The organism is Candidatus Binatia bacterium, from assembly GCA_036493895.1.
In the GTDB taxonomy this organism is placed as follows: Bacteria; Desulfobacterota; Binatia; order UBA1149; family CAITLU01; genus DATNBU01.
Window position 1 is genome coordinate 115,030 of the sequence record DASXOZ010000017.1, and the last position, 57,146, is coordinate 172,175.

At 66.1% G+C, this 57,146-nt stretch carries 52 protein-coding genes and 2 tRNA genes (2 of these 54 only partly in view); 32 read left to right on the forward strand and 22 right to left on the reverse strand.

The features are described 5' to 3' along the window. On the forward strand, positions 1-104 hold the end of the coding sequence (gene pepN, locus VGK20_04795; GenBank protein HEY2773354.1) for an aminopeptidase N. It extends 2,545 nt beyond the left edge of the window; only the last 104 of its 2,649 coding nucleotides appear in the window; the start codon falls outside the window, past its left edge; the stop codon is at positions 102-104. Beyond that, on the forward strand, positions 101-442 hold the full coding sequence (gene yhbY, locus VGK20_04800) for a ribosome assembly RNA-binding protein YhbY (GenBank protein HEY2773355.1): 342 nt from the start codon (positions 101-103) through the stop codon (positions 440-442). Before pepN ends, yhbY begins: the two co-directional genes overlap by 4 nt. 37 nt (positions 443-479) lie before the next feature. Here yhbY and VGK20_04805 read toward each other — a convergent pair whose 3' ends face one another. Further along, positions 480-1,697 (reverse strand): acyl-CoA dehydrogenase family protein, encoded by a 1,218-nt coding sequence (locus tag VGK20_04805; GenBank protein HEY2773356.1) that lies wholly within the window; start codon positions 1,695-1,697, stop codon positions 480-482. A gap of 188 nt (positions 1,698-1,885) precedes the next feature. Here VGK20_04805 and VGK20_04810 point away from each other — a divergent pair, with 188 nt between their 5' ends. Genes VGK20_04810 through VGK20_04825 form a run of 4 tightly spaced genes read left to right on the forward strand, consistent with a single transcriptional unit; the run spans position 1,886 to position 8,367 of the window. Beyond that, the gene (locus VGK20_04810) at positions 1,886-2,287 is read left to right on the forward strand and encodes a DoxX family protein (protein HEY2773357.1); all 402 of its coding nucleotides are present in this window, start codon (positions 1,886-1,888) and stop codon (positions 2,285-2,287) included. 42 nt (positions 2,288-2,329) lie between these two features. After that, a complete protein-coding gene (locus VGK20_04815; GenBank protein ID HEY2773358.1) occupies positions 2,330-2,851 on the forward strand; it encodes a DUF420 domain-containing protein in 522 nt (173 codons plus the stop codon). Between the two features lie 47 nt (positions 2,852-2,898). Beyond that, positions 2,899-7,683, forward strand: coding sequence for a DUF4215 domain-containing protein (locus VGK20_04820; protein HEY2773359.1), 4,785 nt, complete (start codon positions 2,899-2,901; stop codon positions 7,681-7,683). Between the two features lie 6 nt (positions 7,684-7,689). After that, complete coding sequence (locus tag VGK20_04825; protein ID HEY2773360.1) at positions 7,690-8,367, forward strand: HAD family hydrolase; 678 nt, start codon at positions 7,690-7,692, stop codon at positions 8,365-8,367. 31 nt (positions 8,368-8,398) lie between these two features. On the opposite strand, the gene VGK20_04830 is transcribed toward VGK20_04825, so the two are convergent. Together VGK20_04830 and VGK20_04835 are read right to left on the reverse strand one after the other, a co-directional pair. Beyond that, the gene (locus tag VGK20_04830; protein HEY2773361.1) at positions 8,399-9,526 is read right to left on the reverse strand and encodes a ferritin-like domain-containing protein; all 1,128 of its coding nucleotides are present in this window, start codon (positions 9,524-9,526) and stop codon (positions 8,399-8,401) included. After that, positions 9,523-10,137 (reverse strand): TetR/AcrR family transcriptional regulator, encoded by a 615-nt coding sequence (locus tag VGK20_04835; GenBank protein HEY2773362.1) that lies wholly within the window; start codon positions 10,135-10,137, stop codon positions 9,523-9,525. Before VGK20_04835 ends, VGK20_04830 begins: the two co-directional genes overlap by 4 nt. A gap of 198 nt (positions 10,138-10,335) precedes the next feature. On the opposite strand from VGK20_04835, the gene VGK20_04840 reads away from it, so the two are divergent. Continuing rightward, positions 10,336-10,920 (forward strand): TetR/AcrR family transcriptional regulator, encoded by a 585-nt coding sequence (locus tag VGK20_04840; GenBank protein ID HEY2773363.1) that lies wholly within the window; start codon positions 10,336-10,338, stop codon positions 10,918-10,920. 10 nt (positions 10,921-10,930) lie between these two features. Here the strand turns inward: VGK20_04840 and VGK20_04845 are convergent, their stop codons facing one another. The 5 genes from VGK20_04845 to VGK20_04865 all read right to left on the reverse strand — a co-directional run bounded on the left by VGK20_04845 (position 10,931) and on the right by VGK20_04865 (position 15,934). Next, on the reverse strand, positions 10,931-11,377 hold the full coding sequence (locus tag VGK20_04845; GenBank protein ID HEY2773364.1) for a response regulator: 447 nt from the start codon (positions 11,375-11,377) through the stop codon (positions 10,931-10,933). A gap of 27 nt (positions 11,378-11,404) precedes the next feature. Continuing rightward, complete coding sequence (locus tag VGK20_04850; GenBank protein ID HEY2773365.1) at positions 11,405-13,720, reverse strand: ATP-binding protein; 2,316 nt, start codon at positions 13,718-13,720, stop codon at positions 11,405-11,407. A 76-nt stretch (positions 13,721-13,796) separates the two neighbouring features. Next, positions 13,797-14,138 (reverse strand): DUF1289 domain-containing protein, encoded by a 342-nt coding sequence (locus tag VGK20_04855; protein ID HEY2773366.1) that lies wholly within the window; start codon positions 14,136-14,138, stop codon positions 13,797-13,799. Next, positions 14,024-15,355 (reverse strand): GH1 family beta-glucosidase, encoded by a 1,332-nt coding sequence (locus tag VGK20_04860; protein ID HEY2773367.1) that lies wholly within the window; start codon positions 15,353-15,355, stop codon positions 14,024-14,026. Before VGK20_04860 ends, VGK20_04855 begins: the two co-directional genes overlap by 115 nt. A 9-nt stretch (positions 15,356-15,364) precedes the next feature. Continuing rightward, positions 15,365-15,934, reverse strand: coding sequence for an SHOCT domain-containing protein (locus tag VGK20_04865; protein HEY2773368.1), 570 nt, complete (start codon positions 15,932-15,934; stop codon positions 15,365-15,367). A 202-nt stretch (positions 15,935-16,136) separates the two neighbouring features. Here VGK20_04865 and VGK20_04870 point away from each other — a divergent pair, with 202 nt between their 5' ends. Then, on the forward strand, positions 16,137-16,766 hold the full coding sequence (locus tag VGK20_04870; protein ID HEY2773369.1) for a hypothetical protein: 630 nt from the start codon (positions 16,137-16,139) through the stop codon (positions 16,764-16,766). Positions 16,767-16,856: 90 nt separating this feature from the next. Here VGK20_04870 and VGK20_04875 read toward each other — a convergent pair whose 3' ends face one another. Beyond that, positions 16,857-18,407: an acyl-CoA synthetase gene (locus VGK20_04875; protein HEY2773370.1), complete on the reverse strand. Its 1,551-nt coding sequence runs from the start codon at positions 18,405-18,407 to the stop codon at positions 16,857-16,859. A 376-nt stretch (positions 18,408-18,783) separates the two neighbouring features. Here VGK20_04875 and VGK20_04880 point away from each other — a divergent pair, with 376 nt between their 5' ends. After that, positions 18,784-19,683, forward strand: coding sequence for a fibronectin type III domain-containing protein (locus VGK20_04880; GenBank protein HEY2773371.1), 900 nt, complete (start codon positions 18,784-18,786; stop codon positions 19,681-19,683). A 104-nt stretch (positions 19,684-19,787) separates the two neighbouring features. Here VGK20_04880 and VGK20_04885 read toward each other — a convergent pair whose 3' ends face one another. From VGK20_04885 to VGK20_04895, 3 genes are all read right to left on the reverse strand, one after another. Continuing rightward, entirely contained in the window at positions 19,788-20,618 is an 831-nt protein-coding gene (locus tag VGK20_04885; protein HEY2773372.1) for an enoyl-CoA hydratase, read from the reverse strand. 113 nt (positions 20,619-20,731) lie between these two features. Then, the gene (locus VGK20_04890; protein HEY2773373.1) at positions 20,732-21,895 is read right to left on the reverse strand and encodes an L-dopachrome tautomerase-related protein; all 1,164 of its coding nucleotides are present in this window, start codon (positions 21,893-21,895) and stop codon (positions 20,732-20,734) included. After that, on the reverse strand, positions 21,892-22,884 hold the full coding sequence (locus VGK20_04895; GenBank protein ID HEY2773374.1) for an NADPH:quinone oxidoreductase family protein: 993 nt from the start codon (positions 22,882-22,884) through the stop codon (positions 21,892-21,894). The genes VGK20_04890 and VGK20_04895 overlap by 4 nt, the downstream gene beginning before the upstream one ends. 168 nt (positions 22,885-23,052) lie before the next feature. Between VGK20_04895 and VGK20_04900 the strand changes: the two genes are divergently transcribed. The 13 genes from VGK20_04900 to VGK20_04960 all read left to right on the forward strand — a co-directional run bounded on the left by VGK20_04900 (position 23,053) and on the right by VGK20_04960 (position 35,143). Further along, on the forward strand, positions 23,053-23,727 hold the full coding sequence (locus VGK20_04900) for an HAD family hydrolase (protein HEY2773375.1): 675 nt from the start codon (positions 23,053-23,055) through the stop codon (positions 23,725-23,727). Positions 23,728-23,943: 216 nt separating this feature from the next. Continuing rightward, positions 23,944-25,782: a carbamoyltransferase gene (locus VGK20_04905; GenBank protein ID HEY2773376.1), complete on the forward strand. Its 1,839-nt coding sequence runs from the start codon at positions 23,944-23,946 to the stop codon at positions 25,780-25,782. 23 nt (positions 25,783-25,805) lie between these two features. Continuing rightward, the gene (locus VGK20_04910) at positions 25,806-26,210 is read left to right on the forward strand and encodes an SxtJ family membrane protein (GenBank protein HEY2773377.1); all 405 of its coding nucleotides are present in this window, start codon (positions 25,806-25,808) and stop codon (positions 26,208-26,210) included. A 30-nt stretch (positions 26,211-26,240) separates the two neighbouring features. After that, positions 26,241-26,453 (forward strand): DUF5989 family protein, encoded by a 213-nt coding sequence (locus VGK20_04915; protein ID HEY2773378.1) that lies wholly within the window; start codon positions 26,241-26,243, stop codon positions 26,451-26,453. Positions 26,454-26,471: 18 nt separating this feature from the next. Further along, on the forward strand, positions 26,472-27,557 hold the full coding sequence (locus VGK20_04920) for an SGNH/GDSL hydrolase family protein (protein ID HEY2773379.1): 1,086 nt from the start codon (positions 26,472-26,474) through the stop codon (positions 27,555-27,557). A 179-nt stretch (positions 27,558-27,736) separates the two neighbouring features. Continuing rightward, positions 27,737-27,820, forward strand: a tRNA-Leu gene (locus tag VGK20_04925). Between the two features lie 79 nt (positions 27,821-27,899). After that, positions 27,900-29,213, forward strand: coding sequence for a trigger factor (gene tig, locus VGK20_04930; GenBank protein HEY2773380.1), 1,314 nt, complete (start codon positions 27,900-27,902; stop codon positions 29,211-29,213). A gap of 49 nt (positions 29,214-29,262) precedes the next feature. Further along, positions 29,263-29,856, forward strand: coding sequence for an ATP-dependent Clp endopeptidase proteolytic subunit ClpP (clpP, locus tag VGK20_04935; GenBank protein ID HEY2773381.1), 594 nt, complete (start codon positions 29,263-29,265; stop codon positions 29,854-29,856). A 26-nt stretch (positions 29,857-29,882) separates the two neighbouring features. Beyond that, complete coding sequence (gene clpX, locus VGK20_04940; GenBank protein ID HEY2773382.1) at positions 29,883-31,136, forward strand: ATP-dependent Clp protease ATP-binding subunit ClpX; 1,254 nt, start codon at positions 29,883-29,885, stop codon at positions 31,134-31,136. A 146-nt stretch (positions 31,137-31,282) separates the two neighbouring features. Continuing rightward, positions 31,283-33,775, forward strand: coding sequence for an endopeptidase La (gene lon, locus VGK20_04945; protein ID HEY2773383.1), 2,493 nt, complete (start codon positions 31,283-31,285; stop codon positions 33,773-33,775). 75 nt (positions 33,776-33,850) lie between these two features. Further along, positions 33,851-33,926, forward strand: a tRNA-Val gene (locus VGK20_04950). 233 nt (positions 33,927-34,159) lie between these two features. Next, on the forward strand, positions 34,160-34,555 hold the full coding sequence (locus VGK20_04955; protein ID HEY2773384.1) for a hypothetical protein: 396 nt from the start codon (positions 34,160-34,162) through the stop codon (positions 34,553-34,555). 159 nt (positions 34,556-34,714) lie between these two features. After that, entirely contained in the window at positions 34,715-35,143 is a 429-nt protein-coding gene (locus VGK20_04960; protein HEY2773385.1) for a hypothetical protein, read from the forward strand. Between the two features lie 37 nt (positions 35,144-35,180). On the opposite strand, the gene VGK20_04965 is transcribed toward VGK20_04960, so the two are convergent. Further along, complete coding sequence (locus VGK20_04965; protein HEY2773386.1) at positions 35,181-35,390, reverse strand: helix-turn-helix domain-containing protein; 210 nt, start codon at positions 35,388-35,390, stop codon at positions 35,181-35,183. A 463-nt stretch (positions 35,391-35,853) separates the two neighbouring features. Here VGK20_04965 and VGK20_04970 point away from each other — a divergent pair, with 463 nt between their 5' ends. After that, positions 35,854-36,243, forward strand: a complete 390-nt coding sequence (locus tag VGK20_04970; protein ID HEY2773387.1) for a diguanylate cyclase — start codon at positions 35,854-35,856, stop codon at positions 36,241-36,243. 449 nt (positions 36,244-36,692) lie between these two features. On the opposite strand, the gene VGK20_04975 is transcribed toward VGK20_04970, so the two are convergent. Together VGK20_04975 and VGK20_04980 are read right to left on the reverse strand one after the other, a co-directional pair. Then, on the reverse strand, positions 36,693-37,415 hold the full coding sequence (locus tag VGK20_04975; protein ID HEY2773388.1) for a DUF1566 domain-containing protein: 723 nt from the start codon (positions 37,413-37,415) through the stop codon (positions 36,693-36,695). A gap of 343 nt (positions 37,416-37,758) precedes the next feature. Next, the gene (locus VGK20_04980; GenBank protein HEY2773389.1) at positions 37,759-38,682 is read right to left on the reverse strand and encodes a DUF1566 domain-containing protein; all 924 of its coding nucleotides are present in this window, start codon (positions 38,680-38,682) and stop codon (positions 37,759-37,761) included. Between the two features lie 848 nt (positions 38,683-39,530). On the opposite strand from VGK20_04980, the gene VGK20_04985 reads away from it, so the two are divergent. Further along, a complete protein-coding gene (locus VGK20_04985; GenBank protein ID HEY2773390.1) occupies positions 39,531-39,974 on the forward strand; it encodes a hypothetical protein in 444 nt (147 codons plus the stop codon). Between the two features lie 68 nt (positions 39,975-40,042). On the opposite strand, the gene VGK20_04990 is transcribed toward VGK20_04985, so the two are convergent. Further along, the gene (locus VGK20_04990; protein ID HEY2773391.1) at positions 40,043-42,394 is read right to left on the reverse strand and encodes a hypothetical protein; all 2,352 of its coding nucleotides are present in this window, start codon (positions 42,392-42,394) and stop codon (positions 40,043-40,045) included. A gap of 401 nt (positions 42,395-42,795) precedes the next feature. Here VGK20_04990 and VGK20_04995 point away from each other — a divergent pair, with 401 nt between their 5' ends. Beyond that, complete coding sequence (locus VGK20_04995; GenBank protein HEY2773392.1) at positions 42,796-43,239, forward strand: hypothetical protein; 444 nt, start codon at positions 42,796-42,798, stop codon at positions 43,237-43,239. 44 nt (positions 43,240-43,283) lie between these two features. On the opposite strand, the gene VGK20_05000 is transcribed toward VGK20_04995, so the two are convergent. The 3 genes from VGK20_05000 to VGK20_05010 all read right to left on the reverse strand — a co-directional run bounded on the left by VGK20_05000 (position 43,284) and on the right by VGK20_05010 (position 45,647). Further along, complete coding sequence (locus VGK20_05000; protein ID HEY2773393.1) at positions 43,284-43,670, reverse strand: hypothetical protein; 387 nt, start codon at positions 43,668-43,670, stop codon at positions 43,284-43,286. Between the two features lie 25 nt (positions 43,671-43,695). Further along, entirely contained in the window at positions 43,696-45,090 is a 1,395-nt protein-coding gene (locus VGK20_05005) for a sialate O-acetylesterase (GenBank protein HEY2773394.1), read from the reverse strand. Between the two features lie 152 nt (positions 45,091-45,242). Beyond that, positions 45,243-45,647: a hypothetical protein gene (locus tag VGK20_05010; protein HEY2773395.1), complete on the reverse strand. Its 405-nt coding sequence runs from the start codon at positions 45,645-45,647 to the stop codon at positions 45,243-45,245. A gap of 262 nt (positions 45,648-45,909) precedes the next feature. Here VGK20_05010 and VGK20_05015 point away from each other — a divergent pair, with 262 nt between their 5' ends. Then, positions 45,910-46,368 (forward strand): hypothetical protein, encoded by a 459-nt coding sequence (locus VGK20_05015; protein ID HEY2773396.1) that lies wholly within the window; start codon positions 45,910-45,912, stop codon positions 46,366-46,368. 69 nt (positions 46,369-46,437) lie between these two features. On the opposite strand, the gene VGK20_05020 is transcribed toward VGK20_05015, so the two are convergent. Further along, positions 46,438-47,502, reverse strand: coding sequence for a LamG domain-containing protein (locus VGK20_05020; GenBank protein HEY2773397.1), 1,065 nt, complete (start codon positions 47,500-47,502; stop codon positions 46,438-46,440). Positions 47,503-47,704: 202 nt separating this feature from the next. On the opposite strand from VGK20_05020, the gene VGK20_05025 reads away from it, so the two are divergent. Continuing rightward, the gene (locus VGK20_05025; GenBank protein ID HEY2773398.1) at positions 47,705-48,697 is read left to right on the forward strand and encodes a DUF4118 domain-containing protein; all 993 of its coding nucleotides are present in this window, start codon (positions 47,705-47,707) and stop codon (positions 48,695-48,697) included. A gap of 60 nt (positions 48,698-48,757) precedes the next feature. On the opposite strand, the gene VGK20_05030 is transcribed toward VGK20_05025, so the two are convergent. Then, entirely contained in the window at positions 48,758-49,159 is a 402-nt protein-coding gene (locus tag VGK20_05030) for a hypothetical protein (GenBank protein ID HEY2773399.1), read from the reverse strand. Between the two features lie 71 nt (positions 49,160-49,230). Further along, positions 49,231-49,431 carry a potassium-transporting ATPase subunit C gene (locus VGK20_05035; protein ID HEY2773400.1) on the reverse strand — a complete coding sequence of 67 codons (201 nt, stop codon included), beginning with the start codon at positions 49,429-49,431 and terminating at the stop codon, positions 49,231-49,233. A gap of 1,063 nt (positions 49,432-50,494) precedes the next feature. On the opposite strand from VGK20_05035, the gene kdpA reads away from it, so the two are divergent. The 5 genes from kdpA to VGK20_05060 form a co-directional block, all read left to right on the forward strand. Next, positions 50,495-52,204 carry a potassium-transporting ATPase subunit KdpA gene (gene kdpA, locus VGK20_05040; GenBank protein HEY2773401.1) on the forward strand — a complete coding sequence of 570 codons (1,710 nt, stop codon included), beginning with the start codon at positions 50,495-50,497 and terminating at the stop codon, positions 52,202-52,204. Between the two features lie 8 nt (positions 52,205-52,212). After that, positions 52,213-52,794 carry a potassium-transporting ATPase subunit KdpC gene (kdpC, locus tag VGK20_05045; protein ID HEY2773402.1) on the forward strand — a complete coding sequence of 194 codons (582 nt, stop codon included), beginning with the start codon at positions 52,213-52,215 and terminating at the stop codon, positions 52,792-52,794. 18 nt (positions 52,795-52,812) lie between these two features. Then, the gene (gene kdpB / locus VGK20_05050; protein ID HEY2773403.1) at positions 52,813-54,861 is read left to right on the forward strand and encodes a potassium-transporting ATPase subunit KdpB; all 2,049 of its coding nucleotides are present in this window, start codon (positions 52,813-52,815) and stop codon (positions 54,859-54,861) included. Between the two features lie 154 nt (positions 54,862-55,015). After that, positions 55,016-55,627: a PTS sugar transporter subunit IIA gene (locus VGK20_05055; protein ID HEY2773404.1), complete on the forward strand. Its 612-nt coding sequence runs from the start codon at positions 55,016-55,018 to the stop codon at positions 55,625-55,627. A gap of 13 nt (positions 55,628-55,640) precedes the next feature. After that, positions 55,641-57,146 carry the 5' portion of a sensor histidine kinase KdpD gene (locus VGK20_05060; GenBank protein HEY2773405.1) on the forward strand. It continues 1,227 nt past the right edge of the window, so the window shows 1,506 of its 2,733 coding nt (coding positions 1-1,506); it begins with the start codon at positions 55,641-55,643; its stop codon lies off the right edge, out of view.

The window sequence follows — 57,146 nt, forward strand, 5'->3', positions numbered from 1 at the left end:
ACGAGGCGCGGCGCGAGCTGCAGCGCGCCGAGCTGTCGCGCATCGCCGCCGAGCCGACGCTGTCGCGCGACGTTTTCGAAGTCGTCACGAAGAGTCTTTCGTGAGTGCCGCCGGGATCGTTTCCGATCCTCGCACGGGTCTTGACGGCAGCGAGCGAAAGTACCTGCGCGGTCTTGCGCACTCGCTGAATCCGCTCGTCCACGTCGGCCGCTCGGGCCTGACCGACGCGGTGATCGAAGCAACCCGGCGCGCGCTCGACGAGCACGAGCTGATCAAGGTCAAGATCGCCGCCGACCGCGACGAGCGCGAGCGCATCGCCGAAGCGATCCGTACTCGCTGCGACGCCGAGCTGGCCGGAAGCGTCGGCACAATCGCGATCCTCTACCGCCAGCAGCCCGATCCCGAACGCCGCCGAATCGAGCTTCCGCCGCGGCGCCAGTAACGCAGCGCCTGCCGCCGCGGCCCAAGCAACGCAGCGTCTACTGCCTCGGCGGCAGGTGCTTGGCGAGCTCGAGGCGGCCGATCTGGTCGGTGTGCACCTCGTCGGGCCCGTCGGCAAAACGCAGCGTGCGCTGGCCTGCGTACGCGCGCGCCAGGAACGTGTCCTGGCAGACGCCCATTCCGCCGTGCACCTGCATCGCACGGTCGATCACGCGCAGCGCCATGTTCGGTGCGATCACCTTGATCTGCGCGATTTCCGAGCGCGCCGCCTTGTTGCCGACGGTGTCCATCATGTACGCGGCCTTCAGCGTCAGCAGGCGGGACTGCTCGATCTCCATGCGCGAGTTCGCGATGTGGTGGCGCGTCAGTCCCATCTCGGCCAGGCGCCGTCCGAACGCGGTGCGCGAGATCGCACGCTTGCACATCAGCGCGAGCGCACGCTCGGCCATGCCGATGCTGCGCATGCAGTGATGGATGCGGCCGGGTCCGAGGCGCCCCTGGGCGATCTCGAAGCCGCGCCCTTCGCCGAGCAGGAGACTGGAGACCGGCACGCGCACGTCCTTGAACTCGACCTCGGCATGGCCGTGCGGCGCGTCGTCGTAACCGAAGACCGTCAGCATGCGCTTGACATGGATGCCCGGCGTATCGAGCGGCACCAGGACCATCGACTGCTGCACGTACTTGTGCGCCGTCGGATCGGTCTTGCCCATGAAGATCGCGATCTTGCAGCGAGGATCGCCGGCGCCGGAGGTCCACCACTTGGTTCCGTTGATCACGTAGTCGTCGCCGTCGCGGCGGATGCTCGACTGGATGTTGGTCGCGTCGGAGGAGGCCACGGCCGGCTCCGTCATCGCGAACGCCGAGCGGATCTCGCCGGCCAGCAGCGGCTCGAGCCACTGCTTGCGCTGCTCCGGGCTTCCGTAGCGTACCAGCACTTCCATGTTGCCGGTGTCGGGCGCCGAGCAGTTGAAGACCTCGGACGCGAAGAACGAGGTGCCCATGATTTCGCACAGCGGTGCGTATTCGAGGTTGGTCAGGCCGGCGCCGTACTCGCTTTCGGGCAGGAAGAGGTTCCAAAGGCCGGCGGCGCGGGCCTTCGGCTTGAGCTCTTCGATCAGAGGAATCGGTTTCCACCGGGTCGGCCCCGCGTCGAGCTGCTCACCGACCGCCTCCTCGTTCGGGTAGACGTGCTCGTCCATGAAAGACTGGACCTTGGCCATCAGGTCCCTGGTCTTGGCCGAATACTCGAAGTGCATCCTCTGGTCTCCTTTTTCGTGCTGAGAGGCAGCCGCGAAGGTCGTTGCGCAGCGGGTTCGCGTCGGCGGATCGTCGAGCGAACACCGGGCCGGCGTTTCGCGATGCAATCTTGCAAGGCACCGCGCCCATCACAAACGCGCAACGCGGCTTCTAAACCGCTCCCGGCACGGCTATGCTCGGACGCGGCATGGACCGGCATTCGATTTCGCTCGGCCTCCTGTTTCTTAGGCTGATCGGCGGCGGACTCCTGATCGAAGGGCGCGCCGGCCTGTGGTCCTCGATGATTCTGAACAGCGGAGGCTTCGTCACCGATCCGTTCGGAGTCGGCGGCGAGGCGAGCTGGATCCTGACCCTTTTCTCCGAGCTGCTGTGCACGGTGCTGGTGATGCTCGGGATTTTCACGCGCTTCACCGCGGTTCCGCCGCTGGTGGTCATGCTGGTCATTGCGCTGGCGCTGCCCGCGGGCACGCCGTGGTCCGTGCGGGAGCTGTACCTCTTCTATGCACTGCCGTTTTTCGTGCTCACGTTTACCGGGCCGGGCGACTACTCCGTGGACGGTCGCGTCTCGACCTGGGCCAACCCTCGCTAACGGCTGCCGGTCTTCTTCGTTCGTGACGCGGGGCGACGGGGCGTGAACGACAGGTTTCTGCGCGCCGCGGTGGCGGTCGTCTCGGTAACGGTCCTCTCGTTCCTGGTGTGGCTGCTGTACGTGCATCCCGCCGCTTCGGACGGCGCCGGGGCGCGATCCCCGCTCCCGGTGCTCAACGCGACCTTCAATTTCCTGTGCGCGGCCTGCCTGGTCGCTGGCTACCGGGCGATCCGGGCCGGCAACCGGCGCCGTCATCTGGTCTTCATGCTGGCGGCCGTAACTTGCTCCGCCATGTTTCTGGTCGGATATATCGTCCATCATTACCGGGCGGGTGACACGCCCTTTCCGGGACAGGGACCCGTACGATCGCTCTACTTCACGATCCTCGCAACGCACGTGCTCGCGACGACCATCGCGTTGCCGATGATCCTGTTCACGCTCGCCCATGCGGCCGCCGGACGATTCGTGCAACACAAAAAGATCGCGCGCCGCACGCTGCCGCTATGGATGTACGTTTCGGTGACCGGCGTTCTGGTCTTCGCGTTTCTGCGATGGTGGTCCTGACGCGGGCATCGCAACGGTCGGCCGCGGCACGGTGGCCTCTGGTCGCGATGGGCCTGGTCTTGTGGGCCGGCATCGCGGCGGCTGCAGACGTGCACGTGACCGCGCTCGGCGATCGTGGCCCCGGCACCCTGCGCGAAGCGGTCGAGAAGGCCTCGCCCGGCGACACCGTGCACATCGACGTCCCGGGCGTGATCCGCCTGACGACCGGCGAAATCCAGATCTCGCGCCCGATGACGATCGAAGGGCCCGGGGCGGACAAAACCTCGGTGTCGGGAGACGACCAGTACCGCATCTTCAGCATCCCCGTGCGCGAGCCGACGCCGAAAGTGAAGATCAGCCGCCTCGCCGTGATCCGCGGGCGCAGCGACGAGCGCGGCGGAGCGATCGTCAACGCGGCCGACCTCGAGCTCGACGGCGTGCTCGTCGATTCCTGCCGCGGCGACCTGGCCGGCGGCATCTACAATACAGGCCAGCTTTCGATCACGAGCAGCACGATTTCCCACAATCGCGGCTCCCTGGCCGGCGGCATCTACAACACCGGCGACGCGACGCTCGTCAACGTGACCGTCAGCGGCAATTTCGGCGAGCTGAGCGGGGGCGGGATCTACAACGCGACCGACGCCAACGTCACGCCCAAGCGCGTCGCGCACATCGAGATTTCCAGCTGCACGATCACCGACAACCGGGTCGGCGCCGACGCGGCCGGAATCTTCAATCTCGGCGGCCAGGTGCATATCCGCAACTCGATCGTCGCCGACAACAAGAAAGGCGGCAACTGCATCGGCGCGCTGCTTTCGCTCGGGCACAACATCGACGACGACGGCTCGTGCCGTCTCGCGTCGCCGGGCGACATTCGCCCCGGCCGCGACGTCGGTCTTGCGCGTCTGGACATGAACGGCGGCGGCACGCCGACCCACGCGCTGATCGTCGGCAGCCCTGCCATCGATGCCGGCGACAACGCGTCGTGCCCGAAGGACGACCAGCGCGGCTTCACGCGCGACGTCAGCGGCGATGGAAAGGGCACCGGGCGCTGCGACATCGGCGCGTTCGAGGCGCTGCTGAGCTGGTGCGGCAACGGCGTCGTGCAGCCGGGCGAGGAGTGCGACGACGGAAACCTCGTCGACGGCGACGGCTGCGATCGAAGCTGTCGCAGGGAAGTCTGCGGCAACGGCATCGTGCAGAGCGGCGAGGAATGCGACGACGGCAACACGGTCTCCGGCGACGGCTGCGACAGCGTCTGCCTGCGCGAAATCTGCGGCAACGGCGTGCTCCAGGCCGGCGAGGAGTGCGACGACGGCAACGTCGAGAACGGCGACGGCTGCGACTCGCATTGCCGCCGCGAGCCTTGCGGCGACGGCATCGTCGGTGCCGGCGAGCAGTGCGACGACGGCAACCTCGTCGACGGTGACGGCTGCGACTCGACCTGCCACAAGGAGGAGTGCGGCAACGCGATCGTGCAGGCCAACGAAGAGTGCGACGACGGCAACCTGCGCAACGGTGACGGCTGCGATTCGCACTGCCGGCGCGAGACCTGCGGCAACGGCGTCGTCCAGGGCTCCGAGGAGTGCGACGACGGCAACACCGCTGCCAACGACGGCTGCGATCCCACCTGCCGCAAGGAACGGTGCGGCGACGGCAAGAAGCAGACGAAAGAAGAGTGCGACGACGGCAACACCGCGGGCGGCGACGGCTGCGATCCGACTTGTCATCGCGAGGTTTGCGGCAATGGGCTGCTGCAGGCGGGCGAGGAGTGCGACGACGGCAACGTGACGGCCGGCGACGGCTGCGATCCGCATTGTCGCAAGGAAGTCTGCGGCAACGGGCTGCTGCAGGCGGGCGAAGAGTGCGACGACGGCAACAGCACCGCCGGCGACGGCTGCGACCCGACCTGCCGCCGCGAGATCTGCGGCAACGGCCTCGTGCAGGCCGGCGAAGAATGCGACGACGGCAACCACATCGCCGGCGACGGCTGCGACCCTTCGTGCAAGAAGGAAGTCTGCGGCAACGGCATCGTGCAGAAGGGCGAGGAGTGCGACGACGGCAACAGCGTCGCCGGCGACGGTTGTGACCCGACCTGCCACAAGGAGGTCTGCGGCAACGGCATCCTCCAGGCCGGCGAAGGCTGCGACGACGGCAACCTCGTCGATCACGACGGCTGCGATTCGCGCTGCCGCGTCGAAGCGTGCGGCAACGGTCGCGTCGACAGCGGCGAAGAGTGCGACGACGGCAACCAGAAGAACGGCGACGGCTGCACCGCCGAATGCAAGCTCGAGCGCTGCGGCGACGGCGTCGTCAACGATGGCGGCAAGGAGCAGTGCGACGACGGCAACAACGCCGACGGCGACGGCTGCGACCACGACTGCAGGCGCGAATTCTGCGGCGACGGGGTCGTCAACGACGGAGGCAAGGAGCAGTGCGACGACGGCAACAGCGTCTCGGGCGACGGCTGCACGCCCGACTGCGTCAAGGAGCGCTGCGGCGACGGCATCGTCAATGACGGCGGCAAGGAGCAGTGCGACGACGGCAACGACGTTGCCGGCGACGGCTGTACTCCCGACTGCATCAAGGAGCGCTGCGGCGACGGCATCGTCAACAACAGCGGCACCGAGGAGTGCGACGACGGCAACACGTCACCGGGAGACGGCTGCACGCCGCTTTGCCGCAAGGAGTTCTGCGGCGACGGCATCATCAACAACAACGGTCGCGAGCAGTGCGACGACGGCAACAGCATTGCCGGTGACGGCTGCACACCAAAATGTGTACTCGAGCGCTGCGGCGACGGCATCGTCAACAACAACGGCATGGAGGAATGCGACGACGGCAACGCGGTCAACGGCGACGGCTGCGACGTGTTCTGCCACAAGGAGGCGCCTCCGCCTCCACCACCGCCGTCGACACCGCCGCCTGCTGCGCCCGTAGCGCAGGCCGAGCCGGCAGCGGCACCGGCCGCAGCGGCAACGGCACCGGCCGCGCCGCAAGCGCACAACAAACCAGCCGCACACGGTGACGATCCGCCGAACGCCGCGGCGAGCGATCCCGAGCCGGGGGCAGGAGGCGCCGCAGCCGCAGCCGCAGTCGCCGTCGCGACAGCGCCGCCTGTTGCCGAGCCGGCATCACCGACGCCTTCGCCATCGGCGTCCGCGCCGCCTGCGGCGAGCGAGCCTGAAGCTGTCGGTCCGACCGCCGCTGCACCGGCACCTGCGCCTGCTCCGACGCCCGTGCCGCCGTCGGGTCCTTCATCAATCGCTGCGCCCACGCCGCCAACCGTGCCCGCGCCGCCAAACGTTCCGGCAGCGCCTATCGCGCCTGCCTCACCGCCCGCCCCTGCGAAGCCGCGAGCTCAAGCTGCGACAGCGCCGTCCGCTCCCACGGAAGAATTCGGCCCGCCGGCGCCGCGGAAGATTGCGCCTGCGCCGACTGCTGCAGCGGCCGCGCCCGCTGCGGGCGCGGCGCCCGCGCCGGCAGCCGGCAACAGTCCGTTTGCGGCAGTGCCGGGTCCGCTTCCCGGCGACATCAAGGCTCCTGCGCCCGACAAGGAGCCTGCATCCGACGCCGCGTGGCCCCTGGCGTTCGAGAACAAGCCCGTCGAATTCGGCGAAACGAAGGAAGCCGCGCCCGCGCCGCCCGCAGTCCGCTGCGGCAACGGCCGCATCGACGGCAACGAGGAATGTGACGGCGGCGATTGCTGCTCGGCCACCTGCAAGCGCGTCGTCGCGGATCCGAAATGGCGCTGGGTCGCGTTCGGCACCGGCATCAGCGGAGACGAGATCGGTGGAAGCACGGCAGTGCACGCCGTCGCCGTCAATGCCGGTACGGTGATCGCCGGTGGAGAATTCACGAGCGCGGGAGGGACCGCGGCCGCCGACATCGCACGCTGGAACGGACAGTCGTGGTCGCCGATGGGCGACGGTTTCGACGGCCGCGTCCTGGCGGTTGCGATCGCGCCGGGAACCTCCGATGTCTACGCTGCCGGGGAGTTCACGCACAGCGGTCACACACCGCTTGCCCACGTTGCGAAATGGGATGGCAAGGCGTGGACCGATGTGGGCGGCGGCCTGTCCGGCGCTGCGCGCGCCCTCGTGTTCGTCGACAAGGTGCTCTACGCGGGCGGAGATTTCGCAGCGGCTGGAGGAATCGCCGCGCTTCACGTCGCGCGATGGACGGGCACCAGATGGGAGGCCGTCGGCACCGGTTTCGATGCCACGGTGCGCGCGCTTCTCTACGTCGAAGGACTGCTTTACGCCGGCGGCGATTTCCGTCGCGCCGGAGACGTTGCGTCGGCGGGCGTTGCACGCTGGGACGGACAGGCGTGGCAGAACGTCGGCGCCGGCATCAGCGGGCGAGTGCACGCGCTGGCGCTCCTCAGCGGTACGCTGGCAGCCGGCGGCGACTTCCTGACCTCCGGCGACGGAACCTTCCTCGGCAACATCGCGCGCTTCGACGGGGAATCGTGGGCGTCGATCGGAGAGGGCGGTGCATCGGCGCGTGTGACATCGCTGGTGGTGGACGGACAGGACCTCCTTGCGGCCGGGGATTTTTCGCTGATCACCGGAATTCCGTCGGGGTACGTCGCGCGCTGGCACGACGGCGAATGGTCCCAGGTCGGCGAAGGATTTCCCGAGCCCGTGTGGTCGCTCGCGCTGGCCGCAGGCGGTGAGCTCGTGGCCGGCGGGCGCTTCGTCCGCAGCGCCGGCAGGGACGCTTCGCGCGTCGCCGAGTGGCGCCTCGTCGATTGCCGCCCGGCGCCGCCGCCGGTCGCGGCGGCTCCTGTTCCCGCACCTGCCGCGGCGAAGACGCCGGCAAAACCCGCGAAATCCGCTGCGAAGCACTGAGACGGCATGAAACTGGCCGTTTTCGACATCGACGGGACGCTGACTCTCGGCGACGGACTGGGGACGCGCTGTTTCTTCGAGTGTTTCGACGCGGTGTTCGGCGCCGGTTTCGCCGACCGGCGCCTCGACAGCTACGTCGAGTCCACCGACTGTGGAATCGCGCGGGAGGCGGCGCGCCGTGCGCTCGGCCGTCATTGCAGCGACGCGGAATTCGTAACGTTCAAGGCGGCGTATCTCGAATCGCTGGAAGCCGAGATCGGATTTCGCGACCGGGCGTATCGGCCGATCGACGGCGCGGACGGCCTGATGCAGGCGCTCGCATCGGCGGGCGGCTGGACCGTCGCCATCGCGACCGGCAACTGGCGCCGCGCCGCGCATCTCAAACTCGCGTGCGCGCGCATCGAGGCGCCGGTGCTCGCTGCGTTCTCGGAGGACGGGACTACGCGCACCGAAGTGCTGGCCCGCGCCGTCGCGATCGCGACCCAGCGAAGCGGCGCCGCATTCGAGCGCATCGTCTATGTCGGCGACCAGCCGTGGGATCTCGGCGCGGCGCGCGACAACGGCGTCGCGTTCGTCGGCGTAGGCAGCGGAGAGCGCGCCGCGAGGCTTCAGGGCCACGGCGCGACGGTCATTGCAGGCTATCGCGACACGGCGCGGTTCCTTTCGATGCTCGAATCGGCCTGAAGCCCGTGGTGGCCCTGTCGGCCGCCCGCGGTCAGGCTGCCGGCGCGGCTTGCTTCAGCGCACGGCCGATCGGCTTGCGGCCGCGATTGATGTCGCGCAGGTAGGCGATGCCCTCGTCGGCGATCGAATCGCCGACCGTCACGTCGCCTTCGACCTTCAGCTCGTCCATGTCGACCCACATCGCGTAGACGCCACGGGTGCGGTCGGTGATGATGCCGGCATTGAGCAGGGTCTTGATCAGCACGCGGAAGATGTTCGTGTTCTCGCGCATCAGGCGGCGCCGGTCGTTGTCGGTGAACGCTTCCTGCACGGCGCTGCGCACCCACTGCCAGTCGAGCCCGAACTGTCCGTAGATGACCTGCTTCTGCTCGGCATTGACGAGGTTGAAGAAGATCTTCTGGAAGCAGTCGGCGGCCCACTGCTCGACGATCTCGTGCTGCTCCTCGGAAAGCTGCGGTACGGTGCGGTCCGCCCAGATCTTTCCGAAGCGATGGTGAAAGGCCTCGTCGGTCATCACGAGCTGCACCATGCGGCGCAGCAGCGGATCGCGGGTCTTGGTGTGCAGCGTCGCGAACGCGCCCATCGCGAGCCCTTCGATCAGCATCTGCATGCCGACGAGCTTCTTGTAGACCTCCGGCGCCAGTACCAGCTCGGACATCAGCTCGCCGAGAGTCTGGCCGCAGGGGTAGGGCGTACCGAACCGCTTGTGGATGTATTTGGTGAAGGCGGTGACGTGGCGGGCTTCCTCGCGCACCTGGTTGCTCGCGTATTCGAGCGCGCCGGGGTCGCGAAGGATGTGGCAGAGGCTCGCCGACAGCGACAGCGCGCCCTGCTCGCCGTGCAGCAGGCTGGAAAGGCTCCAGCGCGAGACTTCGTTGGCCAGGCGGATCTTCTGGCCTTCATCGAGCTTGTCGGCCACCGCGCTGTTGAGCTCCACCGAGAAGTCCATCGGCATGATGGTCTCCTGCGTGAGGTCGAAGCTCGTGCTCTCGTAATCGATGTAGGCGGGGTCGACGGGGTCCCAGAAGTGATCGTGTGTTGCCGAGATGATCGCGTCGAAGGCGCCGGTGCGCTCGCCGTAGCGATGGACGTCGAGCATCGCGCGAAAATCGTCGCGCCCGACCGTGTTGTAAATGGGATCGTGCGTGATGTCGCTCATGGCTGTCTCCGCTCCGGCCCGTCGGGCCACGAAAACTGAAGTCGGACGAGAGTCTCGATGACGTCTTCGCGCGAGGCGCGCGAAGGGTCCTGGGTCCACCAGTCGATCAAATGCGTAGTCATGCCGACGTGGGCGCGGGCGCAGACGGCCGGGTCGAGGTCGGCGGGGAACTTCCCTTCTTCGCGGTCGCGCCGCAGGCGTCCTTCGAGCCCTGCAGCCAGCCTCGTCATCGCGTCGGCCTCGATGGACGCCGCCTCGGCGTCGGTGCTGAACAGGATGCGGACGACGCTGCGGTTGCGCTCGGCGTAGCGAACGATCGTCTCGGCGCGGGCGCGCTGGGCGAGCACGGGAGCCGATGCCGCGACTGCCTGCTGCACGTCGTGCGCGAGCTCTTCGATCGCGTGAAAAACGATGTGGCGGTACACATCGGTCTTGTCGCGGAAGTGCAGGTAGAAGGTGCCGGAGGCGACGCCGGCCGCGCGCGCGATCTCGTGGCTGGTGACGCCGTGAAGACCGCGCTCGCCGAACAGCCGCGTCGCCGCGTCGATCAGCCTCTGACGGGTCTGGATACGGCTGCGCGCGGGCGCAGATGTGACAGGAATGACATCCACGTCAGTCGGTGACGGTATTGTCATGTCGGGCGCCAGTCAAGCGGAAAATTCGTTTAGGCCGCACAACATTCCGGAAAACCCTGTTCGTCAGCGGCGCCTAATGCGGGTAGGATCCACCGGGCGCGTCAGGGGAAAGGGACCGGGGGCGTCAGGGGAAAAGGACCGGGGGGCGTGACAAAGCCGGGGATCGGGACACCGTTGGCCAGCAAACACGAGCAGAACCGGGCGGAGAAGCGCGAGCGTCTCCTGAAGGCCGCGGTCGAGGCTTTCACCGAAGCCGGCTTCGACAACACCACTGTCAGTGACGTGGTTCATCGTGCCGGCATGACGCCGAGCACGTTCTACAACTACTATCGCGACAAGGACGCCCTGCGCGACGAGATGGTCGCCAACGCCGCAAGGCGCATGGTCGACGCCCTGGCCCAGATCCGTTCCGGCGGCGTCGGGGCCGAGGAATACTTCGGCATGGCGACGCGGCGCCTGCTCGAAGCCGTGGTCGCCGATCACACCACCGCGACTCTCCTTCGCCGCAACCTGTCGCTGCTTCGCACGCTGCTCGACGACAAGGCGCTGCGCCCCGTCTATGCGGCGCTGCGCAGCGACATCGACGCCGCGGCCACGCGCGGGCAGATGACGCCGATCGATGCCGACTATGCCGTCGCGGTCTTCCGCGCGGCGTCGCTGGAGCTGGCGGTGGTGCTGCTGTCGCGCTCGGCGCCCGACATCAACGGTGCCGTCGAGTTCCTTACGCGCGTGCTCGGCGCAGCCTTCCGCTTCCGCTGAGGGGGCAGGCTTACGCCGGATCGGACGGAGGCGGCTCGTTGAGCCTCAGCCAGTAATGGGCGAGGGCGCGGACGGTCTCGGTGAATTCGGCGAAATCGACGGGTTTGCGGATGTAGCTGTTGGCTCCGAGGCCGTAGCTCTCGATCACGTCGGCAGGCTCGTCTGACGAGGAAAGCACGATCACCGGGATCAGCTTGGTCAGCCGGTCGGCCCTCAGGCGGCGAAGCACCTCGAGGCCGTCCACCTTGGGCAACTTGAGATCGAGAAGGATCAGCGCGGGCATGTCGCTGGCCTTGCGATCGGCGTGGGTGCCGAGGGCGAAGAGATAGTCGAGGGCTTCCAGCCCGTCGCGCGCGACCTCGACGCGGTGGGATACGTCGCTCTTCTCGAGCGCCCGCCGCGTCAGGATGGCGTCATCCGGGTTGTCTTCGACCAGAAGAATGATGCGTTCGGCCATCGCTTGCTCTCCCTTCCCGACGCCCGCTCACGACCCGAGGGTGAAGTAGAACGTCGCTCCCTGATCCGGCACGCTTTCCGCCCAGACCTCCCCGGCGTGACGCCGGATGATCAGCTGGACGGTCGCCAGCCCGATACCCGATCCTTCGAACTCCCCGTGGCTGTGCAGGCGCTGGAACGCCCCGAACAGCTTGTCGGCGTAGACCATATCAAACCCGACGCCGTTATCGCGAACGTAGAAGGCGGTCCGGTCCCCGCTGACGGTTTTCGAGCCGAATTCGATACGCGGCTCGCGGCTGCGGGCGGTAAATTTCCAGGCGTTCGACAGCAGGTTCTCGACGACGTTGAGCAGCAGCACCGGGTCGCCGGACGCAAAGGGCGTGGCCTCGATGACGACGGCCACGTGGCGGTCGCGGCTGGTGCTCTTCAGGTCGTCGATCACCTGGCGGGCCATCGCGGAGAGGTCGACCTGCTCGCGGCGCAATTCGGCGCGGCTGACGCGCGTCAACTTGAGCAGGTCGTCGATCAGGTGCCCCATTCGCTGGGCCGCGTTGCGAAGGCGCGCCAGGTACTCGTGAGCCGGCTGTGAAAGCTCGTGGCCGTGCTCCTCGATGACGAGCTTGCTGAAGCCGTCGATGGTCCGCAGCGGCGTGCGAAGGTCGTGCGAGACCGAGTAGGCGAAGGACTCCAGCTCCTGGTTGGCCGCACGAAGCTCGGCGGTGCGCACGCCGACACGCTGCTCGAGCTCCTCGTTGAGACGGCGGATCTCCGCCTCGGCCTGGCGGTGCTCGGTGATGTCCTGCGAGAACACGAGGATGCCGACGACGCGGCCCATCGCATCGTACTCGGGAAGCTTGTCGGTGCGGGTCCAGATCGACTTGCCGCTCGGCAGCTCGGTTTCCTCGATGAGGCCGAGTTTTGGTTTTCCGCTCTGCACGATCTCGAGATCGTCGCGGTACAGCTCGTAGGCCCGCGCCGGAATGATCTCCGAGCAGGGCTTGCCCTCCATGTCGTCGACCGTGCGTCCCATCGAACTGGCGGCGGCCTCGTTGACGAGCAGGAACCGGTTCTTCGTGTCCTTGTAGCAGATCATCGCCGGCACGGAGTTGAACATCAGGCGGAACTGCTGCTTTTCGCGAAACAGGCTTTCCTCGGTGCGGCGCCGGTCGAGGCGCTCGCGCTCGAGCTCGTCGGTCAGCGAGCTGACCTTTTCCATGTAGTCGCGCCTTTCGGTGGAAAGGCGACGTCTCGCGCTGGCCAGTCCTTCGCCGCGATGCGCATAACCGCTCACGGTCGTGGCCATCGCGACGGAGACCATCAGCCCTGCCAATGCGGCAAACCACGGGATCCACGTCAGGTGCTCGGAGAGCAGGCGCGGGCCGGCAGTGACCACCATCGACCATTGGCGTCCGGCGACGTCGAAATCGGAGCTGCTGGCGGGCGGCGGCACGCCGAGAACTCTCCACAGCGTGACCAGCACCGTGTCGTCCTCGCCCTGCAGCGCCTTCTGCGAAAACACCGGTCCTCCGCCGGGCGCGCCGTCGCGAAGCTCGACGGAAACCGTCTCGCGGTCCGCCTGAGCGAACGCGAGACGAAGGATGTCCTCGAGGTCGAACAGCCCGAAGGCGTAACCGGCGAGCGTGCTGCCGCCGTCGCTGGCGACGAACACCGGCGAGACGATCGGCAGCGCCCGGTGAATGCCGTCCGCGCGGGTCACTGCCAGCGGTGCGGCAGCCGTCGCGCCGCGCCTGGTCCTTGCGGCTTCGAATGCGATGGAGAGCCCGGGAGTAGCCGAGAGGTCGGAGCCCGGCTTGAGATCGACGTCGTCGACTCGCAGGCCGGCGCCCACACCGTACTGAAGAGGCAGGTACTCGGGCGCTGCCGGCAAGGGATCCGCCGCGCGGTGCACGTGGAAATCGGGAACGCCGCCGACCCATTGCTTCTCTTCGTAAGCCTTGAGCGCTTCGACCGGCACGCGCGGAACCCAGTCCATCGCGATGAGCTGGCCGCGGTCGCGCACGAGCGAGGTGAGATAGAGACGCAGGTCGCCGCGATTGTCCGCGTGCGTGGTCTCGACGTAGGCGCCCAAGGCGTCGAGCAGCTCGATGCGTCGTCCCGTCTCGCGCTGGATCGCAGTGGCAAGCGATGCGCCGCGGTGCACGAGGTCGGCGCGCGTGCTCGCGGTTTCCTGCCCGACGCACCAGATGAATCCGGCAGCGGTCAGCACGAGGCCCGTGAAGAAGACGGCCGTGGCAAGGTGCCGCTGCACGCCGCCTTTGGGCCTTGCTGCCTCCTTCTTCGGCGCGGCGCGTGCGTCCGGGCTGGGCGCTGCTGGAGTCTGCAAAAAAGTCGACCTCACCCTTCGGACGTGCGCGAACGCCAGAGCTTAATGGGTTTCCCCACCTTGAAAAAGCCGGGGCTCACCGCTTCTGGCCGCTGGCCGCTGGCCGCACCGCGGCCGTTTCCGCCGTCGAGCCCTCGCGAGCCCGCCGTCGCGAGACCTCGGCCAGGATCTCGATGCGGCGCTTCTCGCCGGCGCCCGCCCATTCCGAGATCTCGGCGATCGTCCGCAGGCATCCTTCGCAGAGATCGCTGCCGGCACGAAGCGTGCAGATCCCGACACAAGGGCTGGCGGCCGGGTGCGGGCTCAGATCCCGTTCTCCCGGATGACGCTGCGATACCAGTGCGCGCTCAGCTTCGGCGTGCGCCGGAGGGTTTCGTAGTCGCAGCGGGTGATCCCGAAACGCTTGGCATAGCCGAATCCCCACTCGAAATTGTCCATCAGCGACCAGACCATGTACCCGCGCAGGTCGACTCCCTCGGAAATAGCCCGGTGGCACATCTCGAGGTGGCTCTGGATGTAACGCAGCCTTTCGCGGTCCTCGACCCGGCCGTCCGGGCCCGGCACTTCGTCGTCGTAACCGGCACCATTCTCGGTGACGTACAGCGCAACTCCGTAGCGGGCGTGGAACTCGCGCAGCACGGCCAGAAGCCCGGCGGGATAGATCTCCCATTCCATCGCCGTGTAGACGCCGATCGGATGGTCGGTGGCAGCGTCGAAGAACCCGTGGGCTTCGTAGCGATCCAGATGGCGTGTGTAGTAGTTCACACCGACGAAATCGATGGGCTGGCCGATGAGCGTGCGGTCCTCCTGGCGGAACGCCGGCAGCAGGTCGCCGAACTGGTCGCGCATCGCCGCAGGATAGTCGCCGAGAACGACGGGATCGACGAACCAGTAATTGTGGAATGCGCGGGCCCTGGCTGCGGCCTCCTCGTCACGAGGATCCTTGCTGGCCGCGACGTGGGCCTGGACGCTGACGGTGATGCCGATCTCCCCTTTGGGAACCAGCGAGCGGAAGCGCTCGACCGCCATGCCGTGGCCGCGCAGCGTGTGATGCCCGCCGGCCAGCGCTGCCGCCATGTCCTGGTTGCCCGGCGCGTGGATGCCCAGCACGGAGCCCACCCAGTGGAACACCCACGGCTCGTTGAACGTGATCCACTTGCCGACGCGGTCGCCGAGCGCGGAAAAAAGGGCCTGCGCGTAATCCGCGTACCATCCGGCAATCGACGGGTTGGACCAGCCGCCCTCGTCCTGCAGGGCCTGGGGAAGATCCCAGTGGTAGAGCGTCAGCATCGGAGCGATGCTGGCGTCCAGAAGCGCGTCGACCAGCCGGTCGTAGAAGTCCAGGCCGGGCTGGTTCAGCGCTCCGCGACCCTGCGGGAAGATCCTCGGCCACGAGACGCTGAACCGGTACGCCTTCAGGCCGAGCTCACGCATCAGCGCGACGTCTTCGCGCCAGCGCCGGTAGTGGTCGCACGCGACGTCGCCGTTGTCGTCTCCCGAGATGACGCCGGGCGTGTGGCTGAACGTGTGCCAGATGCTCGCTCCGGCGCCGTCGGCCAGTGGCGATCCTTCGATCTGGTAGGAAGCGGTCGCCGCGCCCCACAGGAAGCGATCGGGAAAGCGAAGGACGGGCACCGCTGTCTCCTAGAGCTGGTCGAGCACGGCTTTGCGCTTCTGTTCGTACTCGTCCTTGGTGATCAGGCCCATCTCGTAGAGTCCCTGCAGGATTTTCAGCCTCTGCTCGAACTCGTTCTCCTTGTCCGTTGCGGGACTGGAAGCGGCCGGGGACGCAGCGACGGTCGCCGGGGCTCCCGCGGCGGCGGAGCCGGAGGCGGCCGACGCCGCGTTGGCCGCTGCCGGGGAAGACACAGGCGCCGGCGCCGAAGCCGAGGCGCCGGTCGGAGCAGTCTCCGGAGAATTGGCGGTAGGCTTCTCCTCGTGCCCGTGCCCGCCCCACGGCCACATCCTCGACCAGACACTGTCCTTCTCGACCGTCTCCTTTTCGGGAAACTTACCGGTTTTGACAGCCTCGAGCATCGCTTCCCGGTTGGGGAAAGAGTACCCGGCCGCCGCGCCACGGTGGCAATGGTATTCCCCGGTGCGATGGTCGGCGTGACAGCCGTCCGCGTCCAGGGCGTCACCGGTGTGGGCAGTCGCGAAAGCCGGCAGCAAGAGCAGCAGCGCGGCCATGGTCCAGAGCGAGATTTTCCGCATGGATCGCGCTTTTAGCCCACCCGGCCCGGCCTCGCCACTTCGGCGTGTGTACGCGGGCTCCCGGACGCTGGCGCGGCTCTTCTCGCGGACTGGTCGAGGCCGCGCCGCGCGCCTTTCCTTCTCTAGCGTACTCCAGCCTGCTCCAGCGTGGCCTTGCCCGGACTTGATTGCCGTTGCAGGTGGTGCCTACCTTTGCGATCCGATGAGACGTCGCGCCCCGACCCTTTCGCGTTGCGCCTGCGCCGCAGTCGCCATTTTCGCTGTCTCGCTGGTCTCCGGCTGCTCCGTGCTCGAGCAGAAGCCCAGGCCGCCGCTCCAGATGGATGCGACGCTCAAGCCCGACGACATCGACGAGGTCGTCGTGTTGCCGGTCATCGATGCGCGCCCGGCCCGCCTCGAGCAGGTGCAGATCGCGCGCAACGTCGAGGACGCCACCGTGCGCCGCCTGCGCGAGCGCGGCTACTTCACGCTGACCGCCGATAATTTCCGCCAGAAGCCGGCAGGCCCCCTCGACCTGCACGTCGCCGGCCCGGACCAGCTCGTGCCGCTCGCCCCCGAGGATTCCAAGTACTTCATGCTCATCCAGGTCGAGCGCCTCGAGCCGGGCACCGATCCCGAAAACATGACGTACGACGCGAAAGTCGGCGGCGTGCTCGTCGACCGCTCGCAGGGCCGCGTCGTGTGGCGCGATTTCGCAACGGCCAGCAGCAGCCTGAGCGGAGTGCTGACGGTGTTCTCGCGCGGCTCGCGCCAGTACGAAGCGGCGGTCAACGCCTCGCGCGCGCTGGTCGATTCGCTTCCCGACAAGAATCCGGCGCACGTCCACCGCTGAACCGAAATCAGCGACAGGTACTCGTTCCCCGCAATTTTTTCCGCGTCCGCCGCCTGGTGCGACAGGTGCGCGCCTGTCCCGGGTTTCCCGTCAGATCGCGCGGTCGCGATCCTTCCAGTACGGATCCCTCAGCTTGCGCTTGAACAGCTTGCCGTTGGGGTCGCGCGGCATCTCGCTGACGAAGTCGAACGAGCGCGGGCACTTGTACTTGGCGAGACTCTGGCGACAGAACGCGGCAAGCTCCTCGGCCAGCGCGTCGCCCGCAGCGATGCCGGCAGCGGGCTCGATCGCGGCCTTCACTTCCTCGCCCCAGTCCTCGTGCGGGATTCCGAAGACGGCCGCGTCACCGACTTTCGGATGCGTCAGCAGCACGTTCTCGATCTCGGTCGGATAGATGTTGACGCCGCCGGCGATGATCATGTCGATCTTTCGATCGCACAGGAAAAGATAGCCGTCTTCGTCGAGGTAGCCGATGTCGCCGACAGTGAAGAACCCGTCGCGACGGTTGGCCGCGGTCTTGTCCTTGTCGCCGTGGTACTCGAAATCGGCGGTTCCGAGCGCCATGTAGACCGTGCCCGGAGAGCCTGTTGCGCAGGCCTTCCCGTCATCGTCGAGGATGCGGATTTCCGAGCCGGCCCAGGCGCGCCCGACAGTGCCGGGCTTCTTGATCCATTCGTTCGGCGTCACCAGCGTGCCGCCGCCTTCGCTCGCCGCGTAGTACTCGTAGACCACGGGCCCCCACCACTGGAGCATGCGCTTCTTGACGTCGACGGGGCACGGCGCTGCCGCATGAATCATGTGTCGCAGCGACGACGGATCGAAACGCGCCTTGACGTCCTCGGGCAATGCCAGAAGGCGGTGGAACTGGGTCGGCACCATGTGGCTCGTCGTCACGCGCCATCGTTGCATCACTTCGAGCGCCGACTCCGGCGTCCACTTGTCCATCACGACGACTGTGTGTCCGTAGTGCAGGGAGCTCGCCGTGAACATCAGCACCGCGGTGTGGTAAAGCGGGGAGCCGACCAGGTGCACGTTCTCGCCGAGCGGCTCGATGCCGAACATCGCCAGGAACATCGCGAACATCGATCCGACGATGTCGGGGTCAAAGTCGAGCAGCCGGCGGCGCACGCCTTTCGGCCTGCCGGTGGTGCCCGAAGTGTAGTTCATCACCTGGCCGGCCGAGCGTCCTTCGGGCGCGGTGTCCGCGGCTGCCGCAGTAAAGTCGGAGTACGGGACGAAGCCGGCGACGTAGCCGGAGGCGACGCGGCGGCTCGCATCGAGCCCGGCTTCGTCGGCAGCGGTCCTGGCCGCAGCGCCGTAGCGCTCGTGCGTGAAGAAGACCTTCGCTCCGCAGTCCTTCAGGATGTAGCCGACTTCGGCTGCCGTCAGGTGCTGGTTGATCGGCGTCAGGTAGATGCCCGACTGGAAGGCCGCCAGGTACAGCTCGATCATTTCGCGTCCGTTCGGGAACATCGCGGCGATCGCATCGCCGCGGGCGACGCCGAGCGCGCGCATCGCGTGGACCAGGCGGTTGGACTGGGCAGCAAGCTCGCCGGCCGTCACTGTCCCTCCTTCGGGGGTGACCAGGGCAATTCGACCGGGATTTTCGGACGCGAGCTTCCAGAAGCCGTACTCGGACATCGTGTTCTCCGTTTGGCCGGGTCTGGCCGGCCTCAGGGCCGGGCACGACGGCCGCCGCGATAATCGCGGCTGGCGCGCGGCGGCCTGGCGCGGCAATCGCGCCCGGCCCGGCATCGGGACGTGGCGCCGGACCCCATTGTCCGCGCAGCGGCGTCCGGTCAAGTCGGCCCACCGCCCAAAATCGCACTACACTGCGCGACGGTTCCCCGGTACTATCCCCTGACGGCGGCACGCGAGTGCTGCCGCCTGCGGCACGGAAAGGTGCCGCCTCGAGCGGCATCTGAGGGGACGGTGCCGAGCCGAGCGGGCGGGGTCGGGTGCCCGGCTGCCAGTCCCCGGGGAACATCCCGTCCAGCTTCCAGGAGCACCGTAGTCGATGAGAGTGCACGCGATCGCCGTCCTTACCGTCCTTCTTTGTACCTGCGCCGTGGCCGCGCAGGCGTCTGTGCCGGAGGCTCCGGATACGGTGCGCCGCGCGCGCATCGACAGTGACCACGTGAAGATCACGTGGGTCGACAACAGCGACAACGAAACCGGGTTCCAGGTGCTGCGCAAAGGGCTCGCCGACGCGAACTTCGAAGACCGCGGTACCGTCGATGCCAATACCACCGAGTTCGTCGATGACGCGCCGACCGGAACGGTCTTCATCTACGAGGTCGTCGCGTTCAACGACGACGGCACCTCGGCCGACAGCAACATCTGCTACGTCAACCGACCGCCGCCGGGCGTTCCGCTGTACTTCAACATCCGGCTGATCGCGCTCACGGTCATGCGCGTGTCGTGGTCCGACCGCAGCAACGGCGAGAAGGGATTCGAGATCCAGAGGGCCAAATTCGGCAAGCCGTTCCAGACGCTCGTGCACGTCCCGGCCAATACGACGACGTATGACGACTACACGCTGGACCCGGCCAACACGTACAGCTATCGGGTCAGGGCGCTCGGCCGGGCCGGCATCTGCTGGGACAATTCCCGTTTTACGCCGACGCGCACCGACACGACCAAGGGCGACAAGGAAATCGTCCAGGTGGAGTTGTTCGGCCACGGAAAAGGAACGGTGACTTCGAAGCCCGCCGGCATCATCTGCGGGCCCAAGGACGACCAGTGCACGGCGGAGTTCCCGCTGGCCACCGACGTCGTGCTCACGGCGAAATCCACTCCGCTGTCGCACTTTGCCGGCTGGTCCGAGTACGCCAACTGCCAGGGCCAGACGGCCCCGTGCACGGTCTACACGAGCAAGCCGCGCGTGGTCGGAGCCACCTTCCGCAAAAACAGGTAGTTACGAACCGGGGTCACGAATCGGGGCCAGGCACCATTCCGCTGGTGCCTATTCCGCTGGTGCCTGACCCCATTCCTGTGGTGCCTGACCCCATTACACCTCAGTCATAGCGCTTGGCCGCGGCCGCGGGATTGGACGGCGGCGCGGCGTGCGCGGATGTCGCTGCCTGAGACCGAGCGCATGTGCTCGCGGGCGCGCTGTGTTTCCAGTGCCAGCGCTTCTTTCATCGGCATCCGGTAGCCGTCGTCGATCAGGCGCTTGTAGGCGCGCACGACATCGCGCGGGGCGCCCTGCATGTCGCGCGCGAGCGCGCGGGCGGCAGGCATCAGCGCATCCGTCGCGACGACCCTCGATACCAGCCCCCACGCCGCCGCGTCGGCAGCCGAAAGGAAGTTGCCCGAAAGCGACAGCTCCTTGGCGCGCGAAAGCCCGACGATGCGCGAGAGTTTCTGGCTCAGACCCCAGCCCGGCAAGATGCCGACGCGGGCGTGCGTGTCGGCAAAGCGTGCATCCTCGGATGCCAGCAGCACGTCGCACGCGAGCGCCAGCTCGAAACCGCCGGTGATCGCAAAGCCGTTGATCGCGCCGATCACCGGTCCGGGAAAACTCTCGACTGCCTCGACGACGTCGGCTCCGGCCACCGCGCTCTCGCGCTCGCTTCGGCCTGCGCTGTCGGGGTCGACGCCGGAGGCCGACTCCGGCGCCGCCCCCTGAGGCTCGCTGCCCAGCTCGCGAAGATCGAGCCCCGCGCAGAACGCGCGCCCGTTTCCGGTCAGGATTGCCACGTCGACGTCTTCATCGACGGCAAGCTCGCGGAACGTTGCGACGAGCTCGCGGCGAAGCTGGCGCGACAACGAGTTCAGCTTGTCGGGACGGTTCAGCGCAACGACGGCTACGCCGGCGTCTTTCTCGACCAGAAGCACAGGATCGCTCACGAAGTCTCCTTTGCCCACCGCACGGTGACGGCGCAGCGCTTGCTCACCGCTGCGCACCGATGGCAGCGCAGCGTTTGTCCGTCAATAACGTGCGGCCGCCGCGCCGGGCTCCTTCACTGCCCAGGCGCTGCCGTCACCGGCGTGCCGCCCGACGGCGGGGGATGCAGACGCCAGATCTGGTAAGGACCGTGGCTGCGGATCTCGTTGTCATCGAGGAACAGGACGTCCTGCAGCGCGCTGCAGGTCACGTACAGCATGCCGCCGGGCCCGAAGCTGAAACCGTCCGGCCAGCGAAGGCGAGGATCGGCGACCAGCGTTTCCAGGCTTCCGTCGGGTTTGAGGCGATGAATCGCCGAATGCTCCATGTCGCCGATGTAGACGTTGCCGGCGTCGTCGGTCGTAAGACCGTCGGTCAGCGTCTTGTCGGCAAAATTCTCGACGCGCGAGGCCAGCGTCGCCGCGTCCAGCGAAGTATCGACGAGGTCGCTCGCGCGCACGCGGTACATGCGGCTGCCGGTGACGGCGCCGTAGTAGAGCCACTGCCCGTCGCGCGACAGCGCGATGGAATCGACGGCGATGCGAAGCGGGAGGATTCCTCCGGGCAGCATCATGCGCCGCGCGCCCGCCTGGATGATCCACGGCTCGGCCTGCACGGACGGATGTCCCTGGAGCACGCGACGGCTCGTCTTCGTCCTGGTGTCGTACACGATCAGCGCGGGTGTCTGCAGCACCGGGCTCGTCTCGGCGATGAAGATGTAGCGGCCTTCCGGATCGACCTGGAAGTCGTTGAGCATCGAGCCGAGACCGGCCACCGACGACGGGAATTCGTAGCGATGGACGATGCGGCCGCTTGCCGTGTCGAAGGCGAGGATCCGCGGCGTGCCGCGGCCGAATCGCGCGAAATCGAGCACCCACAGCCGGCCGAGGCGGTCGATGCGCACCGCGAGGATCGACTGGAAGTACGGAAGATCCTCGCGCGGATGCTGGAACGCTTCGTCGGGAAACGGCACGGGCTTGCCGCCGGAAAGCTCGACGACCGAATCGGAAGGATGTCCGTCGGGATGCAGCGTGAAGAAGATGCGTCCTTCGGCCGAGACCGCGATGTTGCCCGGCGGAAAATCGAGATCGGCGACTTTCTCGACCGCATCGGAGCTCAGGAGCGGCGCCTTGCTGCGGTCGGGAAGGCGCGACCCGCCGCTGCGGCTGTAGACGATGCCGCCGAGCAGCGACAGCAGGACGGCGACGACGACGCCGACGATTCGCAGCAGCGTCTTCATGCCGGTGCTCCTGCAACGTCGACGATGACCTTGCCATAGCTCTTGCGCCCCGCAAGGTCCGAGAGCGCGTGCACGACGTCCTCGAACGCGTAGGCACCGAACAGCACGGGCGCGATCTGCCCGCGCGCATGCATTTCGCAGAGCCGCTCGTACGCGTCGGCGACAAGCGGGCTGCTGCGGTCGCGGTAAGCGCCCCAGTTCAATCCGACGACCGAAATGTTCTTCAGCATGATGCGGTTGGCGGCGATCTCGGGGATGCGGCCGCCGGCAAAGCCGATCACGAGCAGGCGCCCTTCGAAAGCGATGCAGCGCGTGGATGCGTCGAAGACGTCGCCGCCGATGCTGTCATAGATCACGTCGGCGCCCTTGCCGCCGGTCAGCTCGTGCACGCGAACGGCGAAGTCTTCGTCGCGATAGTCGATCAGGTGATCGGCGCCGGCGCGGCGGCAGACTTCGAGCTTGTCGGGGCCGCCGGCGGTCGCCGCCACCGTGGCACCGAGCGCCTTGCCGATCTGGATCGCGGCGCTGCCCACTCCACCGGCGCCGTTGTGAACCAGCAGGAACTCGCCCGCAGCAAGGGCCGCGCGGCGTACCAGCGCGAACCACGAAGTCTGGTACGTGAGCAGCAGTGCGGCCGCTTCGCGGTCGGAGATCGAGTCGGGGACGCGAAAACAGGACGCGCCGGGGACGGCCACGCGTTCGGCGAGGGCTCCCCAAGGCGCTGCCGCGATCACGCGCTGGCCCGCATGGACGAGACCTGCGTCATCCGGTTCGATGACGATGCCGCAAGCTTCGATGCCTGGCGTGAAGGGAAGCGGGGCCTTGACCTGGTAGCGGCCCTGGATCGAAAGAAGATCGGCGAAATTGAGGCCCACCGTTCGCACGGACACGAGCGCGTGGTCCGGCTCGCGCGACGGCTCGGCAGCGTCCGTCTCCAGCACCATGGCCGCGGCCGGCTCTCCATACTCGTGCACTTTCCACGCTCGCATGGCCTGCTCCGTGGCGCGGGTTGTGTCCTGCGTTCAAAGCCGGCGCAAAGGGCAGGGGGACAGTCGCAAAGGGCGGTCGCTCCGGGGCCGCGCCTGCGCAGAGCGGCCCGCCGCTCACGCAGATCGGCCGTTCGACACCGCCGGCCGCTGCAGACACACCCGCAGCCGATGCCCGCGCGCGCCGTGCTGTTCGATCTCGACGGGACCCTGCTCGATTCGCTGGCCGACATCGGCGAGTCGGTCAATGCCGTGCTCGAGGAGCAGGGATTTCCGGCCCACGACCTGTCGAGCTACCGCGCTTTCGTCGGGGACGGCATGAGGTCGCTCGTCATGAGGACGCTGCCGGCGGATCGTTGTGACGAACAGACCATCGCTTCGACGCTCGAGCGCCTGCGAAGGACGTACGCATCGCGGGCCGAGCTTCGCACACGGCCGTACGACGGAATTCCCGAGCTTCTGGACGAGCTCGAGCGGCGGGGCATTCCGGTCGCGATCCTGTCGAACAAGCCCGACGACCTGACGCGGCGCCTCGCCACGTCGCTGCTCGGCCGCTGGAAGTTCCGCGTCGTGTTCGGCGAGAGGCCCGGAGTGCCGCGCAAGCCGGACCCGGCCGGCGCGATGGAGATCGCCGCACTTCTCGGCCTCGCGCCGGCACAGGTGCTGTACGTCGGCGACACGCCGACCGATCTTGCGACTGCACGCGCCGCGGGGATGCCGGCCGTCGCAGTGGCCTGGGGATTTCGTTCGCGCGCCGAGCTTGCGGCGGCCGGCGCAGACCGGATCGCCGCGGATCCGGCCGAGATCCTGCGCGCAGTGGAGAGCTCGGGCCCTCGCTGCGTCTGACGCGGCGCCGCATTGCCGTCGATCCGATCTCCGTTCGATCTCCTGTCGGTCCTCCGCTGATCTTTCCGCTGATCTTTCTGCCGTTCTTGCGGCCGGGCGGCGCCGAGTCCGGACCGTCGCTGGAAGTCGCCGGCTCAGACGCTATAGTGGCTGACTGCCGCCGGCCCGCGACCCGCGCCTTGAGGACGCGTCCGGACCCCGCGGCTGACGCAACGCATGACTGCCATTCTCGGGATCTCCGCCTACTACCACGACTCCGCTGCTGCGCTGCTGATCGATGGCAACATCGTCGCCGCGGCCCAGGAGGAGCGGTTCACGCGCAAGAAGCACGACCACCGCTTCCCGGAGCACGCGATCCGCTACTGCCTCGACCACGCCGGGATCTCGATTGCCGATCTCGACCACGTCGTCTTCTACGACAAGCCTCTGCTCAAATTCGAAAGGCTGCTGGAGACCTACCTGGCGTACGCGCCGCAGGGTTTCCCGTCGTTCATGAAGGCGATGCCACTTTGGCTGCGCCAGAAGCTCTACATCCCGCGCGAGATCCGCAAGGGACTGGGCGGCCAGTACAAGGGACGCTGCATCTTCACCGAGCACCACGAGTCGCACGCGGCCAGCGCGTTCTTCCCGTCGCCGTTCGAGGAGGCGGCGGTGATGACGCTCGACGGTGTCGGCGAGTGGGCGACTTCGAGCTGGGGCGAAGGCCGCGGCAACCGCATGCAGTTGCTCGGCGAGCTTCGTTTCCCGCATTCGCTCGGACTGCTCTACTCGGCGTTCACGTACTACTGCGGCTTCAAGGTCAATTCGGGCGAATACAAGCTGATGGGCCTGGCTCCTTACGGCGAGCCGACCTTCGCCGACAAGATCCTGGCCAACCTGGTCGACGTCAAGGAAGACGGCTCGTTCCGCATGGACATGTCGTACTTCAACTACTGCCAGGGTCTGACGATGACGTCGCCGAAGTTCGATGCGCTCTTCGGCGCACCGGCGCGTGCTGCGGAGTCTCCGCTGGACGACCGCCACATGGACATCGCGGCGTCGATCCAGAAAGTCACCGAGGAGATCATGCTGCGCATGTCGCGGCACGTGCACCGCAGGACGGGACTGAACAACCTGTGCCTGGCCGGCGGCGTCGCGCTCAACTGCGTCGGCAACGGCAAGGTGCTGCGCGAAGGCCCCTTCGAGAACATCTGGATCCAGCCTGCCGCAGGGGATGCGGGCGGAGCGCTCGGTGCCGCGCTGTACGTCTGGCACCAGCTCCTCGACAAGCCTCGCACCGTCGGCAAGAGCGACAGCCAGTACGGCAGCCTGCTCGGACCGCGCTACTCGCGCGAAGAAATCCACGCTTTCCTCGAATCCGAAGGTGCCGTCGCGCACGAGTACGCGGACGACGAGGTGCTCTGCGACGAGGTCGCCGGGCTGCTGGCCGGCGAAAACGTCGTCGGCTGGTTCCAGGGCCGCATGGAGTTTGGCCCTCGCGCTCTCGGCGGGCGCAGCATCCTCGGCGATGCGCGCAGCCGCCAGATGCAGTCGACGATGAACCTGAAGATCAAGTTCCGCGAGTCGTTCCGGCCGTTCGCACCGTCCGTGCTGGCCGAGCGCTCGAGCGACTGGTTCGGCATGCGCACGAGCGACGAGAGCCCGTACATGCTGATCGTCGCGCCGGTCAACGAGGACAAGCGTCTTGCCGTCAACGGCCAGGCCGCGGGCCTGAAGGGCATCGAGAAGCTCAAGGTGCCGCGCTCGGACGTGCCGGCGATCACGCACGTCGACTATTCGGCGCGCGTGCAGACCGTCGATGCTGCACGCCACGGCCGCTACCGGCGACTGATCGAGAAGTTCGAAGAGAAGACCGGGTGCCCGATGCTGATCAACACCAGCTTCAACGTGCGCGGCGAGCCGATTGTCTGCACTCCTTCGGACGCCTACCGCTGTTTCCTCGCGACCAACATGGACGTGCTGGTGCTCGAGAACTTCGTGCTGCTCAAGAAAGAGCAGGTGGGCGCGAAGGAGATCGACGTCGCCGCCTACCTGTCCCAGTTCCAGCTCGACTGACGGAGGATGGCGCCGTGGCGATCATGGAAATCAACTGGAACCCGACCCGCAAGGAATTGCGGCAGTTCGGCTTCCTGTGCCTCGGCTTCTTCGGGCTGATCGCGGCGGGGCGTTACCACCGCGGCGGCCTGACGACTTCCGTCGAGGTGTTTGCCGCGCTGGCTGCCGCGGGAGGAATCCTCGGCGCTGCCGCTCCGCAGCTGCTGAAGCGGGTCTACGTCGGATGGATGGTCGCGGTTTTTCCGATCGGCTGGACCGTCTCGCACCTGCTCCTCGGTTTCATTTATTTCTTCGTACTGACGCCGGTGGGCATCGTCATTCGCCTGCTCGGCCACGACCCGATGAACCGCAGCTTCGACCGAAGCGCCCAGTCCTATTGGATCATCCACGAGCAGGCCCCGGTGGCGCGCTACTTCCGCCAGTTCTGAGCGGACCCAACTTCCACAAACAGGCGAGCGATGGCTGACAACACGGCACCACGAAAGGGAGCGAGCGAGTTCGAGCGCGAAGCGGGACAAGCCCAGGTGGGATTGGCAGGCGAGTTCCTCGACTACCTTCGCCAGAACAAGAAGTGGTGGATCACACCGATCGTCGTCGTGCTGCTGCTCGTCGGCGCACTGGTGATCTTCGGCGGCAGCGCGGCCGCTCCGTTCATCTACACGCTGTTCTAGGCCGCGGCGGCCTCGCCCGTGAGCCCGTCGCGGCGCCCTGCGGCGCTCTTTGCAGCCCTGGCGGCGCTCCTCGCCGCCGGGCTCACCCTCGGCCTCGTCGAGGTCGTCCTTCGCGTCGTCGACTATCCCCCGGCAACGTTCTCTCCGTGGATCCGCAGCGACCTGTTCGGCTTTCGCCTGGCGCCGGACATCGACGTGCGCATGCGCGGCCCCGAGTACGACGTGCGCATTCAGACCAACTCCCTCGGCATGCGCGACGACGAGCCCGGACCCAAGAACAAGCCCAGGGTCATGCTGATCGGCGATTCCTTCGCGATGGGCTACGGGGTCGAGCGCGGCAAGCTATTCGCCGACCTGCTCGAGAAGGACCTCGGCATCGACGTCGAGGACATGGGCACCGGCGGCTACGAGATCGTCCAGCAGCCCCGGGTCCTCGCCGAGTACGGGCCGCGCCTTTCGCCCGACCTCGTGCTCTACGCGATGTACCTCGGCAACGACCTCTCGCAGAACGACGAGTGGGAGGAGAGGGCCGACGGCAGCCTGCACAACAAGACCCGCGAGTACCCGGTGCGCCAGCCGAACGAGTGGAAGCTCGTGCGCCTGGTCCACGACGGAATCTACGGAATCCGCAAGGGTCGCAGCGAAAAGGAAGGAGAATGGCTGCCTTACGAGGGTTACCTCGGGCTTTGCGAGAAGGATCTCGGCGCCGAGGCGATCAAGGATTACGCCGATGCCGAGGCGCTGCTGGTGCGCGTGGCCGAGCAGAGTCGCAGGCTGCGGGCACCGCTTCTCGTGCTCGAGATCCCGTACCGGTCGATGGTCGAGCCCGACGCCTACACCAGCCTGGCATCCAAGGTTCCCGGCCTGGCCGAGCGTTACGACTTGACGCAGCCGGCCCGCGAAATCGGCCAGCGGATGACGAAGGACGGCATCGAGCACGTCGACGTCACGCCGAACCTCGTCGAGGAGTTCAAGCGCAGCGCCAAACCGCTGTTCTACCCGATCGACGGCCACCTTACGGAAGCCGGTCACGCCGCCGTGGCCCGCTTCCTCGAGCCCTACGTGCGCGACCACCTGCGCCCCGACGCCGACCGTCACTTGTAAATCGGCCGCGAGGGTGGAACCGTCCCGTCCCCCGCGGAAAATGCGGATTGGGAATGGGGTCAGGCACCAGCGGAATGGGGTCAGGCACCAGCGGAATAGGACAGGCTCAAGCGGCCGGGGTGCCGATGCGCAGTATTCCGCTGGTGCCTGACCCCATTCATTGACCCAGCGTCGAGTGGGCGAGAGTGGCGGAACTGGCAGACGCACTGGACTTAGGATCCAGCCCGTTTCGGCGGATGGGGGTTCGAGTCCCCCCTCTCGCACTCCGCGACGCGACAGAAAGTAATCCGGTGACAAACCGGCCAGTTGAACGAAGAACGTCAGAGGAAGCTTGATCTAGAAATGTCCGACATTCAGTCCACCATCGAAGAGACGGGACCCATCGCCAGGACGATGAAGGTCTCGGTGTCGCCCGATCACGTGCGGGGCTGTTTCGACAAGGCCTACCGCCAGCTCCAGGGACGCGCCCACCTTAAGGGCTTCCGCAAGGGCAAGGCCCCAAGGCCCATGCTCGAAAAAGTCTACGGCCCCGAGGTCGAACGCGACGTGCTGAGCGAGCTGATCGAGGAGGGCTGCGCGCACTCGATCCGCGAGCACAAGCTCGACGTCGTCACGGCTCCGCGCCTGGTAAAGCATGAGTACCCCGGCGAGGGAGCCGGGCTGTCGTTCGAGGCTGCAGTCGACGTGCGGCCGGACGTCAAGCTGGGGCAGTTCAAAGGACTGGAAGTCGACAAGCTCGTCGCCAAGGTCGAGGACTCCCACGTGGAGGCTTCGCTGGAGGCACTGAGAAACCGCATGGCCGTGCTGCGCGTCGAAGAAGAAAGGGACACCGTCGAGCAGGGCAACGTCGTCGTGTTCTCGATGTTCGGATTCGAAGGCGACACCGCGGTGCCCGGCACTGCGGGCGAAGGGCTGGTGCTCGAAGTCGGCTCGGGCCGCTTTCCCGAGGAGTTCGAGAAGCAGCTCGTCGGCATCCGGCGCGGGGAGCGCTCGCCGGTTACGGTGTCGTTCTCCGACACGCACGGCGACGAGAACGTGCGCGGCAAGACGATCCGCTTCGAGGTCACTGTGACCGAGATCAAGGTCAAGGTGCTTCCGCCGCTGGACGACAGCCTGGCTGCGGAGGCCGGTATCGAGGGCATCGAGACGCTCGACGCCCTTCGCGGCAGGATCCGCACCGACCTGGCCGAACGGGCCCGCCGCGAGGCCGACCGCCGCGTGCAGAACACGCTGATCGGCAAGCTCGTCGAGGCCTACGAGTTCGAGGTTCCCTCCGCCCTGCTGCACGAGACCATCCACGGCTACATGCACGAGATGGAGGCCAACGTGGAGCACGACAGCGAGGAGTCGAAGAAGCTGCACGAAGCTCTCGCGCCGCGCGCCCGCGCCGAGCTCAGGGCCGGCTTCATCCTGGATGCGATCGCCCAGGCCGAGAACATCGACGTCAGCCGCGAGGACCTGCAGGAGAGGGTCCGGATGCACCTGGCGTCGGCGGGACGCCGCGTCGAGGAGGTGCGTCGTCACTACTCCCAACCCGCCGCCATCGTCGAGCTTCGTCGCAGCATGCTGCGCGAGAGAGCGGCGCAGTGCGTCTTCGAAAACGCCGCTGTGCAGGAGCGCGAGGTGGAGGAAAGCAAAGTTGCCGCGAGTGGATGAACCCAATAGACTCGGCTTCAGCCCGGAGCCGCCCTACACAGAGGTGAGAATGAATCTGGTACCCATGGTCGTAGAGACGACCGGTCGCGGCGAGCGGGCTTACGACATTTATTCCCGGCTCCTCAAGGAACGCATCGTGTTCCTGTCGTCCGACGTCAATGACATCTCCGCTTCGCTCGTCACTGCACAGCTCCTGTTCCTGGAGTCGGAAGATCCCGACAAGGATATTTACCTGTACCTGAACTCCCCGGGGGGGTCTGTGACGGCCGGCATGGCCATCTATGACACGATGCAGTACATCCGGCCGCCGGTTTCGACGCTCTGCATCGGACAGGCCGCCAGCATGGGGGCCATCCTCCTGGCGGCGGGAGCGACCGGAAAGCGCTATGCTTTGCCGCACGCGCGCATCATGATTCATCAGCCGATGGGCGGCGCGCAGGGACAGGCAAGTGACATCGCCATCCAGGCCAAGGAGATCCTGAGAGTACGCGAGGAGCTCAACGCGATCCTCGCAAAACACACGGGCCAATCACTCGAGGTGATTGAAAAGGAAACGGACAGGGACCGGTTCATGACAGGGATGGAAGCGAAGGAGTTCGGGATCATCGATCAGGTGATCACGTCCCGGCCCGGCGCAACCTAGACCCAGGGGGACTGCTGGAGCCGACCATGCGGAAACAGGGAGACGACAAGACCAAGGACCTCGTGTGCTCCTTCTGCGGCAAGGGGCAGGAGGAAGTTCGCAAGCTGATCGCAGGGCCGACGGTTTACATCTGCGACGAGTGCATCGATCTCTGCAACGACATCATTGCGGAGGAGTGCGACCAGGAAGAATCGATCAGCGCCGTCTCGTCGGTTCCGAAGCCGGCCGACATCAAGAAGGTGCTCGACCAGTACGTCGTGGGCCAGGAGAAGGCCAAGAAGGTTCTCGCGGTCGCGGTCCACAATCACTACAAGCGCATCGACAGCTCGATGGTCACCGGAGACGTCGAGCTGCAGAAGTCGAACATCCTGCTGATCGGTCCGACCGGCTCGGGAAAGACCCTGCTCGCACAGACGCTCGCGCGCTTCCTGCAGGTGCCGTTCGCGATCGCCGACGCCACGAGCCTCACCGAGGCCGGCTACGTCGGCGAGGACGTCGAGAACATCATCCTCAGCCTGTTGCAGAACGCCGATTACGACGTCGAGAAGTGCCAGCGCGGCATCGTCTACATCGACGAGATCGACAAGATCGCGCGCAAGGGCGACAACCCGTCGATCACGCGCGACGTATCGGGCGAAGGCGTCCAGCAGGCGCTGCTCAAGATCATCGAAGGCACCACCGCCAGCGTTCCTCCCAAGGGTGGGCGCAAGCACCCCCAGCAGGAATTCCTGCAGGTGGACACGACCAACATCCTGTTCATCTGCGGCGGCGCCTTCGTCGGCCTCGACGACATCATCCGGCGGCGCATCGGCATGAAGGGCATGGGCTTCGGCGCCGACATCCGCGCCAAGAAAGAGAAGGAAACCACCTCGGTTCTGGTCGACGTGCAGACCGAGGACCTGCTCAAATTCGGCCTGATTCCCGAGTTTGTCGGCCGAGTCCCGGTGATTGCCGCGCTGCGCGACCTTGACGAAGAGTCACTCGTGCGCATTTTGAAGGAGCCGAAGAACGCCCTGACCAAGCAGTACTCGAAATTGTTCGAGATGGAGAGCGTGCGGCTGAAGTTCACGGAGGGGGCACTCAGGGCCATCGCGAGGGAAGCCTTCCGCCGCAAAAGCGGCGCGCGCGGCCTCAGGGCCATCATGGAGGAGATCATGCTGGACGTGATGTACGACATCCCGTCCCAGGCCGAGATCGAAGAAGTCGTGATCTCCGAGGAAGTCGTCGAGCGAAAAGAGAGCCCGATCGTCGTCTATACCAGTGCGACGAGGGCCAGCTAGGGCCTGGTACCCAGTCGCGAACCGGTGAACGGCGAGATCCAGACGTTACACCGGGCGGATACGGTGCCTGGCTGGGCCACGCAAGTGGAGTGGGGGCTGGCAGGCGAGGGAGAAGAGGTGACCCGATGAGCAAGGAACGCGAGCCGATGATCTTCCGAAATCCACGGTCAGGGGAAAGTGACCAGCCCCAGAAGGCCGCGTCGGCCATTCCGTTGCTGCCGCTGCGCGACATCATCGTCTTCCCGCACATGGTCGTGCCGCTGTTCGTCGGCCGCCAGAAGTCCATCGCCGCCCTCGAGGCTGCCATGGCCGGCGACCACGCGATCCTGCTGGCGGCGCAGAAGGACGCCAAGACCAACGATCCCACCCGCGAGGACATCCACGAAGTCGGGACGCTCGGCCAGGTGGTGCAGCTGCTTCGCCTGCCCGACGGCACCGTCAAGGTGCTCGTCGAGGGTAAGAGGCGCGCCCGCATCACGGCGTTCACACCCGAGGAGAACTACTTCGCGGTCCAGGTCGAGCCGATCGAGGAAGGCATTGCCGCCGGCGCCGAGATCGAGGCGCTCGTTCGCAGCGTCAACTCGACGTTCGAAGCCTACGTGCGCGCCAACAAGAAGATTCCGCCCGAGATGGTGATGACGGTCGCGTCGATCGACGACCCGTCGCGCCTCGGCGACACCGTGGTGTCGCACCTCACCGTCAAGCTCGAAGACAAGCAGGACCTGCTGGAGACCTTCGACATCGGCGAGCGCCTCGAGAAGGTGCTCGGCTTCATGCGTTCGGAGATGGAGATCCTCGAGGTCGAAAAGCGCATCCGCTCCCGCGTCAAGAAGCAGATGGAGAAGACGCAGAAGGAGTACTACCTCAACGAGCAGATGCGCGCGATCCAGAAAGAGCTCGGCGAGAAGGACGAGTTCAAGAACGAGATCCAGGAGCTCGAGGAGCGCCTTGCCAAGCTGCAGATGCCCGACGACGCCCGCGAGAAGGCGGAGAAGGAGATCAAGAAGCTCAAGATGATGTCGCCGATGTCGGCCGAGGCCACCGTCGTGCGCAACTACATCGACTGGATGCTCGCGCTGCCGTGGGGCGACTACACCGAGGACCGCATCGACATCGGCGCCGCGCGCAAGGTGCTCGACGAGGATCACTACGGTCTGGACAAGGTCAAGGAGCGCATCCTCGAGTACCTCGCGGTGACCAAGCTCGTCGGCTCGATCAAGGGGCCGATCCTCTGCCTCGTCGGACCTCCGGGCGTCGGCAAGACGTCGCTCGGCCGCTCGATCGCCCGCGCGACGGGACGCCAGTTCGTGCGCGTCTCTCTCGGCGGCGTGCGCGACGAGGCCGAGATCCGCGGCCACCGAAGAACGTACATCGGAGCGCTGCCCGGCAAGATCATCCAGGGCCTGAAGAAGGCCGGAAAGGGCAACCCGGTGTTCCTGCTCGACGAGATCGACAAGATGAGCACCGATTTCCGCGGCGACCCCGCCTCGGCGATGCTCGAAGTGCTCGATCCCGAGCAGAACGCGACGTTCAACGACCACTACCTCGACGTCGATTACGACCTGTCGAAGGTGATGTTCGTCACGACCGCGAACACGCTCGACCGCATCCCGCGTCCTTTGCAGGACCGCATGGAGATCATCCGCATCCCGGGCTACACCGAGCTCGAGAAGCTGCAGATCGCGAAGAACTTCCTCGTGCCCAAGCAGCGCGAAACCAACGGCCTGCCCGACAAGCAGGTGATCTTCGCCGACCAGGCGCTGATGTCGATCATCCGGCACTACACCAAGGAAGCGGGAGTCCGTAACCTCGAGCGCGAGATCGCCGCGGTGTGCCGCAAGGTGGCCGTGAAGGTCGCAGCGACCGAGTCGCCGAAGCCCATCGTCGTGTCGGCCAAGGCGCTGCAGAAGTACCTCGGACCGACCAAGTTCCGCTACGGCCGCGCCGAAGAGGACTCGATGGTCGGCATCACGACGGGCCTGGCGTGGACCGAGCTCGGCGGCGAGCTGCTCAACACGGAAGTCACCGTGCTTCCGGGCAAGGGCAAGCTGACGATCACCGGCCAGCTCGGCGAAGTCATGAAGGAGTCGGCCGAAGCGGCAATGAGCTACGTGCGCTCGCGCGCGCAGGAGCTCGGTTTCCGCAACGACTTCTACCAGACCATCGACGTGCACCTGCACGTACCGGAGGGCGCGATCCCGAAGGACGGCCCGTCGGCCGGCATCACGATGGCGACGTCACTGGTCTCGGCGCTGACGCGCATGCCGGTGCGCCACGACACCGCGATGACCGGCGAGATCACGCTGAGGGGCCGCGTCCTGCCGATCGGCGGCCTCAAGGAAAAGCTGATGGCTGCGCACCGCGCGGGCATCAAGCGCGTGATCATCCCGGCCGAGAACGAGAAGGACATCCAGGACCTGCCGCCGTCCGTGCTTCGCGCTCTGGCGATCCGCCCGGTGGAGCATATGGACGAGGTGCTCGACGCCGCGCTGATGCTGCCGGAAGGCCGCAAGTCGGTGTTCCTGCGACTGCGCACGCGCGACCTCGGCGCGCTGCCGCTCGAGATGGATATCTCGCAGCCGGTCACGCCGCCCGTGGTGACGCCGACCCCGGAAGGCACCGAGGTCATCACGCACTGATCCAGCATCGGGGACAGTCCTCATTCCAATTCGGAATGGGGACTGTCCCCGTTTCATTTGCGCCCACCGGTTTTTGCGCGGTTAGCTCAGTCGGGAGAGCACCGGCCTTACAAGCCGGGGGTCGCTGGTTCGAGCCCAGCACCGCGCACCAATTCTTGCAGCGTTTTCAGCCACTTTGCGCGGTGCTCGTGCCGTGCCGGGATCACGCACGGTGCTGGTGCCGGTAGTGGTGCCGGTTGCTGCGTTCAGCTTCTGTACCGCCGCGAGCTGGTGACTTGGGCTGAGGTGCGCGTAACGCAGCGTCATCACAATTGACTGGTGGCCCATCAATTCCTGCACAGTCCGAATGTCCACCCCTGCCATAACGAGGCGAGACGCGAAGGTATGCCGCAGATCGTGCCAGCGCAGGCCCTCGACCTTCGTGCTCTTGAGCGCGGGCAGGAAGGCTCGGTGCACGAAATTCTTGGCGTCCCGGGCGGTCTGGCCGCCCTTCGCCTCGCCCGCCTTCGTCTTGACCTCTTTGGACGGGAACACGAAGTCGTTTCGAGCTCGGCTCGGAAGCTCGCGCAGGATCGCCCGCACGGTGTCGTTCATCGGCACGCGCCGCAGCTTGCCGCTTTTGCTGAGCGGGATGGTGAGGACGCCAGCGGCGAAGTCCACGTTGTCCCAACGGAGTCCGAATTGCTCGCCCTGGCGCAGGCCGGTGTGGATCGCGAAGGCGACCAGCGGCCAGTCGGCAGGCTTCATTGCTTCGCGCAGCTTGGTCTCCTCGTCGGCTGAGAGGAATCGCACGCGCTCGTTGTTCTCTCGGTACAACTTGACGCGGTTTGTTGGGTTCGCGGGCACAAGTCCGTCGGCGACGGCAATGTTGAACACGCGCTTCAGGAACTTTACTTCCCGGTTCACGGTGGCCGGGGCGGATGTCTTGATGCGCTCGGCTTGGTAGCGCTCAACATCGCCCGGTGTGATCTGCGCGAGCGTCCGGCCCGGGAAGGCTTCCTTCCAATAACGGCCGTAGCGTTCGTAGTCGCTGAAGGCGCGAATGCGGCCCTTCGCGCGCTTCATCACGTCGTCAATCATGTCGGCGAGCAGCGTGTCGCGTCGGCCGATAGATTCCGGGAAGAAGCGGCGCTCGTGAACCTCGTTCTTACGCTTCGTGTAGACCTTGCGCGCCAGCGCCTTGGTGCCTACGCGCTCGCGGTGCTCGCGGCCCTGCTCGTCATGGTAGCGTACCCACCACACTCCGCTGCCGCGCGGACGTTCGAAGACGCCACGGTCATTGCTGCCGCTGCGCTTGCGTTCGGGCTTGCTGTCGTCGTTCTTCGTCATCGCGTCACTCTAGATCGCACGTGCGTGCGTCGTGATTGATGTCGCATTGCGCGTGTCTGCGCAAGAGCTGTCTGCATTATTCGCCGTTGTCACGCTCACTGAAGCTGCGCAGCGCCGGTCGCTCGGACCGCTTCACCAGCTTCTCAAGCTCGCTTGTCTTGAACCGGAGCGCGCGGCCAATCTTCACCGTCGCGATGCGTCGCTCATAGGCGAGCGCATACATCGTGGATGGCTTGAGCCCGAGCATTTCCGCAGCTTCGCGGACTGTAAGCAGCCGGTCAGACATGCGCGTCACGGCTGCTGTAGAGGGCATGCATTTCCAGAAGCCATTCCCGCATGAGCCCCATGACTTCAGCCAGGACAGTCTCAGCGCGATCGGCGGGTACTCGACGGGCATGGATAGTGTGACGAGTTACGACCGGCCGTCGAACGCCACGCATCCGAAGCATCCGATAGATGCGAGCCTGAAGCTCGGGAGAAAATTCCCACGGCGATGGCGTGTAACCCCAGACGTCAAGCCATAGCTCTGCGGTGGTGCGTCTGTGCTCGACCGTGGCGTGCGGCTGATTGCGGGCGACACAGTCCCTGTCCCACGCGGTCGCGAGGCGGGGACAGGAACGGCGGGAATACGAAAGGAATCCGGCCTGGCGTGCGCGTCCTCAGACAACACTCTGTCGCCCGCTTGGTGTCCACGCGTATCGTTAATCTTCTTGAAGTGGTCAAGGCGTGAGGTCGAGTCGCTCAACCCCGTGAGTTCCGCGGTCACGTGTAGCTGTGGAGTGGCGCTCGCCCCGATGCACGCCGAGACGGAAGACGCGTGGGTCAAAATGGCGGACGCGGCGATGTATGAAGCCAAACAGCTTGGCCGTAACTTGGTCCGCGTCTCCGGCGAACCGCCACCAGCGCCGGATCAGGTACGGAAGCCCGCTCGAAAAGTTGCGCTCCCCGGAACGCTATCGGAAGAGATGAGCGAGAGATTGCGGCTCGATCTTCTGCGGCGAGGTGGAGCGATGTGCCCTGTGAATCAGATCCCGCTCGATGCGCGCGACATCACAACAGTCGGGGAGCGAGGGAGGTCGTTTCTAGTCACCTGCCCCGGGTGCGGTTTCAACGCCACATTGCCCGGTCCCGGGAGCTAGGCCGAGCGCCAGTGAAGAACGGGCCATGTCTGCGCACGTCAGTAGTGAATCCATTCTTGGTAGCGGACGGTCCCGGCACTCAAGCCATACGGCGTGGATTCGCCGAAGCGCTCGGTGATCTACGAATCGAGGTTCAGCGAAAGGCTCAGGTCACGGAGGCATTCCTAGACGTGGCCGAGCGGCAGCTCGTGTCGCGAAGCGAGAGCACGAAGGATCCCAATTGACGGATCTGAGTCGGATGCGGGAGCCCAGCCACTCGTCATGAAAGTTTGCTGTGCGATTCCCCGAGAGGCTTCGGCCGCAGTTGCACGCTTGCCGGGGCGGTGGCGGCGTAGCCTCGGACCCCGCGGCATCCAGCACGGTCGCGTCCTCGCGAACAGTTGAGGGCAACGGTGCTGCCGCCGCCGTGACGGAGAGCCGCGTGGTGCAGTCCTACGTCGCGCTCAGAGTCACGAGCCGGAGCGAACGGCACGGACGAAGATGTTGAATGTCTTGAAGTCGCTGAACGCGAACCCGTCGACGGTGCCGACGAGCCACGCGAACGACGGATCGTTCGCGTCGGTAGACGCGGACCAGTAGTCCGACGCTGCGTCTGGCTGAAACTCCGCGCCAAGGGGCCAACCGGGGAGCGCCGTCAACTCCTCGACGGTCGGCAGCCGCCAGTCGCAGTGCCCCGCGTAGCAGCCTGTCGTCGCAACGCCGTCGGGCGAAGTGCCACCGTTCAGCTTGGCAAGGAAGTCCGTGAACGCACCGCCGTCCGGAGCGGTTCCGGAGCTGCTCCACTGGTAGGAGTTGTCCACGTCGTGGGGATCGGTGAGGTTGGGCACTCGGTCCGAAGCGTCCTTCTTCTCCCACTCCAACCCTGTTTTGTGGTCAATGATCGTGTCCCCCGACGCATCGAAGCGGGTCGCGTAGCAGCCGCTCGTGTCGAACGTGCAGCCCGCCGCGCACGCGAGGGTGCCGCCCGCGAAGCCCTGCGTCACGCACGTCGCGCCATTCAGGTTCCCGACGTCGCAGTCTTCGATAGCGTCGATTGTCCCATCACCGCAGCGCGGGCATTCCAGCGCGACGGGCTGTCCCACGGCGTCCTTGAGCACCAAAAGCGCGTCCGATGACGTGACCTTGCCGCTGCTGTTGACGTCCCCGCAAACCGGGTCGGCGGAAAGCGCCACGCCAGCGTGCAATATCGTTGCGGCGAGAGCCGCCCCTATGATCATGATTCGCATGAAGGACACACTTGTTCCCGGTCAGGGCTGAAGCCAGCGCCGGAAGCACGGGTCATTCAGTGCAAATGCTCCAGTCCTAAATTTATTGCGCGATTACCCGAGGGCCTTCAGGCCCAGCCGCGAAATCGCTGGGGGCGGTGGCGGGTAGCCTCGAACCCCGCGGCATCCAGCACGGTCGCGTCCTCGCGCACAGTTGCGGGCAACGGTGCTGCCGCCGCCGTGACGGAGAGTCGCGTGGTGCAGCCCTCGGTCACGATACTGTGCTGCCTGCCCGATGCCGAGTCACGACTTATCCCGACTTGCAGAGCCAGCCGTCACCCGCGACGGCGCCGCCTGCGCAGAAGCCGGCACGAACAGCACGAACAAAGAAGTTGCCGCCCTTGGCGAACGCGCCCTCGCCGCCGAGGCTGAAGTACACGCTCCACGCGTCGCCCGGGTAGGCCGCGTACGTAGACGCCGACCAATAGGAGTCAGCCGCGGTGCAGCTACACGTCGGATCGGTGATGGCCGTGCACGCAAGCCCGCAGCTCGCGCCGTTGAACGCTGCGTTCACGGTCGGCCCCGGATACGGAATGTTGTAATCCACGATACTGACCAGTTCCTTGATGCTCGGCAGCCGCCAGTCGCGGTGTCCAGCGAAGCCGCAAGCACCGGTGGGAACCGAGCAATCCGTGTTGGTCGTGCAAGGAAGCGTCGTGTCCTTGTCGCAGCGGTTGTTCAGTTGATTCAGGAATATCGTGACCGCCGCGCCGTTGTACGCGGTGCCTGGATTGGCGTTCGCGGTCCAGAGATAAGTGTTGTTGGCGTTGTGCGGATTCGCGCAGGTCCCGTCTTCATCCGTACAGTACACGTGATTGTTGTCCGCGTTGTTGTCCCACGCGATCTTCTTCTCCCACATACGTCCCGTGTTTCCGTCCGTGATCGTGCCGTCGCCGTTATCCGTGTAGGCGAGCGTCAACCCCGACCGTACCTCGCCGTCGTCGCCTCTGCCGTAGCTCTCCGTCTGGCCGCTGCCCAGGGGCAGGCCCGGCGGTGCACATTGAAGCGTGATCTGCTGACCGACAGCAGCTTTGAGCACCGCGAGCGCATCTGACGCGCTGAGGTTGCCACTGTTGTTCACGTCACCGCAGACGGGAGCCGGATCGGCCGCCAGCACCACACCAGCATTCAGTAAGACGGTTGCAACCATCGCCACCGTGATCGTCTTTCGCATAGGCCCACACTCGTCCCCGGTCAGGACTGAATCCAGCCGGAAGTGTGGCTGGAGCCGTGCAGCGGGGGCGCTGGCGGGCTCGGAGCGGGTGCGGGCCACCCACGGCCAACGAGGCCGCAGCAGACTCCGGGTCGCTTGGTGCAAATGCACCAGCCCCAATTTTGTTGTGCGATTGGCTGAGGGCCTTCAGACCCAGAATCCAGGCCGCTGGGGGCGGTGGCCCCGGGGTGCCGCCGGGGTAGGGGGCGGCGGGCAATCGGGATCGCTCACGTCCCCGTCACCTTCCGCGGTGGACGCCCGCCACTGACCCTGGGACCAGCGCTGCACTCTCGTCCTGGGGCTCCGCCCGCTGCGTCGCGCTGCGCGCAGGTAACGAAGCCTGCGCACTTCGGCGGCGACCAGCTCGATGTGCACCACCGCACTGCGGACGCGAGCTGGTGCCGGTTCTGGTGCCGGTTGATGATCGAACTCAGTCGAAAGTGATCGAAGCCAGTGGAAGTCTGCAAATCGCTAAGTGTGCGTCTTCACTTGCAACCGCTCGTCACACCAACGTTTCGTCATCATCCTCGTCCGCACTTACAAGCCGGGGGTCGCTGGTTCGAGCCCAGCACCGCGCACCAATTCTTTTCGATTTTCCAGCGACGCAGCGTAGGTCGCGGGAGTCACCGCGCCGAAGTTGCGGACTGGACAGACACGGTCTGAGTGCCAGCTGGCGGCGGCGGATCCGCGGCGCCGGAACCGTTCCGCACTATTCCATCGTTTTCATTGACCAGTTACCTCAACAGGCGGTAGCTCCCTTGTGGCAGGCCGGCTCAACTCGAGTCAGCTGCCCACACTGGAGGATGCCGATGGCCGTCGCGATCGACACGCTTGCATACGCCCGGCGGCTCCGGGAGGCTGGATTCAGCGAGAAGCAGGCCGAAGGACAGGCCGAAGCGCTCGCGGCAGCCATGACGGATTCGCTGGCGACAAAGCAGGATCTGAGCGAGATGGACGCACGGCTCGGCGCGCGCTTCACCGCGATCGACGCTCGCTTTTCCGCAGTCGACGCGCGCTTCGACCACCTCGAACGCCACTTCGATGCGCGGCTTGTCGAGCTCGAAAAGCGCATTGAAATCCGCCTGGAAGAGCAGGAAAAGCGCACGGCGATCCGTTTCGCGGAGCAGTCGGCGCGATTCGACGGCACTCTCGACGCGCGCCTGGCCGATCTCGAGCGCCGCATGACGATGCGCCTTGGCGGAATGATGGCCGCGGGGATCGGCGTCGTGTCCGTGCTGGTACGGGTGCTGTAGCGAGGCGGCAGATTTCCGGAATCCGCTTGTCGGCCGCGGCGGTGCCACACACGCGTCGCGATGGAATTCTACTGAGGCTCCCTCAGCGTGATCAGCATACCGATTTCCTTCTGGTCACTGCTGTCGCTGCCTACGTTCGGCAGCAGGAACACTCTTCCGTCCGGGCTGATGTAGCCCTGCATGCCGCCGTTGTCGGCCGCGTCGATCGTGACGACTCCATTGGACGCGACCGAGTAGGTGTGCGTCTCCGTTCCGCTGCTGTCCAGGTCCGTGTTCGTGCTCAGATTGACGTCGGCGTCCGAGACGACGTCTGCATTCGAATTGGACTTCTGCACGGAGGAGGTCTCGCTCAGCACGAGCCGGCGTCCGACGCCCCGGTGCACGGAAGCCGTACCGGCACCGTCCAGATCCAGCGTGCCAAGGCTGTGCGTCACCGCGACCGCACGGTAGCTCACGTCCGGCGATACATCGGGCGTGCCCGGTTGAAAGTTGGCCTCCAGGTGCAGACCGAACTGGACCGAGCGGTAAGTGCCGTGTCCCGTCGAGTTGCTGAGCCCGCTGCCGCGCTTGAGCCCGACGAGGATCGACGATTTGCCGGAGTCGCCCGACGCGTCGTCGCCGCGCAGCACGAGCACGTTGCGATCCGGCGTGACCGCGCCGAGTGCCAGAACGTCGCTGCCCGATTTCAGCGTCAGCGTGCCGTCCGCGGCGAGCGTGTAGTCGAGGTTGTTCTGCGCCGGCTTGTCGATCTGGCTTTCGGACAGCACGACGAACGGAGCGGCCGGAGGAGCAGCCGGCAGCGCCCCGTCCTTCGACAGGCTGATCTCGACGCCGGTCTCGCCTCCCATGCTGAGGTGTCCGGCGCCATCGAACGTGATCGTGTTGCTGCTGCTGCGCCCGGTGACGGCGCGGTGCACGTTCGTCGCGTCGGTCGTCGCTTCGACGGCGAATCGCAGCACCACAACGGACCACGTTCCCGACAGGCTCGCGTTGGTCAGACCCTCACTTTTGCGTAGCGCGAAGTCGGCATCGCTGCCGCCTTCGCTCTGGCCCGGCGCGATCGAAAGCGACGGGATCACGGCGAAGGCACTGCCGTCGGCCAGCGCGCCGCCTGCCACCTCGTTTCCTTCCGACGCCGGCGTGTTGGGCACCAGCAGCAGCGAACCGTGATTGGCCGAAAGAACGATCGCAGAAGGATCGCCCGGCGTGTCGTTGATGTCCTCGGTCACGAGCGCAGCCGACGCGTTGATCGCCAGGTCCGGCCCCGACTGCTGCGGCACGCTGCCGGAAGTCTCGGTCAACACGTGGTCGCGACCGGTGGAAGTCGGCTGCGTGACCGAGCCGTTGCCGGCGATCGAGATCGGGTCGGACGTCGCGAGGACTTCCACGGCACGGACGTTCTGGCTCGGCGTCTGCCCTTGCGCGGGCGAGAAGGCGAAGCTGAGCCGTCCGCCGAACGCGACCGTATGGAAGTTGCCGGCCGGAGCCGGCGCCGCTCCGCTGCCGGTCGCGAAATCGGCTGTCATCTCGGCGTAGACGCCGCCGGTAGCGGTGTCGATGGCAAGCACGGCGTCGCCCGTCGTCGAGATCTGGCTGAAATCCACGTCGGATTTGCGCACCAGTGCCGAGAGCGCATCGATCTCGGCCAGCGTCAGCTGCGCCAGCGTCGAATTGTTGTCGGCGCTTACCGCCTCGATGGCCGCAGCGACGATGGTTTCGCTGCCGGGATCGAGTACGACCGCGTTTCCGGTCACGAACGCGCGCAGGTCCCGGCCGGGAAGATTCGCGCGCACGATGAGCTGCGATCCGGGAGTCGGCGCCGGCGTAAACGAGAAGCTTCCGTCGAGGCCGGTGACGGTGCTGCCGAGCACCGGAGCCTCGGGATTACCGTCTGCATCGAGGGCGACGAGTTCGACCGTCACGCCGTTGGTCGGGACCAGCCCGCGAAATCCTGACCCGCTGCTGCCGGCCGGCGCCGCGGCGGGCTGCTGTCCGCTCATCCCGTACTTCCCGGGCACGAGCAGTTTGCCCGACAGATGCGGAGTGCACGCGGGACAGGCGAGCGTGGCGTTCTGACCGACGGCTACCTTCAGCGTCTTCAGGGCATCGGACGCCGTGATCTTGCCGTCGTTGGTGACGTCGCAGACGCACAGATCGCACGTCTCGCTGCTCACTGCGGTCTTGAGAATGAACAGCGCGTCGCTCGCCTTCGGAGCCGCGCCGGTGCTCGACGGTTGCCCGCAGTCGCCATTGGCGGCCCATGCAGGAGACGGCGGCGTGGCCGTCATCAACGTGGCCGCAATCAAACAGATGGCGACGGCCGCGACACGGCATTGCCAGTCGCGAGCCTCAATCAGCTCGATCATCTCGAGGTCTCCCCTTGCGGTCAGCGTGGTGCCGCCGTCGATGCTTGTCGGCAAGGCCGCTAGCGCTGTCGAAGAATGTCTCCCGAATCGGGCGCGGCTTCCAATGCGCGTCCTCTGCCTTTGGTGTGCGAGAGCGTCTCGCGCCTGCTTCCCAGACTGAAAGCCCGCGCGGATCGAATTCGGCTGGCGAGGCGCCAAGCTGGCGGAGTCGCGGTCAATGCCTCAGCGTCCCGCCGGGCCAGGTCGGGCATGCAGGGCCTGGACAGCGGAGTGTCGGGTGTCGGCAGAGTCCTGGAATCGGCGAACTGGCCCAAGCGTGAGACCATGCTGCCGCGGCGCTGGAATCGGTCCCGCACTATTCCATCGCTTTCATTGACCGATCGCCTCAACAGGAGGTAGCTCCCTTGCGGCGGGCGGACTGAACTCGAGTCACCTGCGCAGGCTGGAGGATGCCGATGGCCGTCGCGATCGACACGCTTGCATACGCCCGGCGGCTCCGGGAGGCTGGATTCAGCGAGAAGCAGGCCGAAGGACAGGCCGAAGCGCTCGCGGCAGCCATGACCGATTCGCTGGCGACAAAGCAGGATCTGAGCGAGATGGACGCACGGCTCGGCGCACGCTTCACCGTGATCGACGCTCGCTTCACTGCGATCGACGCTCGCTTCGACCACCTCGAACGCCACTTCGATGTGCGGCTCGTCGAGCTCGAAAAGCGCATCGAGATCCGCCTGGAAGAGCAGGAAAAGCGCACGGCGATCCGTTTCGCGGAGCAGTCGGCGCGATTCGACGGCACTCTCGATGCGCGCCTGGCCAATCTCGAGCGCCGCATGACGATGCGCCTTGGCGGAATGATGGCCGCGGGGATCGGCGTCGCGTCCGTGCTGGTGCGGGTGCTATAGCGAGGCGGCAGATTCCCGGAGCGGGCGTCGCCTGATCGCACGCCTCAGTAGTCGCCGCACCGAGGCAGATCTTCGCGGCAGAACCGGACGACCTCGAGGCTGCATCGCCCGCGATAAGCCGTGAGCTCCGGTGCATCGGTGATCCGCAATCCGACGGTCAGCTGCTTGGCGACCGCGTCCTGGAGCAACGCGAACATGCGTCCCTTGGGATCGATGCTCTGTTTTGTGGTGATGAAGAGGGGCTCGCACGAGACGTGCGGCGGCAACGTGAAGCCGCCCGCGATCTTGATTTCGAAGTTGCCGGGCAGATGCCCTCCCGTCGCCGTTGCAATGACGGCAAGGCTCTCGATCTTGACGCCGTAGACATCGCCTTCTCCCGCGATCGCAGTGGTGGAGAGAGCGAGGAACGCGACTGCAGCAAGAATCTTCATGATCGGCCTCCGGTGTCCGTGTTGCTCACTGATACGGATGCGCGTGCGTCGTGAACGTCGGCGCAGCCATTCCTGCGTCGTTGAACAGGTTCGCGAAGCTGTAGTCCTTGTGGTAGCCGTAGCGTACGACGAGCGGTGACGGCACCGAGTCGTTCCACACCACCACGTCGCTTCCCTGGATCTCGGCGTTCGCCCAGACGAAGTGGATGTCGTCCGGCGAAATCGAAAAACCCTGAAGCGGTCCGCCGACGGACTGGAGGTTGGATACCGTTCCCGCCCGGAACTTGAGCCGTACGTGGTTGCCGGACTCGATCGACATCGAGCTGTAGGTCGGCCCGGCAAACGTCAGCGGCTCGCCGTAGACGAAGCCGAGAACGGCGGCGGCGATGCGGAACGTGTATCCCTCGCGGTCACGCGGATGCACGCCGCCGACCAGGTCCGCCGACGTGATCACCTGCGTGTTCGGCTCCGACAGCGAGCGGATATACGCATCGCGGAAACTCGCGGAGCGTTCCGGAGAAAAGTTGGGATCGGGCAGGGCAGTGGGCCCGACCTGATCGGCCTGGTAGCCGTCGCCGACCGGCTCCTGCAGGAACAGGAACGGAATCGAATTGTCGTTCCATGCCGCACGCCACGACTCGACGATTGCCGGCAGCACGTGCGAGTACTGCTCGCCGGGATCGATCTCCGTGCGTGCGTCGCTTTCGCCCTGCCACCAGATCATGCCCTTGACCGGGAACCCCGCGACGTTGCGCACGGCGGTCATGTAACTCTGTCCGTAATTGCCGCTGGCGACGATCGCCTGGATCTCCGGATCCGGATTGTTCGTCGCATCCGGCCCGAGCCAGGTGCGCGACAGTGCCGATGCTCCGCGCAGCGCGCACTGCAGGACGCCGACCGTCATGCCCAGCTCTTCGCCCATCACCTTGGCGAAACCGAAGGGAATGTCGCCCGGCCGGTCGGTCCAGCTTCGCTTGAACACCCGCGCGTTGGGAAACTGTGCGAGGTCACCCTGCGTCGGGCGCCGGATCATCAGGTTGGACTGGCCCGCCATCAGCCAGACGTCGCCGACCATCACGTCGGTGAAGTCCAGCGTGTTGTCGTCGCCCTGGATCACCAGGTCGTAGGGTCCGCCGGGAGGCATCGGATCGAGAGTGACGCGCCAGCGGCCCGCGTTGTCGGCCACTGTCGGCTTGGTCTGCGATGCGATCGTCACGGTCACGTGCTCGGCCGCGTTCGAGGTGCCCCACACCGGAACACTCGCCCCGTGCTGCATCACCATGTGATCGTAGTAGAGGCGGCTCGGGATGCCGTCGGCGTTCGGTATGTCGGTCGACACAGTCGCCAGCGCCGCAGCTGGCGCAAACAACAGCACGACCGCAATCGCGGCCCCGGCAAGGCGTCGGAGGTCGGACGTCAAGAAGCTACCCCGCGATATCGATCTCGAAGAAGGTGCCGTCCCTGACGGAACAGGCGCCGGCTCCTCTCTCCGGTGCACCCCCAATCAGACCGCGGAGCGTCGGCCAAGTCGAGAGCGAATTTTCGGGCCCCGGCTCGCGGTCCCGGCCAGTATTACTGGCTCAGGTCGTTCGAGTCGGAGATCGAGTAATGGCAGTCGGTCGGCGTATTCGGGTCGGCTGCCTTCTGGCCGGGAGCCGGCTTCGGCGCGCTGCCTTTGGTGGCGCTGATCACGATCTTTCCGCCGCCGGGCACTGTCACTTCGGCATGCTGCGGAGTGCCGAAATCCTTGTCGAAGGTGCGGGACTGACCGCCCGGCTCGACGGAAAACGTGCAGATCGCGTTACCGGCCGGCGAAACCTCGATCGCCATCTTCCTGGCGGCCGTTCCGTCGTTCGTGAAGGCCGTCTTCAGCTGCGGAAACCCGTCTCCGGCCGTCAGGTCGCCGGCCACGGCCGGCGCTGCTGCCGCGATGATACAGGCCGCTGCCAGCGACGCCGTCTTTCTCGAAAATCCCATCGAGAGACCCCCCTTTCCCATTCTGGAACGATACTTTGGCGCGTTGTCGGACCAGATGCCAGCCCCTTGGCGGCCGTCGCGGGAGCGGAACATTGCCGTCCGGATTAGCCGCCCTGTCCGATTCCAGAAGCCGCGTGACGAAACCGCGCCGCGGTGTGCGCTGCCGCCGTTTCCGTACGTGGCGCGCGGGACTACATTGGAATCGGGTCGCTCGCAGGGATGGCCGGGAATCCATCGCGCGCGACCGGTCCGGAGGTTCGTCATGCGTGCGATTGCCAGTGTTGCCGCGGCCCTGCTCGTGGTGCTGACGGCCGTCCCTTCGAGGGCAGCCGATCAGCCCACGCCCGATGACCGCTTCCCCGTTCCTGTTTCTCCTTCGGAGTCGGTTCGCCAGAAAACCGAAATGCGCAGCAACCTGGTCGCGCTGCGTTCGACGCTTTCGAAGCTCGCCGACAAGGACTTCAAGGGAGTCGAAGCTTCGCTGCGAGGCCTGGTGCACACCGGCGACCTCGCGCACCGGCCGGGCGTGAAGACCGAAGTGTTCCGCAAACTCGAGAAGCAGTTCGAGGACCAGGTGGACAAGACCGTCGAGGCTGCGCGAAGCGGCCAGACCGAGGTCGTGCTGCGCGCTCTCAGCGAGACGATGGCGTACTGCCAGTCGTGCCACATGGCATTTCGCCAGGCTGTCGACACGTCGGGCACAGCCGAGCCGAAGCATTAGCCACGCGCTCGCGGCTCTTCACTCGGTAAACGTCGCCCCGCTGCACGCGAAGCCGAGCCCGACCGACACCTAGGGTGCCGGCGGCAGGCACGCCAGCACGACCGGCTGGCCGACGGCGAACTTGAGCGTCAGCAGCGCGTCGCTCGCGACGACACTTCCGCTATGGTCGACGTCGCAGATGCAAAGGTTGCACTTTCGCGACCCGACCGCGGTTTTGAGTACCGACAGCGCGTCGCCGGCCGTCGTCGTGCCGCCGGTGCTCGAAGGCTGGCCGCACACTTTGCAGCCCCCGTCGTAGTCGACGCATTTCTCGGCACCGGTGGCCGCGCACGGCACGAGCGCGGCAAAATGCACGGCGACCTGCTCCTGGGTGAGCGCCTTGTCGTACAGGGCCAGCTCGTCGATGCTGCCGGTGAAAAAACGCGCGAAATCGCGCGCGCGGTTGATACGAAACTCGGTGTTGAAGACGTTCGGTGTTGCGGTGTCTGCGGGAAGATCGGGATCGTTCTCGAGTGCCACGCTGACGCCGTCGACGTACAGCGTCGTGCCGACGTTGGCGGCACCGCCGCCCTGGCGCACCCAGACGACGTGATGCCACTGCCCGCGCGGCACGTCGTTCACGGTGCGAAGGCCGCCGTTGTAGAACCCCGCGTACAGGCGCTCCGGATTGCCGTTCTGGAAGCTGAACCAGGCCGACTTCATCGTGCCGTCGACGTCCGCTCCGCCCCAGTGCAGGAACGGTGCCCACAGCGACGCAGTCCCGTCGGGCAACACGTAGAACAGCGCTTCGGCGCTGAACGTCGGATTTCCACCGAGGCCGTCGGGGGCGACCGAATGGGTCTGGAGGTAATCGTCTTCGCTGTCGAAGCGCACGCCCTTGTCGCCGGATTCGGTGCCGGCTCCGCGGATCGGTGAGCCGAGATAGTCGGCGTCGAAGTCGATGCCGAGGCTTCCCTTGTTGGCGGCAACGGAGGTGGCGCCGTTGCCGGTCTCCGCCAGTTGGAAATACAGCACCGGCTCGTCGGCGAGCACGGCCTGGTGGAACGCATCCGACGCGGCAAAGGCCGCGTGGCAGGAACCCATCAGCGTGGCCCCGGCGACGAGGGCGACAGTCGAAGACGAGCGCAATCTCATCAGGCAACCTCCACGAGCGGGCCTCCCGCCCGACCCGCATTGCAGGACGCAGGACTCGCATTGCGCAGTGCAATGCAGGCGTCCAACGCGTCGATCAGGCGCCGAATATATATGAAAACACTACGGGAAGTTGACCGCGAAACCCTTGCTTCCGGGCCGCGCATGACGATTTCTGGACCATGGTTGGACGCAGGAGGCCCGGATGAGCGCCAGCACCAGACTGTTCACGTCGACCGCGACCGGCAAGCCGGTCGCCCTTCCTCCCGTGATCGGCTTCCTCGTGGCCGCCGCGCTCGTTGCCGGCGGCGGCGTCGTTGCCGCACTGCTCGACAAGGGACTCGGTCTTCGCGATCCCTCGCTGATCTTTCTCACGAGCGTGGTCGTGACGGCGATGATTGCCGGACTGCGGCCGTCGCTGGCGGCCGCGGTCCTGAGCGCGCTCGTCTACGACTATTTCTTCACCGTGCCGTACTACACGCTGCGGATCAATGATCCGCAGGACATCCTCGCAATTGTCGTCTTTCTGGCCGTCGCGGTGATCACGAGCAACCTGATGTCGACGGTCAAGGAACAGGCAGTCGCCGCAGAAGAGCGCGAGTCACGCACGGCAGCGCTCTATGAATTTTCGCGCGAGCTCGTTGCGGTCGACAATCTCGACGACCTGATGACGATCATTGTTCGCAGCATCGCGACTCGGTTCGGTGCGGACGCCATCCTGCTGCTGCCCGACAATGGGACTCTCAAGCCGCGCGCGGCACATCCGGCTGGAGCAACGGTTCCCGCTACGGAGCGCGACGCGATCGGCTTTGCATGGGCCGAGGGACGGTCGGCACCGATGGCGGTACTGACGGCGACCGGTGGTCGCTGGATCCACGTCTCGCTGGGGACGATCCGCGGCGAAGTCGGCGTGCTGTCGCTCGACATGCGCGGCCCGGTCAGCCTGACGATCGAGGACGGAAAGCTGCTCGACGCGTTCACGCAGCAGGCCGGCGTCTCGCTCGAACGCTGCCTGGTCGATGCGATCAGGACTACGCGCCCGGCCGGCGACGCGAACAACCATTCGACGTATTCGCGCGACGCACGCGTGCGGGCGATGGCAGACCGCATCGAGCGTATGCAGCAGGAGATCGTGCACCTTCGGCTCGACGCCAGCGAGCTTCTGAAATCCGGCGAGTCGCGGGTAGAAACGAGCTGAGCGCCGCGGTCTCGCGGCCGGGATCTGACGTGGCGCCGGGACCGGTTCGCCGCCGGCGGCCTACCTGTCGCGGCCTTCGGTCGTCGTGGGCGCCGCCGGCGATGCGGAATCTGCAGTCGGATTGCCGCGGCCGTACTGGATGACGATGCTGCCGATCAGGATCACGACCAGCCCGATCCAGGTCGATCTCGGCACCGCTTCGCCGAAGAAAAAGCGTCCGAACAGCACGCTGGCCAGCGTGAACAGCCCGACGTAAGCGCCGATCATCCGCGAGAAGTCGAACGGAACCTGATTGACCATGATCCCGTAGGACCCGAGCACGACGAAGCCGGCGATCACTGCGACCGCGCCGCTGCCGCGAAGACCGGCGCGGATCAGGGCATCACCACCAACCTCGAGCACGGCGGCGCAGACGAGGACCAGCGTCTCGATCAATCGCTTGGTGAGGATGCTGGTATCCATCGTCTGCGCCTCCGGCCCCATCCGCCCGGCAGAAGGGGAGCGGGACTTTCCTGAACCGGCCTTCGAAGCGCTCAGCGCGCGGCTCGATCCAGGGCGAGATTGAGCCTCAGTACATTGACGCCCGGATCGCCCAGTACGCCGAGGTCCGGTCCCTGCGTGTACTCATCGATCATACGGGTCACGGTGTCGATGTCGAGGCTCCTGGCCTTGGCGTAGCCGATGGTGACGAGGAAGAAGCCCAGGATCACAAGAATGTAGGTCACGTCGATCATGTCGGTTCTCCGGGATGACGGTCGATTGTCGGTTCTGCAGTCGACCGCAGTGTCGTCATCGACGCATATAAAGACGAGACGGAGTCACCGAAGTCCGCGTAGTATTTGCGTATGCATTTTTATCGCGCGCTCACGCAGCGGGCAGCGCCGCTCTTTCGGGCACTCCGGCAAAGGCAAGTTCGCGCGAGGCGCTCGATCGAAGGCGAGGGACGGCGGTGGACTAGCGCGCCGCGTATCTCGCCAGGCGCGTGCGCCCGGCCGCGACCAGGTCCCACAGGAGCGGCGTCGCAGTACCACGATGATCGTCAGCCGCACGTATAAATTCGAGAGAGGCATACGAGCAGTTTCGTAGGAATGGCGGAAGCGGAGCGGGTCGAAACGACGCGTAATCGGCGCATAAGGGGATTCGATTTCTCGTATCACCACCGACGATGTTTCACGGCAACGTGAGTGCCGACCGTCCCACTCGACGGATGACGCTGAAGGTCGCCGCTGGCCAGCGCGAGCGCATGCGCTCGGACCGAGGCGCGCTCAACGCAGCCCTTATACGAAAATCCAATGCTGACCGCGCAAGTGCTCGCCTTTGGCATTCCGCTAGCATGATCCTGAACGGAGCAAGCACGCTGCACAGCAGAGCATCACGGACGCAGACCCCGGTTTTCGCAGGGTGAAGCGGGCACCAGTCTGCGCGGGCCGCGTGCCGGAAGAGACGGGCTTTCGCACGTGTGAGACTTGTCTCTCAATGTCGCGCCCCAGCTTCCGCACAGGTTCGTGCTGGTCCCCTATGAAATTACTATGCGCGAATCCCTGGACTTGGAGAGTATCCGTGACGACTCTTCGACCAGCTAGTTGGGCAGTCGAGATGCCAACAGGGAGTGAGTTGCGATGATGCTTGCAGGGATGATCGTGCTCGGCGTTGCGATCCTGCTCGGGATGGTCGCTTTCGTCGATTTCTGTGACTGGGTCTGAATCATGAACGCACTGTTGCTGATTCTCAGCATCGCGGTCGGCGTCTATCTTTTCTACGCGATGATCCGACCCGAGAAATTCTGAGGCACTTCCGATGCAAACCGAGATTCTCGCCGTTATCCTGACGGTAGTCCTCCTGGTCGGCACGAGCGTTCCGCTCGGACGCTACATGGCGGCGGTGTTCAGCGGGGAAAAGACGGTGCTCGACCCGGTATTCGTACCGATCGAGCGGCTCGTGCTGCGTCTGGCCGCCGTCGACCCCGACGAAGCGCAGGACTGGAAGCAGTACTCGAAGTCCCTGGTCGTCTCGAACATCTTCATGTGGCTCGCCTGCTTCGCGATCGTGACGCTGCAGGGCCTCTTGTGGCTGAACCCGGACGGCATCACCACGATGGAGCCGACGCTCGCTTTCAACACGGTCTCGAGCTTCGTGACCAATACCAACCTGCAGCACTACAGCGGCGAAACCGGTCTCTCGTACTTCTCGCAGATGTTCGAGGCGACGTTCCTGCAGTTCGTCACGGCAGCAACCGGCCTTGGTGCGCTCGCAGCGATCGTCCGCGCGCTCGGTGCGAACCGGATGACGTCCATCGGCAATTTCTACGTCGACATGACACGGGCCGCGGTGCGCATCTTCCTGCCGCTGGCTCTCGTCGTGGCGGTACTGGTCGCCTGGCAGGGGACACCGCAGACCTTCGAAGGGGCGGCCAAGGCGACGACAGTCGAGGGTGCCGAGCAGTCGATCGCTCGCGGCCCGGTCGCGGCGATGGTCGCGATCAAGCAGCTCGGCACGAACGGCGGCGGCTTTTTCGGGCCCAACTCCGCGCATCCGTACGAGAATCCCACTCCGGCCACGAATCTCGTCGAGACCTGGTCGATCCTGCTGATCCCGATGGCCGCCGTCTGGATGCTCGGCGAGATGGTCCGCCGCCGTCGCCTGGCCGTCGTCATCTTCCTCACCATGTTCGCGATGTACGCGCCGATGGTCGCATTCGGCGTGAAGCAGGAGCTCGGCGGCAACCCCGAGATCAGCGCGATGGGTGTAGACCAGTCCACCGGCTCGATGGAAGGCAAGGAGCTGCGCTTCGGCGCAGGTCTCTCGGGCCTGTGGGCCGTCAGCACGACGGTGACTTCCAACGGCTCGGTCAACAGCATGCACGACTCGATGACGCCGCTCGGCGGGCTGATGCCGATGGTCGGCATGTGGCTCAACAACATCTACGGCGGCGTCGGAGTCGGGTTCATCAACATGCTGATCTTCATCATCGTCACCGTGTTCATCTGCGGGATGATGATCGGACGAACGCCGGAGTTCCTCGGCAAGAAGGTCGAGGGCAAGGAGATGAAGCTCGCGAGCATCGCACTTCTCCTGCATCCGCTGCTGATCCTGGCCGGTACCTCGATCGCCTGCTACGTCTGGGCGACGACGACCGATCCGAACACGGCTCTGGGGTGGCTCAAGAATCCGGGATCGCACGGATTTTCGGAGATGCTCTACGAGTTCAGCTCGGCGGCGGCCAACAACGGCTCGGGCTTCGAGGGCCTCGGCGACAACACGCCGTTCTGGAACATTTCGTGCGGCATCGTGATGCTTCTCGGACGCTACATTCCGATCATCGCACCGCTCGCGCTGGCTGCTTCGCTCGGCGCCAAGCCGGCAACACCCGAGGGGGCGGGATCGCTTGGTGCCGACACCGCGACCTTCGGCATCGCGCTGTGGTCGGTCGTGCTCGTGCTCGGGCTGCTGATGTTCATGCCGGTCGCGGTGCTCGGGCCGATCGCCGAGTACCTGACCCTGCACTGAGGAATGCCATGGGAACCGAGATCAAACGCGGAGTCCTTTACACGCTGGTAACGATGGTCTTGTTCGGCGGTATCTACCACGTCGTGGTCTGGGGAATCGCGACCACGCTGTTTCCGCACCAGGCCGAAGGCAGCCTGATCCGCGACGCAAAAGGCACGGTCATCGGCTCGTCGCTGATCGCGCAGAAGTTCACGCGGCCCGAGTACTTCCAGCCGCGTCCGTCCGCGGTGGACTATAACGCGGCCTCGACGGGGGCGAGCAACTACGGCCCGACCAATCCCGACCACCTGGCGGCGGTCAGGCAGCGCATCGACGCGATCGTAGCGCAGGAAGGCGTGACGCCGGCGCAGATTCCGTCCGAGATGGTGACGACGAGCGGCGGCGGGCTCGACCCGGAAATTCCGCCGACCGCGGCGGCGATCCAGGTTGCACGCATCGCACGAGCCCGCCACGTGTCCGCGGACGAGGTCGGGAGCCTCGTCCAGGCGCACACCGCCGGCCCGTTGCTCGGGATCTTCGGACGCGAGCGTGTCAACGTGCTCGAACTCAACCTCGACCTCGACCGGCAGCTCGGCAAGGCCTCGCAGTAGCGGGCAGGGGGAGCTTCGATGGCAAAGACACATGCAATCTCGCTCTGGGAGCCGAACATCCTGCGTCGGGCGATCATGGACTCCTTCGTCAAGCTGGATCCGCGCGTCCAGGTGCGAAACCCGGTCATGTTCATCGTCGAGATCGGCAGCGCGATCACCACGCTCGTCTACGCGGGGGAAATCGTCGGTACCGGTGGCCACCAATTGTTTACCGGGCAGGTCGCCGCGTGGCTGTGGTTCACGGTGCTGTTCGCGAACTTCGCCGAGGCAATGGCCGAAGGCCGAGGCAAGGCCCAGGCCGAGACATTGCGCAAGACCAAGACCGAGACGATCGCAAGGCGCGTGATTTCCGGGGACGAGTTCGAGGAGATCGCCGCTGCCAGCCTGCGTAAGGGCGACGAGGTCCTCGTCTATACCGGCGACGTGATTCCGGCCGACGGCGAGATCATCGAAGGCATCGCGTCGGTCGACGAATCCGCGATCACCGGCGAGTCGGCGCCCGTGATCCGCGAATCGGGCGGCGACCGGTCGGCTGTGACCGGTGGCACACGCGTGATCTCCGACTGGATCCGCATGCGGGTGACCGCCCAGCCCGGGCACGGCTTCCTCGACCGCATGATCGCACTGGTCGAAGGGGCGGTGCGACAGAAGACGCCGAACGAGATGGCGCTGACGATCCTGTTGGCGGTCTTCACGCTGGTCTTCCTGCTCGTCGTCGTGTCGCTGCAGCCGTTCTCGATGTATTTCGGCACGGCGATCTCGATACCGGTGCTCATCTCGCTCCTGGTGTGCCTGATCCCGACGACGATCGGAGCGCTGATCTCGGCGATCGGCATTGCCGGCATGGATCGCCTGGTGCAGCACAATGTGCTGGCGATGAGCGGTCGCGCGGTCGAGGCGGCCGGCGATGTCGACACGCTGCTGCTCGACAAAACCGGCACGATCACGCTCGGCAATCGCATGGCCACCGAGTTCGTGCCGCTTCCGGGTGTTACCGAACAGGCTCTTGTCGATGCAGCGCAGCTGGCATCGCTCAGCGACGAAACCCCGGAAGGCCGCTCCATCGTCGTGCTGGCCAAGGAGAGCTACGGACTTCGGGGACGCGACGTCTCCGAACTCGGCGGGCACTTCATCCCGTTCACCGCGCAGACCCGGATGAGCGGCGTCGACCTGGAAGGAAGCGAGATCCGCAAGGGAGCCGTCGACGCGGTCGTGGCCCACGTCGCGGCGAAGAACGGAAGGGCCTTTCAGGCGCCGCCGGAGTTGGCGCAGATCGCCGATCGCATCGGCCAGTCCGGGGGCACGCCGCTGGCGGTCGCCAGGAACGAGAAGCTCCTCGGCGTCATTCACCTGAAGGACATCGTCAAAGGCGGCATCCGGGAGCGGTTCGTCGAACTGCGCAACATGGGCATCCGCACCGTGATGATCACCGGCGACAACCCGGTTACGGCGGCAGCGATCGCTGCCGAGGCAGGTGTGGACGATTTCCTCGCGCAGGCCACGCCGGAGAACAAGCTGAAGCTGATTCGCAAGGAACAGGCCAGCGGCAAGCTGGTCGCGATGTGCGGCGACGGCACCAACGACGCTCCGGCACTGGCCCAGGCCGATGTTGGAGTCGCGATGAACACCGGGACCTCGGCTGCCAAGGAAGCCGGCAACATGGTCGACCTCGACTCGAACCCGACCAAGTTGATCGAGATCGTCGAGATCGGCAAGCAGCTGCTGATCACGCGCGGGGCGCTGACGACGTTCAGCATCGCCAACGATGTCGCGAAATACTTCGCGATCATCCCGGCGATGTTCGTGATCGCGTTCCCACAGCTTTCGGTGCTGAATATCATGCACCTGGCGACGCCCGAGTCGGCCATCCTTTCGGCGGTGATCTTCAACGCCGTCATCATCATAGCGCTGATCCCGCTGGCGCTTCGCGGCGTGCGCTATCGTCCGCTCGGCGCGGCCGCGATCCTGAGGCGCAACATGCTGATCTACGGGTTCGGCGGCATCGTGATCCCATTCATCGGCATCAAGGCCATCGACTTGCTGATCACTGCGATGGGGCTGGCATGAACCTCGATGCATCGGGAAACGCCCGCCTTGCGTTTTTTCCGCGAAATCCGCGAAAAGGCCGACGGGCCATGACGACGCCGGCGGCTACGATCCTGGCGATGCATCGGCGACAGGTGCCGCTGGCGGTGAGACTCAACGATCACCGCGAACTTGCATGATCGCCGGGACCAGAGTTCTCTCTCTTCGATGGCCGCAGCGCTGGATGCCGCGAGCGCATAGCACCGCCGTTCTCCGGGCGGCGATCGGGGCGGTGGCGGCCCCAGACGCCCCCGCGGGTACCGAACGGCAGAGGAGGACCATGCAGTTTTCGCGATTGATCGCGCCGGTGGACGTATTGGTTGGGCTCAAGGTTGCGGACAAGCCGCAGCTCATCAGGGAGGTCGCCAGGCGCCTGGCCGACCGGTCGGGCCTTCCTGTCGCCGTCGTCGACAGTCTGCTCAACGCGCGCGAGGAGCTCGGCTCGACCGGAGTCGGCCGTGGCGTCGCACTGCCGCATGCGCGGGTCCCGGGCGCCAAGCAACCGTGCGCAATCTTCGCGAGACTGGCCAAGCCGGTCGATTTCTTGGCCGTCGACGGGCGACCGGTCGATCTCGTGTGCGCGATCATCGCGCCGGATCAGCCGCGCACGGAGGCGCTGTCCGCGCTGGCCGCGGTCTCGCGCGTGCTGCGCGATCCCGTCGTCGTCGACGCGATCCGCAAGGCCACGACCCAGGAATCGATTTACGATCAATTGATGGTTGCCGACGCAGCAGTGCCGACTTCCTGACAGGAGCAGCGCGATGGCGACGTCACGCCCTGCGCCACGCACGGACGTGCGTCCTTCGCCGGACGCCCTCCTGGCGCGTGCCACGCGGGAGGAGCGGGGGCGCCTCAAGATTTTTCTCGGCGCCGCGCCCGGCGTCGGCAAGACCTACCAGATGCTGACGATGGCGCAGGCCCGTCGCCGCGACGGCGTCGACGTCGTGATCGGCGTCGTCGAGACGCACGGCCGCAAGGAGACACTGGCGCTGCTCGGGGATCTCGAGCTGCTTCCGAGGCGCCGCCTCGAGTATCGCGGCCATTCCTTCGACGAGATGGACATCGACGCCATCCTCGCGCGGCGTCCGCAGCTGGTGCTGATCGACGAGCTGGCGCACACGAACGCCACGGGCAGTCGTCATCCCAAGCGATACCTGGATGTCGAAGAGATTCTCGCCGCGGGGATCGACGTCTACTCCACGTTGAACATCCAGCACGTCGAAAGCCTGAGCGACATCGTCGCGCAGATCACCGGCGTGCGCGTGCGCGAGACTGTTCCGGATCGCGTCCTCAACGACGCCGATGACATCGAAGTCGTCGATCTCGCTCCCGAAGACCTGCTGCAGCGCCTTCGCGAGGGCAAGGTCTACGTGCCGGAAATGGCCTCGCGCGCGCTCGAGGGCTACTTCGCGCCCGGCAATCTTACGGCGCTGCGCGAGCTCGCGCTTCGGCGTACCGCCCAGCGAGTAGACCAGCAACTGCTCAGCCACATGCGCGAGCATGCGATCGCCGGACCGTGGGCGGCGGGGGAACGGGTGCTCGTGTGTCTGAGCGAGCACCCGGGAGGCGCGGCGCTCGTGCGCTACGGGAAGCGGCTGGCGGACCAGCTGCATGCGTCGTGGGCGGCGATCCACGTGGAGACGGCGGCGAGCACCCGGGTCTCCGAGGCCGAGCGCGACCGCATTGCCGAGTCGATGCGACTGGCCGAGCGCCTCGGCGCCGATCCGATCACGGTCTCGGGGTTCGATCCCACCAGCGAGATCCTGGCGTGGGCGCGCGCCAATAACGTCACGCAGCTCGTCATCGGCAATTCGCAGCGCTCCCGCTGGGCCGAGCTCGTGCGCGGGTCGGTCGTCCGTGCCCTGCTGAGATCGGCGGGCGACATCAGCGTCCACGTGATGGGCGTCGGCCGGGACGAGGATGCAGACGGGCACGGTTCGCGGATCAAGACGGTCCCGCGGGCGGTGCCCTTCCCCGTCAGGCACTACGTTGCGGCGGCGATGGCCGTCGCCGCCGCGCTGGTCGCGGCGCTCGTCCTGCAGCCGTGGGTCGGTTTCGCCAACGTCGACCTGATCTTCCTGACCGCCGTCATCGCGGTGGCGGCGCGCTTCGGCCTGTGGCCTTCGATCGCCGCCAGCATCACCAGCTCGCTGGCCTACAACTTTTTCTTCATCCCGCCGATCTATACGTTCACGATTTCCGATCCGATGAATCTGGCCGCGCTGTTCCTGTTCACGGTGGTCGCCGTCGTGATCAGCAACCTCGCG

Excerpts from the sequence above, each read along its gene's own strand:
- VGK20_05000 (HEY2773393.1), bottom strand. The coding sequence starts at position 43,670 with ATGAAGATTCTTGCTGCAGTCGCGTTCCTCGCTCTCTCCACCACTGCG.
- VGK20_04805 (HEY2773356.1), bottom strand. The coding sequence starts at position 1,697 with ATGCACTTCGAGTATTCGGCCAAGACCAGGGACCTGATGGCCAAGGTC.
- VGK20_04865 (HEY2773368.1), bottom strand. The coding sequence starts at position 15,934 with ATGCGGAAAATCTCGCTCTGGACCATGGCCGCGCTGCTGCTCTTGCTG.
- VGK20_05025 (HEY2773398.1), top strand. The coding sequence starts at position 47,705 with ATGAGCGCCAGCACCAGACTGTTCACGTCGACCGCGACCGGCAAGCCG.
- VGK20_04985 (HEY2773390.1), top strand. The coding sequence starts at position 39,531 with ATGGCCGTCGCGATCGACACGCTTGCATACGCCCGGCGGCTCCGGGAG.
- clpX (HEY2773382.1), top strand. The coding sequence starts at position 29,883 with ATGCGGAAACAGGGAGACGACAAGACCAAGGACCTCGTGTGCTCCTTC.
- VGK20_04820 (HEY2773359.1), top strand. The coding sequence starts at position 2,899 with ATGGGCCTGGTCTTGTGGGCCGGCATCGCGGCGGCTGCAGACGTGCAC.
- VGK20_04910 (HEY2773377.1), top strand. The coding sequence starts at position 25,806 with ATGGAAATCAACTGGAACCCGACCCGCAAGGAATTGCGGCAGTTCGGC.
- VGK20_04880 (HEY2773371.1), top strand. The coding sequence starts at position 18,784 with ATGAGAGTGCACGCGATCGCCGTCCTTACCGTCCTTCTTTGTACCTGC.
- VGK20_05010 (HEY2773395.1), bottom strand. The coding sequence starts at position 45,647 with ATGGGATTTTCGAGAAAGACGGCGTCGCTGGCAGCGGCCTGTATCATC.
- clpP (HEY2773381.1), top strand. The coding sequence starts at position 29,263 with ATGAATCTGGTACCCATGGTCGTAGAGACGACCGGTCGCGGCGAGCGG.
- VGK20_04890 (HEY2773373.1), bottom strand. The coding sequence starts at position 21,895 with ATGAAGACGCTGCTGCGAATCGTCGGCGTCGTCGTCGCCGTCCTGCTG.
- VGK20_04825 (HEY2773360.1), top strand. The coding sequence starts at position 7,690 with ATGAAACTGGCCGTTTTCGACATCGACGGGACGCTGACTCTCGGCGAC.
- VGK20_05055 (HEY2773404.1), top strand. The coding sequence starts at position 55,016 with ATGATCGCCGGGACCAGAGTTCTCTCTCTTCGATGGCCGCAGCGCTGG.
- VGK20_05035 (HEY2773400.1), bottom strand. The coding sequence starts at position 49,431 with ATGATCGACGTGACCTACATTCTTGTGATCCTGGGCTTCTTCCTCGTC.
- VGK20_04955 (HEY2773384.1), top strand. The coding sequence starts at position 34,160 with ATGCCGCAGATCGTGCCAGCGCAGGCCCTCGACCTTCGTGCTCTTGAG.
- VGK20_04810 (HEY2773357.1), top strand. The coding sequence starts at position 1,886 with ATGGACCGGCATTCGATTTCGCTCGGCCTCCTGTTTCTTAGGCTGATC.
- lon (HEY2773383.1), top strand. The coding sequence starts at position 31,283 with ATGATCTTCCGAAATCCACGGTCAGGGGAAAGTGACCAGCCCCAGAAG.
- VGK20_05015 (HEY2773396.1), top strand. The coding sequence starts at position 45,910 with ATGCGTGCGATTGCCAGTGTTGCCGCGGCCCTGCTCGTGGTGCTGACG.
- VGK20_05030 (HEY2773399.1), bottom strand. The coding sequence starts at position 49,159 with ATGGATACCAGCATCCTCACCAAGCGATTGATCGAGACGCTGGTCCTC.
- VGK20_04845 (HEY2773364.1), bottom strand. The coding sequence starts at position 11,377 with ATGGCCGAACGCATCATTCTTCTGGTCGAAGACAACCCGGATGACGCC.
- VGK20_04895 (HEY2773374.1), bottom strand. The coding sequence starts at position 22,884 with ATGCGAGCGTGGAAAGTGCACGAGTATGGAGAGCCGGCCGCGGCCATG.
- VGK20_04915 (HEY2773378.1), top strand. The coding sequence starts at position 26,241 with ATGGCTGACAACACGGCACCACGAAAGGGAGCGAGCGAGTTCGAGCGC.
- VGK20_04980 (HEY2773389.1), bottom strand. The coding sequence starts at position 38,682 with ATGCGAAAGACGATCACGGTGGCGATGGTTGCAACCGTCTTACTGAAT.
- VGK20_04905 (HEY2773376.1), top strand. The coding sequence starts at position 23,944 with ATGACTGCCATTCTCGGGATCTCCGCCTACTACCACGACTCCGCTGCT.
- kdpB (HEY2773403.1), top strand. The coding sequence starts at position 52,813 with ATGGCAAAGACACATGCAATCTCGCTCTGGGAGCCGAACATCCTGCGT.
- VGK20_04995 (HEY2773392.1), top strand. The coding sequence starts at position 42,796 with ATGGCCGTCGCGATCGACACGCTTGCATACGCCCGGCGGCTCCGGGAG.
- VGK20_04870 (HEY2773369.1), top strand. The coding sequence starts at position 16,137 with ATGAGACGTCGCGCCCCGACCCTTTCGCGTTGCGCCTGCGCCGCAGTC.
- VGK20_04900 (HEY2773375.1), top strand. The coding sequence starts at position 23,053 with ATGCCCGCGCGCGCCGTGCTGTTCGATCTCGACGGGACCCTGCTCGAT.
- VGK20_04830 (HEY2773361.1), bottom strand. The coding sequence starts at position 9,526 with ATGAGCGACATCACGCACGATCCCATTTACAACACGGTCGGGCGCGAC.
- VGK20_04965 (HEY2773386.1), bottom strand. The coding sequence starts at position 35,390 with ATGTCTGACCGGCTGCTTACAGTCCGCGAAGCTGCGGAAATGCTCGGG.
- tig (HEY2773380.1), top strand. The coding sequence starts at position 27,900 with ATGTCCGACATTCAGTCCACCATCGAAGAGACGGGACCCATCGCCAGG.
- VGK20_04875 (HEY2773370.1), bottom strand. The coding sequence starts at position 18,407 with ATGTCCGAGTACGGCTTCTGGAAGCTCGCGTCCGAAAATCCCGGTCGA.
- kdpA (HEY2773401.1), top strand. The coding sequence starts at position 50,495 with ATGCAAACCGAGATTCTCGCCGTTATCCTGACGGTAGTCCTCCTGGTC.
- kdpC (HEY2773402.1), top strand. The coding sequence starts at position 52,213 with ATGGGAACCGAGATCAAACGCGGAGTCCTTTACACGCTGGTAACGATG.
- VGK20_05020 (HEY2773397.1), bottom strand. The coding sequence starts at position 47,502 with ATGAGATTGCGCTCGTCTTCGACTGTCGCCCTCGTCGCCGGGGCCACG.